The sequence below is a fragment of the Brenneria populi genome (assembly GCF_036016195.1).
Classification (GTDB): Bacteria; Pseudomonadota; Gammaproteobacteria; order Enterobacterales; family Enterobacteriaceae; genus Brenneria; species Brenneria populi.
In genome coordinates this window covers 173,015-230,685 of sequence record NZ_JAYWTM010000006.1, presented here as the reverse complement: position 1 = coordinate 230,685, position 57,671 = coordinate 173,015, and the positions used below count along the sequence as shown (strand labels likewise).

Genomic DNA, 57,671 nt, shown 5'->3' with positions numbered 1-57,671 from the left:
TGCCATCTCAAGCCATTGTCAATCAAGGTATGAGGAACTATTTGCCTGCTCCCATGACCACTCGACAATGAGGTGTACTCAATATTAATCACAGCGCGCTTATGTATGGCTTCACTAATAGCCGCTACAACTTCCAATTTCGGCTTATTGAGATGGAATGGTGCTTCACAAGCCATAGGTGGCCTGACCTTGCCAAGAAAGCCATCACCGAACCCTTGGCTTATCGTCGCAAGAGTTCGAACAACGTCATAATCAAACAACGGCTGGAATGCGCTCGTCTTCAAGTGCACTCTGCGCTTTTCGTCATACATAACGTTGTTAGGAGCCAACTCTTTGTACCGCGCAAAATCTTGTGTTGCCACAGACGGCGCTACGCTAAATCGCTCGGTTAAATAACTACGCCCAGCTTCACCTTTAAATAACAAAGTGAAATCAATATGAGCGAGTCGTTCTCTCTGTGCTTGGCTAAGCTCTTCAAGTCCAGTGTTGTCTTGCACTGTCAGCCTCTCAATCCATCTGGGACAAGCCCTAATCATTTAAAACTAGGAAGCCATCGATTGAATGCCATCAAGCAACCTACCTTTTTTCATTAGGTCTCATAGTATCAACAAGTCGTCTTGTTGGCTATAAAAATTGGCTTGACATTGTTCGAATGTTTCTTTTCTGGCCATGATAGAAGCTCAGGCTGGAATGCCAACTGACGCAATTCATTCTCTCGAACACGCCTAGCAACTTCTGCCTGGGCTGGTAGCAATGGCAACATCCCTTCAGCAATCGCGTCTGGGGCAGACTCTTGGCCACAGGACATCAAATACTTCCATGGATCTTTAAGAAAGCGCTCGAACGTGATGCCAAATTCAATAATGCGGGCAGAGACGAAGATTTCGCCCCAGTATTCAATGTAGGTGTCTTGGTACATGGAAAGATTCCTCTTGTTGGTTAAACCATGAGTTCACTTTCCATTTTCCAGAGGTTTTCAAATATGCAAGGGGCTATGATAAAGCTTTAAATCGATTGCGGGCATCTTTGTAGTCATAGTGGGCATGTTCTGAGCCACGATGATACAAATCATCCAGGTAAGTTTGTTCCTGCGGCAACTCGTCTTCGCTGATTTCGCGCCACCAATGTTTGTTGGCACCTTTAACACCGTCATGCCAGCGGTAACCACGCTCTTTTAAATAGTCCTTTACGTCAAATGGCGCACCAAACGCACGAACTAACACCGTTCGCCTGTCTGCTTCAGACAACAAGTTTGCAACGGACTCGGGCAACAAATGAAACAACCAGGCCATCGCCAAACAATCGGTTGCAGCTCGGTGTCCTTCATAGAACCAACCTAAGCGAAGCAGCAGGTACTCAAGCTTTCGACTTTCAAAACCCAGCGCCTTCCAATCTATTCCACTGGCTGAACAGGCCCAAGATAGATGTCCTAATGCAGCAAACCGCTTTTCAAAGAAAGGACGATCAAACTGTGCATTGTGTGCAACCACCAGCGGATCATCGGATAACCAACTCGCTACCAGTGAATCATCAATGTGCTGGCCTTGCACCATCTCATCGGTGATGCCGGTTAACTCGGTAATCAGCTCGGGGATTGGCTTGCCGGGATCTTCATACAAGCTGATCACATCAACAATCGACACAATCCGCTGAGCAGAGGGGCTGTAAAGTACCTTAACCATACCAAGCTCAATAATGGACTCATCATCGGCAGACAGTCCGGTTGTCTCTGTATCGAGCAGCACCATTGGCTGTTCATCACCGACCACAGGAGAAAGTTCAAGTGGCCAGGACTGCGGCTCACGCGTTAATGGAATACGCTCCAGCAATCTAAAATCTTCTGGTCTTTCTGGGATATCCGTGAGGCGCTCTAGCGGAAATGGCGCAGGGGCTCTTGTCATTGATGGTTCCTCTTCACTTCTATTGTTTGCTTTAGGTGATTTCACTGTGCCACAGTTTTTTCTAAATGCACCTTGGATACCTAAGCGTTTTTTTAATCTTTCTACTGGGTGAACCCATGTATGAAGGCTTTGGCTAAGCCTTTCAGAAAGCCTTAGCTAAACCCTTTAGGTAACCCTTACCGATACCCTTTACGTATGGCTTAGCCAACCCCTTTTCAAACGGTTGCAAAAGGCTTGAACTGAGTTCGACTGAGCATTTTAATGGTGCTCCTAACTTCGCTTTAAGCCAGTAAATTCAATACGAAGCAGAATTTTACTAACTGTTTTTAAACCCTTTGCAAAGGGTTCAACAAGCCTTGTCTGACGGTTACTTGACCCATGCGTTAACCAGTAGCAGTAACAGGATCAGTAACAGAAACAAAAGCAGTAGGCAGAAGCAGTATTGTCCAAGCCTTGCAGGCTTTGACGAGGGCGAGCGATCCCCCACATATAGTTTTTCAACACAAAAAATAAATCACCGACAACACAGCGTCTTACTCGAACAACTACAGTTTTACCTACAATTTTACTTGTAGAAATCAGCATAGCATTAGATACTGTATAAACAAACAGTATCAATTGTGATTTTTCGAGGTTCGTCATGAGTGTCTCGCTGATAGGCCGTAGCGGCGCACTTGCCTTCATCAAAGCCAAGCGCCTTCGTATTCCATTGTTCATGGAACGTGTTTCTGCTGGTTTTCCCTCCCCAGCGCAGGATTATGTTGAGCAAACGCTCGACCTCAACGAGCTGTGCATCAAGCGACCGGCTGCAACGTTCTTTGTGCGTGTTGAAGGTGATTCAATGATTGATGCCGGGATTCACCCAGATGATATTTTGGTGGTTGATCGCTCTGTCCAAGCCGAACACGGTGACATTGTGATCGCGGGTATCCATGGTGAACTCACGGTAAAGGAGCTTCAACTGAGGCCGTGCGTCAAGCTGATCCCAAGAAACCGGGCGTATGAACCCATCCATATTCCCGAAGGGACAGAGTTAGAGATATTTGGTGTGGTCACCAATGTGGTGCGAAACATGCGCCGCAAGTCGTGACTGTCCCATGCCTATATTTGCCTTGGTGGACTGCAACAACTTTTACGCCAGTTGTGAGAAGCTGTTTCGTCCTGATTTAAAAGATACGCCGGTTGTGGTGCTGTCCAATAACGACGGCTGCGTGGTTGCACGCTCGCGTGAAGCTAAGTTACTCGGTATTAAAATGGGTGTACCCGTCTTTCAAATCAAATCTGAAATGCAGCGCCATGGCATTTGGGCATTTTCGTCCAACTATGCGCTTTACGCAGATTTGAGCAGTCGAGTGATGCGCACTTTGGAGGAAATGGCACCACGAGTAGAGGTTTACTCCATTGACGAAGCGTTTTTAGATTTAACCGGTATAGAGTCTGCCATATCTCTTGTCGAGTTCGGACAACAAGTGCGAGAGCGCATAGGCCACTGGATTGGGATCACCGTCTGTGTAGGCATTGCACCGACAAAAACACTCGCCAAACTGGCAAACCATGCCGCCAAAAAGTATCCAGCCACTCAGGGCGTTGTAGACCTGACCAATCCAGATCGGCAACGTCGATTGCTCGCATTAGTCCCAGTTGATGATGTTTGGGGCGTTGGTAAACGGCTTTCTAAGCGTTTAAATGCGTTGGGTATCACCACAGCCTTAGACCTAGCCAACGCCTCTCCTAGAGCCATCAGAGACCAGTTTTCAGTAGTTTTAGAGAGAACTGTCAGAGAGCTAAATGGTGAGTCGTGTATTGAACTTGAAGAGATCTCGCCAACTAAGAAACAAATCGTCTGTAGCCGTTCATTTGGCGTAAAAGTAACGCAATTTGAATTGTTACGTGAAGCCGTATGCGAATACGCAACCCGCGCCACTGAGAAGCTTCGCAAAGAACAGCAGCAAGCCAAAGTGCTGACCGTGTTTATACGTACCAGCCCCTTTAAGGACAACGAGCCTCAGTACAGCAACTCTGCATCGGGTGAGTTACTGATCCCCAGTTGCGATACGCGGGATTTTATCGAGCTGGCCAATCACTTACTCAAGCGAATTTGGAAGGATGGTTTTCGTTATGCCAAAGCGGGCGTCATGCTGTCTGACTTTTACGATCCAGGCATGTTTCAACCAGGACTATTCGATGACGTATCGACCCGCTCTAATAGCCAACAGTTAATGTCTGTATTGGACACCATTAACCAAAGTGGTGCCGGAAAGGTTTTCTTTGCTGGACAAGGAACGAAGAAAGATTGGTCGATGAAGCGAGAGCATTTGTCTCCCGCCTACACAACACGCTGGGACCAGTTGCCGCGAGTGAAGTAGCGCAGTTAACTCAATAGGCATTCACTCTGCGACGCAGCATGTTGAGCTTATCAACTTGGCGTCGAATATCACTGAAGAATTCTTCTTTCTCCATGGCCAGCGCTAACTCCCATTCTTTGGCTAGACCTTGGCAGTCCAAAAATGAGTATCTCAGCTTCGTCTTTGAAATACGCAGTCCCTTGCTAAAGACCACGCGCTTGCCTCGTTGACCGTGAAAACTGTTGATGTACCACTCTATGCCAAAGCCATACTTAAAGTCTCTGATACGGACACCAAGCAGACCCCAGTCTTTAAAGGGCTCATTCTCTCGAACCTTGTAATGGGTAACCCAAAAGTCATCAACTTCAGCTCGTGCCAATGCTTTTAGCCTGTCCGTTTCTTGCTGAAGTAAATCTGATACCTCTGCTTTCCATTGTTCATTGACGATTTCTACCAAACCAACTTCCCCATCCAATTAACCCCAAAAGCCAAAACCACTATCCGTTTGGCTTTTGGATCGAAACGCCAAACGTAAAACTGCCATAACAATCAGTGTTTGGCGTCTCGATATAAATCGACTCGCGCAATCCCATACCTGACAAGGGATACAGCCCGATTTCACTTAAAAACGCCTAAAAAGGCGTATCGCCATGAAGATACAAACCGTTTGGCGAGTTCAGGCCAGAATGCAAACGACGTTTGGCGTCTCGATTTTTTTGGCTCAGTCATCCGCCGCCAAACAGAGCCTATTCTCATACTTTTGCGAAAATGCAATAGGCAGATAGATGAAAGGATTTGTCACCTTTCTGCCCACCGCCAGTGCACCGAATCCTGATAATGATATTTGAGTGAACCGCCAGAGCACTTGGAAATGCCCAAGCGTGACCAGTGCGGTTGATTGAAAACCGTTAGAGCACTTTGAGTGCACAGGAGATAAGTATGTTTGTACTAGGCGTAGATATCGGTTACTCAAACCTGAAGCTGGCAATTGGCCAATCAGGCAGTGAACCGAAAACCATTATTCTGCCTGCGGGTGCCGGTCCTGCGGATCGTATGCCGGAGCGTATCGGTGGAGGCGATGATGAAACCTGTTTGTATGTGTCTGTCGATAATGAGCGTTGGGCCGCTGGTGTGCCTGCTGGACGCCTTCAAGGCTGGGAACGAGAGCTTCACCCGGAATATCCCACCACAAAAACCTATAAGGCGCTTTTTCATGCCGCCTTGTTAATGGCTGAAACTGAATCCATCGATTTGGTTGTCACTGGATTACCGGTTTCCCAGTTTCATGAACCACAACGTAAGTCTGACCTTGTGCAGCGTTTAAAAGGTGTCCATCAAGTGACGCCTAAGCGCAGCATCACAGTTCATGACGTCAAAGTGCTGCCGCAGCCTGCCGGTGCCTATATGGATCTGGTTCAAACAGGTGGAGATTTGGGCTTGATTGAAGAAGGTCGCGTCGTCGTCATAGATCCCGGCTTTTTTTCTGTTGACTGGGTTGCCCTTGAGGCCGGAGAAATTCGCTACAGCTCCTCAGGAACCAGTCTTCAGGCAATGTCCGTGCTACTGGAAACTATTGATAAGCTGATTTCGGAAGATCACGGTGCCAAAGTAGGTATGGATCGACTTGAAAAAGCCATGAGAACCGGCGACTTGCAGGTGCTGCTGTTTGGAGAAAAGGTCGATATTTCACCTTATCTAAATGCTGCCATGAAAAAGGTAGCGCCTGTTGCTCTTACAGCCATGCGCCAATCCATGCGTGACGAAAGCATCAATGCGGACTTGGTTTTGATCGCCGGAGGGGGAGCCTTGGCTTATAAGGAAGCGGCCAAAGAGATTTTTTCACGAAGCAAGATCATCGTGCCGGAACAGTCTGTTTTGGCGAACGTCCGAGGCTTCTGGTTTTATGGGGCCTGATCATGAGAGTTGTCGTCAACATTCCCCCAGGGAGCCACCCTGAACTGCTCAAAGAATTAGAAAAGACGCCGCCACGGGAACGCGCTGAGCGTCTGCGGATGCTGGCCACCTTTGGCTTAATTCACATGAGCCAACCCAATCTATCCACGACATCTGTACCGGTGGATGGCCATGCACCAGAAGTTGAAATGACTTCTGTGAGTACAGCGCCAGAACCCAAAGCAGAATCACGTAAACAATCATTAAAATCAAAACTAGGGCTGGGCTTATAACATGGCGTTATCAGTTAGCTGGCTCGATGCCAGGTTAAATAAAGAAGCAAAAGAAACCGTAGTAAAAGCTGACCGAGACGGGCTAAGTGCTCGGGTATCGCCCAAGGGCAAAATTGTTTTTCAGTTTCGTTATCGTTTCGATGGCAAGCAACAGCGGGTAGACATAGGTACTTACCCACTTATGAAACTTGCTGAAGCCAGGAATGAGCTGGATAGGTTAAGGGCGGTACTCGACCAGGGCAGAAACCCCAAGCTCTACCTACAGCAGGAACGGGCCAAGTATTCTGCCAATCAAAGCTTCGAATCGATTTTTCGAGACTGGATAGACTCTGCCGGTAAGCAAGGGCTAAAGGAGAAAACGTGGCACTACCAAAAACGCAGCAGTGAAATATATTTGCTGCCCCGACTTGGCAAGTATCCATTAACTGACATCACTGAATTGTCCTTAAGAAACTGTCTTCGTGAGGTTTCGGAGTCGTCCCCTTCAAACACAGAACGTCTGGTGTCTGTGCTGCATAAGTTTTATGACTGGCTGATAGATGAACAGATTTTGGAAATTAACGCTGCCGCTGGGATCACAGCAAAAAAGGTTGGCGGTAAGAAAGGCAAACGAACTCGGGTGCTAAATGACAACGAGATCAGGATACTTTGGCGCTATTTGCATGAGTCAAAAATCACTGAGAAGAATCGCATCTACATAAAACTGCTTCTGCTATTGGGCGGTCGCAAGGGCGAACTCATTCAAGCTGAAAAGCATCACTTTGACTTGCAATCTGCAATGTGGACAGTGCCCATAGAGATCCGCAAACAAGGTGAGAAAATTGGAGCGCCGATCATGCGGCCATTGATAAGGCCTGCTATTGAGCTGATTGAACTAGCGATGCAGATGAGCAAATCAACTTACTTGTTTCCCGCGAACGGACAAGAAGAGCTTGCCACAAATGGCTTTGATACCACTATTCCTAACAATGTGAAAATCTGGGCTCGCAGGTCGCTTGGTATTGAGATGGAACACTGGTCTATGCATGATCTTCGCAGAACGATGCGAACGCGAATGTCTGCCATCACGACGCAAGAAGTTGCCGAGTTGATGATTGGCCACAGCAAAAAAGGGTTGGATGCTATCTACAACCAATATCAGTACCTGGATGAAATGCGTCATGCTTACGACGTTTGGTATCAACAGCTAGAAACCATCATCGAGCCGACAGGCTTTCCATTCAACTGGCGTTTCGGACAGTAAGAATTTGTCGCTACCGATACCCAGGAGATTGGGATTCCTTATTGTGACCACGTCAAAAACCTTCTCAATGTTGTTTTTTGACTGGTCGCTTTAAAACTAGGCTTAAGCCGCATAGCTATCATCAGGGTTTAATCTGGTCATTTTTCAGCCTGAACGCTTGAGTTTTTCAGTTTGAAACCACATTTAATTTGTAGTGCTTTAGGAAGTGAAACCTTGGGTTCCATTGCTGTTCTTGAATGCACCTCCAGTTAGATTCAATTTATTGAGGATTCCAAATGGCGAAAGGTTCAAGTATCAACGGCAATGGCGGTAAAAATGGTGGAAATGATAGCTACACAATTACAGGGCGCGGCGAAGTAAGTCGAAAAACACTGGTTCGTGAAGTTAAGGAAGGTAAACATCCAGACACGCACATTTACCAGCGTAATGGTGTGGAGTACGCCCGAAACAATCCAAATCACGACAAGCCTGACAACATCAACGAATAATATTGTTAAGAGGTTAAGGGCGGTGCTTTGCCCTTAACGCTTTAAACCCTGCTCAAACTTCACTATTCTCATACTCCTCCAAGTCTTCAATGTGCCACAGCTTGTTTCGTGTATTTCGGTTGATACGAGGTTGCGGCAAGCTGCCATCTTTTATTCTTCGCCAGAGCGTCGTATAGCTAATGTGGTAACGAGCCATAACTTCGTAAGACGTTAGAAAAGGGGTTACTTGGTGAGCTACTGCTGTCATCTGCATTCTCCTGAAAATCAATGTAAAGCTATCATCACCTGATTCATCATTTGTTGATGGTCAGAAAGATGCATGATTTGTTCAGAAGATCAGGTCCATACAAATGAACTTTTAGGACAGCAGGAAAAAACCGGTAACCAACTCAACCGGCAAACAATTAGAGATAATCGCGAACGTCTTACCATCATTTCTCGATTTTTCGCATAAAAAATATAGGTAAGTTTTGGCCAGAACCCAGTAACCACAAGGCCTACAGCTAGGTTTGTGTCATGGAATTTGGCTAAAAACGGTAAATATGGTGATTTGTACTCAAGTTTGTACACACTTTCCGAGGTTACGTTTGAACATCATTGAAAAGCAAAGAAACGAGAAATAGACAAAAAGCCTTTAAATTCAGTACGTAGAGATGTGATTGTGGTGTGCAATGAAAGGTGGTTTTAAGCGTTGAAAGGCTGGGCGGCATCAGGGTGGGAAATAATGGCGAAAGTTCTTCTTTTCGAGACTTCGCGGGCGTATTCACTTGGAGACATGATGTTCAGTTTTCTTCTGTTAGTCCGCCCGGCGTCGGCATCAAATCACGGCGATGTCGGCGTCAGGCAAAACGCAAATAGTAGCAAGTAAACCGTAATGCCGGGGCGGCCAAACCTAGGCTTAGCGCACGATATTACGAATAATGGCGGGTATTTTCCCTGATTTGGCGACCAGACACAATCAGTGACTGAAAGCGGCGCGGCGCCGGACCGGTCGAAGAGGGTGCCGGCGAAAGCTGGGCGCCCGAGGAGACTCAGGCGCCCAGCGTGGCGCCCCCGTCGATAACGATATCCTGTAGCGTAATATGACCGGCGAGATCGGACGCCATAAACAAAATGGCGTCGGCGATATCCTGCGGACGGGCGATTTTTCCCAACGGAATGCCCAGCTTAAAGCGTTCGGGAAAGCCGTCGATAGTGGACCGTTCGCCCGCCGGCGACGACCACATGCCGCGCAGCATCGGGGTATCGGTCGAACCTGGCGAGATCAGATTGCAGCGCACGCCATACGGCGCCAGCTCAAGCCCGGCGCTCAGACACAGGCTGCGCGCCGCCGCTTTGGAGGCGCAGTAGGCGGCCATGCCCACGCGCGGAACGTGCGCGGCGTTGGACGCCACCGTGACTATCGCCCCGCCGCGCTGGCGCTGAAACTGCGGGATCGTCGCCTGCAGCAGGTTGAATACGCCGCCAGCGTTGACCGTCAGACAATCCTGCCAATCCTGGCGATCGAGTTTTTCCGTCGCGCCCATGCGCAGAACGCCAGCGCCGTTGACCAGCACATCCAGCCGCGGCGTGCGCGCCAGCAGCGCGCCGCAACGCTCGGCCACGGCGGTGGCGTCGCGGATATCCAGCAGGCAGGGCGTAAAGGGCAGCGCCGTATCCGGGAACGCCAGATCGAACCCCGTCACCTCGGCGCCCGCCTGAGCGAAGCGACAGGCCGTTTCATAGCCGATGCCGCGCCCGGCGCCGCTAATCCACACCTGCCTACCGGTAAAATCCAGACCGATGCTCATAGCGCCTCCCGCTGCGGCCGCGTCAGCAGGCCGAGCCAGTGGTTGACGGTCGGGGTTTTTACCAGCGCCACGAAATCCACATCGTGGCCCTGCTTACGCCAGCGAGCCGCCAGCGACATGATGCGCACCGAGTCCAGCCCGTAATCCAGCAGATTTTCGTCATCCCCCACCTCGCCGCAGTCATCGTCAAGCAGCGGCAGCAGCTCCGCGCGCAGACGGGAGATATCATACCCTGGCGCCGCGCTCCCGGTCGCGATCAACTGGTCGGTGGCGACGACCCGGGCGCAGTTGCCGGCGCTATAGCGCAGCGCCATCATATGGTCTTCCAGCGAAAAATCGGCCAGCGCGTCCGCCGCCATAAAGGGCTTGATATCGCGCATAAACGCATCGTTCGCCGTGGTAAGGCAGCCGATATGGGCATAAACGCCGCATATAATCAGCTGATCGCGACCGGCGGCGCGCAGCCGTTGTTCCAGGTCGGTGCGCAGAAAAGCGCTGTAGCGCCATTTCACCAGCACGCAGTCCGCGCTCTCCGGCGTCAGAGCGCCGATGATCTGCTGCTGCTCGGGGTGGTGATTCAGCCCCGGCCCCCACATATCGTTCAGCAACGCCCGGTCGGCGGCGCTCTGATTATTCGGCTGCGCGGTGTAAAACACCGGAATATCGTGCCGACGGCAAAATGCCTTCAGGCGCGTAATATTGCCGACGAGCTGGGCAAGCAGCGGGCTGCCCTCATCCCAGAAATTAACAAAATAGTCTTGCATATCATGGATCAGCAACGCGGCGCGCGCCGTATCCAGCGGCCAGCTCACCTTGTTGTCGGGCAGCATGTCCGCCGACGGCAGCGGGTAGCTATGCAGTTTGGGAATACTCATGGGTGACTCTCCTGCGAGATAAGCTGCTGCGCCATCTGACGCAACCGCTGTTTATCAACTTTACCCACCGGGGTTTCCGGCAGCGCGGGCAGGCGGGCGAAACGATCCGGCAGTTTATAATCGGCAATGCCCTGCGCGCGCAGATGACGGCGCAGCGCCACGGATTTGATCGCCTCGCGGCAAACGACGAAAGCGCAGCTTTTTTCCCCCATCAGCGCATCGGGGATCGCCACCAGCGCGGCGTTGATCACTTGAGGATGACGCAACAGCAGGTTTTCAATCTCCTCGGCGGCAATCTTTTCGCCGCCGCGGTTAATCTGATCTTTCTCCCGACCCACCACCTGCAGGCAGCCGTCCTGGCGCTGGATCACCAGATCGCCGGAGCAGTAGAAGCCCTGCGCGTCGAACGACTGCCGGTTATGCTGCGGGCTGCGGTAATAACCGCGAAAGGTATAGGGGCCTCGGGTCATCAGACGTCCGACCTCCCCGCACGGCAGGGCGTTCCCCTCGGCATCGGCCACCCAGATTTCGTCGTCCGCGCTGATGGGGCGCCCCTGGGTGGCGAAAATCGTCTCTTCGTCGTCGTCCAGCCGGGTGTAGTTCACCAGCCCTTCCGCCATGCCGAACACCTGCTGGAGCCGGCATCCGAGTTCGGCGGGAATGCGCCGCGCCAGCGCCTCGCTCAGCCGCGCGCCGCCGACCTGTAACAACGTCAGGCTTTGCAACTCCCCGCGCCGCCCGGCCAGAGCGACCGCTTCCAGCCATAGCGTCACCGCCGGCGGCACCAGCGCGGCAACGTTAATCCGATGGCGTTCAATCAGCGGGAAACAGCAGGTCGCGCTGGGGTCGTCGGCCATCACCACCGTGCCCCCGGCATAGAACGCGCCCAGCGCGCCCGGCGAACTCAGCGGATAGTTGTGGGCGGCCGGTAGGGCGCACAGATAGCGGGTTTGCGCGTCGAAACGACAAATCTCCACGCTGGCGCGGATACTGTAGTAGTAATCGTTGTGGGTGCGGGGAATCAGTTTCGGCGTGCCGGTGCTGCCGCCGGAGAGTTGGAAGAACGCCACCTCATCCGGCGGCGTCGGCGAAGGGGCGCTCTCCTCCCCGCTTTCCTGCAGCAGATGGAGCAAATCATGCTCGGGATTATCGTCGCCGCGCAGTATTACCAGGCGTAAAGCCGGGTGCTCCTGGCGCAACGCCGCGATAAACGCATCGTCGCCAAACAGCGCATGCCGCCGGTCGGCGATCAGCAGCGCCGGCGCGATTTGCCGCGCATAGGCGCTCAGCTCGCTGCGCTGATGATTGAACAGCGCATTCACCGGCACCGCGCCAATGCGCAGCAGCGCGAAATAGGTGAGATAAAATTCGGCGCAATTGCCCAGCTGCACCAGCGCCGTTTGCCCGCGCCGCACGCCGCGACGCGCCAGCGCGCCCGCCAGCCGGTTCACGCCCTGGTTAAGCTGGCGATAGCTAAACCGGCGCTCGCCGTCGATCAGCGCCAGCGCGTCGCTGTCCCGGTGGCGGCTGAGGATTTCGCCCAGCGGCCGATCGATCCAATAGCCGCGTTGGCGATAGCGCTGCTCCAGCGCGGCGGGCCAGCGGTTGAATTCAACGATCATACGCCGCTCTCCCCATCGGGGTTTATCCCAAAAGCGTTGAGCATCGTGCTCAGCTTCACGCCGGTTTCATTCCATTCGCCAACCGGCTGAGAATCCGGCACGATGCCGGCGCCGGCGAACAGCGTCACCCGCTCGCCGCGCACTTCGCCGCAGCGGATGGTGACCACCCACTCGCCGTCGCCGCGCGCATCGCACCAGCCGACGATGCCGCCGAACAGCCCGCGTTCGAAGGGTTCGAGAGAGGCGATTAAGGAACGCGCCGCCTGAAACGGCGAACCGCACAGCGCCGGGGTCGGATGCAGAAGACAGGCCATAGAGAGCGCATTTTCCCGCGCATCGCCGACCTCGCCGGTAATTTCGCTCGCCAGATGCCACAGCACGGGCGTCGCGAGCAGCGAGGGCGTTTCCGGTATCTGCAGAGCGCGGCAGCGGGAAGCCAACGTCTGCCGCATCGCATCGATGACCAACCGGTGTTCATGGCGATCTTTATCCGAATGCATCAACGACTGCTGCAGGCGGCGGTTTTCCGCCGGATCGTCGCTGCGGCGGGCCGAGCCGGCCAGCGGCTGCGAGACGATCGCCCCGCCCCGCTTGCGCAGCAGCAGCTCCGGGCTGGCCCCCAGCAGCGCGCCCTGCGCCAGCGGCACGTGGAAATTGTAACTGCCGGGGTTTTGCCGATTGAGCAGCAGCAGCAGACGCATGGAATTCAGCGGACGATCGATCTCAATCTCCAGCAGACGCGCAAGCACCACTTTATTCAGCGCGCCGTCGCGGGTGGCGCGGACCGCGGCGGACACCATCCGGCAGAAAACGTCGCGGTCGGGAACCTGATGCCGCTGGCGGATCCGCAGCGGCGCCTCTTGCGGCGTCATATCCGCCAGGGCGTCACGCGAAAACCAGCGGCTCACAGCGGGGATAAACAGGCTGGCGGGCTCTCTTTTATCAAACGGGATAGCCCCGACGATCAGCGGATTCTCTATCCCATCGCGCCGCGCGCGGGCGAAAAGCTGACGCAGCCGCTGCTGAAAATCGCCGTCAAGCGCCGCGCCGCTCTCCGCCGGGCCGTTCAGCGCCGCGTAACGCCCGCGCGCATGCAGACTTTTGCCCGGCGACAGAAAAAGAAAATCGTCGTTACGCAGTTCGCTGATATCCGGATGTGGAGAGGGGACAGATAGCGTGGACAAGAGATATTCCTTATGTTCATTGAATAATAACCTGATGATTGGATTATCATTTCTGTTAATAAGGGGGCGCTGACGCAAACGTCTTTGGGCCGCGGTTGCCGAATAGCGGGCGATGCCGCCCGCTCTGTACGCCAGATATCACCAGCTATAGCTGACGCTGGCGATAATGCTGCGGCCTACGCCGTAGAAGCAGGCCGTTGTGCCACTACAGGAAGAGACATAGTGCTTATCGGTAAGATTGCTGACGTTAAGCTGCACCTCCGCGCCCTTCAGCCGCGACGAGGCTTCGCCCAGATCGTAGCGCGCCATCGCGTCGTACAGGGTATAAGCCGGAACCGTAAAACTTTCCTTATTATCGCCGTAGCTGGTGCCGATATAGCGCACGCCGGCGCCGACGGTAAAGCCCTTCAGCGCGCCGCTCAGGAAACTGTAACTGCCCCAGGCGGATGCGCTATGCTGCGGAATAGCCGCCGGCGTCTTGCCCGCGGGGCTGGAGGTGCTGGCGCTTTCCGTCGTCTCGGCGTCGATGTAGGTATAGGCGGCCATCAGGCTGATTTCCGGTATCGGCTGGGAGTGGATTTCCGTTTCCAGCCCTTTGGAGCGCACTTCGCCGATCTGTTCGTTGTAGCCGAGCGCATTGTTGTAAGTGGTAATATTTTCCTGAGTGATATCGAACAGCGACAGCGTCAACAGCGTATTGCTGCCCTTTGGCTGGAATTTCACGCCCACCTCTTTCTGAGCGCCGGTGGTCGGATTAAAGGGCGCGGAACCAGGCGCGCCGCTATCCAGATTCGGCTCGAACGAGGTGCTGTAGCTGATATAGGGGGAAATGCCGTTATCAAACGCGTATAACAGGGCGGCGCGGCCGGTGGACTTGTCGTCGTTCTGCTGTTCGATGGTGTTTTGAGTGCGATCCTGGGTGCGGACCTCACTCCAGTCATGGCGGCCGGATAACAGCAGATTCCAGTTGTTCCACTCCATCTGGTCTTGCAGATAAACGCCCACCTGATCGAGCTTTTTCACCGTACTGGTGGTCAGGCTCAGCGCGCTGTCGTCCACCAGATAAGAACCGCCATAGGATGGATTGGTCCAGTCGAAGTCGTATTGGCTGCCGCCGTTGCGCCAATAGTTGTAATCATTTTTCTGCCACTTGTAGTCGAGTCCGCCGATGGCGGTATGAGAGACGTCGCCGGTGGCGAACTTGGCCTGCAGTTGGTTATCCACGCCCAATTCGTCGAGTTTGGTCTCTTCCCGCTGCTGGCGGCGGGAGATCGTGGTGTCGGTGGCGCTGCCGCCGGTGGTGTACACCAGATACTTATACTTCTGATCCGACTGGGAGTAGCGGAAATTCTGCTGGAAGGAAAATATGTCGTTGAACGAGTGATCGAAGATATAGCCGATGGAGGCCTGCTCGCGCTTCGACTGATGGTAGTTGGGATCGCTGACGTTCAGATCATAAGGAAGGTAGCCGGCGCTGGTGCCCAGCGCCGTACCGTAAGCGGGCAGAAAGTTGCGGAATCCCGCCTCGGGATCATTCTGGTAACTGGTCAGCAGGGTAAAACTGGTGTCGGGGTTAGGCAGCCAGGTCAGCGCCGGGGCGATGGCGATGCGCTCTTGTTTGTAATCCTTGACGAACTCGTGTTTGGTGCTGGCAATGCCGTTGAGGCGATAAAGCAGGCTCTGGTCTTCATTCAGCGCGCCGCCGAAGTCGAACGCCGCTTCGCCCAGATGCTGATTGCCGGCGCTCAGTTTCACCTTGCGGATATTCTGCGCCGTCGGGCGTTTGCTGGTCATACTGACCAAGCCGCCGGGGTTGACCTGACCGTACAGCACCGATGCCGGCCCGTGCACCAGCTCCACCCGCTCAAGCAGCCAGGGATCGATTTTCCCGATGGTGCTTCCCTGACTGCCCAAACCATAGCTCAGGCCGTCCAGAAATTTAGGCGCAAAGCGAAAACCGCGCGCCACCACTTCGTCATTGCGGTTGGAAGATCCGCGATAGTTGGTAAAGGCGCCGCTGGAATAGCTCAATGCGTCCGAGACCGAGGAAACCGCCTGAGCATCCATTTGATCGCGCGTAACGACGCTAATGGTTTGCGGGGTTTTGATTAACGGCGTGCTGCTCTTAGTGCCGGCGGCGCTTGCTTTAGCGACGATGCCTTGCAGCGGCGCGGTAACGCTTTCCGCATCGGAGGCCGTCACGACGATGGTGTCGCCGTCGTCGGCCGTCGCCGCATTGGCAACGGCGGCGCAGGCCAGCGACGATATCAGCAAAGTCGAGCTCATGACCAGCGGGCAACGGTGATTATCAACAGAGAAATTAATGAGATAAGCTAACGATTTTTTTGTCGTTTTAAACATGGAATCATCCCCCAGAAAACAGCCTTGTCGTAAATTAGCCCAAGATGATTGGCGTTTGTTTAGCCACCGCAAAGGCCGAAACACACCTTCTCGCTCCTGGTCAGCAACCGGTTTTTTCGCAAAATATCATGATTAAAAACAATAAATTAACTAAATATTAACGTCCTCTCGACGGGCTGGGAGATCGACATATTATTGCAAATGTAAATAAATCTCAATATTATTCGCGTTAACTTAAATAAACGTAAAGCAATCGTATTACATCATCGTCTATGCAATGAAAGGTAAGAAATACAAATGTAATGGGGCACACTGAGAGGTTTTAATGATTAAAAAACAACCACCTGGTACCGCCTCCGCGCTGCTTTCGTCGGCGTCGGCGGGGAGCGATTCCTGGTGGCGGCAGATAGCCCTCGCCGGCACGCCGCTCGTGGAAACCGTGGATGACGATCAGGTCGGCGTGACCTTTTTCTGGCGCGATCCCGCCGGGGATGAACGCCGTTCCGCCATTCAGCGCGTCTATATCGATATCAATGGCATTACCGATCACCACAGCCCTACGCCGCAAAGCCTGCGGCGGCTGCCCGGCACCGATGTCTGGTTCTGGTCGCTGAATATCGCGGCGCAATGGCGCGGCAGCTACAACCTCATTCCCATCACCCGCGAGCGGCTGCCGCCGGAATTCCACGGCGACGAGGAGCAGCGCGGCCGTCAACAGCGGGAGTGGTGGTGTTCACTGTTTGCCTACGCCATCGCCGATCCGCTCAATCCGTTGAAGCCCTATAGCACCCACTGGGGAGACTTTCTGTCCGCCGCGCATATGCCCGCCGCGCCCGCTCAGCAGGCATGGCGACAGTGGGACAGCGGCACAGCGGCGCAACCGGATCCGCGACGGCTGCGGCTTTTCCCGTGGCAAAGCGACCGTCTGGGAAACCGGCGACGCATCTGGCTGTATACCTCCGGCGTCAGCGAGACGAAGACGCCGCGTCCGCTGGCAATCGTGCTGGACGGCCAAAAATGGGCGCGGCAGCTCCCGCTGTTTTCCGCGCTGGACGCGGCAACGGCCGACGGCACCCTGCCGCCGGCGGTATGGCTGTTTATCGACGTTATCGACATGGCGCACCGCGAACGGGAGCTGACCTGCGATGAAGAGTTCTGGGTGGCGCTACAGGCGGAGCTATTGCCTCTGGCGGCGCAATACGCCGTTTTCAGCGACGATCCCGAGAGCACCGTGGTGGCGGGACAGAGCTACGGCGGATTGTCCGCGCTTTACGCCGGCCTGTTTTGGCCGCAGCGCTTTGGCCGGGTGCTTACCCAGTCGGGTTCATTCTGGTGGCCGCATCTGCATCTGCTTACCCATGGCTCCGGGGATCGGGACCATAACAGCGGCTGGCTGACGCAGCAGGTTCGTCAGCGCGCGGGCCAAAGACCGCTGACTATCTTTCAGGAAGCCGGCAGCCGGGAAAGCGATATCGTCGCGGTGAATCAACAAATGCATCAGGCGCTGCTTGCCGCCGGCCACCGGGTGAACTACCGGGTATATGACGGCGGGCACGACGCCCTGTGCTGGCGCGGCGGATTAATTGACGGATGCCGCTGGCTATGGTCCGGCGGGCATGACACCAACAAACCATAAACTGGCAGGTGAACGTGATGAGTCAGGAGCAGTTGAACCCTTTTGATGATGACAGCCTTACCTTTTTTGTGCTGATCAACCCACAGCGGCAGTACAGCCTATGGCCCGCGTTCGCCGCGCCGCCGGCAGGCTGGGAAAGCGAATACGGACCGGACTCGCGCGCGGCATGCATTGAATATATTGAAAAACACTGGCTCGATATGCGCCCCGCCGGCCTGCGCGCCGCCTCTCAACCCCAATGACCCATGGTCGTCTTTCCCGTTCGTACAGCAAGGAGGAGAGCGTGTCAGAAACAGAATTAGCGTCTGAAATACAGGCGGATTTTCAGGAGCTGCCGCTGGTGGCGGCCCAGCCCGGCATCTGGTTCGCCGAACAGATCGCCAACCGGCGCAATGCGTTTACCGTCGCCCACGTTATCGAACTGCGCGGCCCGGTGGATCGCGATTGCCTGGATGCGGCGATACGCCAGGGGCTGTCCGAAGCCGATACGGTACATGCCCGTTTCTGCCTGAACGAATCGGAAACGCCGGTGCAACGCCTTCCCCGCCGCGCCTCGGCGCGGCAGGTCAACGCGCCGGAATGGCTGGATGTCAGCGCGGCGGGCGAAGATACCGCCCATGCCCTGATGCAGGACGATCTGGCAAGCGATCTGCCCGCCGACGGCGCCCGCCCGCTGTATCGCCAGGTGATCATGCGGGTATCCGCGCGGCCGGAGCGCTGGTTTTGGTATCAGCGATTCCATCATCTGATGCTGGACGGCTTCAGTTTTGACGCGCTGACCCGGCGCATCGTGGCGATCTACAACGCCCTGCGTAACGGGCGCTCCCCCGGCGACACGCCCTTTACGCCATTCAGCCAGGTGGTCGACGAATATCAGACCTGGCGCGCTTCCGCCGCCTGCCGGCGGGCGGCGGCATTCTGGCAAGAGCACGCCCGCGACTTACCGGCCCCGGTCTCGCTGGCCGGCGACGTCTGCGGCCCGGCGCCGCAGGGCGCGCGAACGCTGCGCCACAGGCTAAGCCTGGCCCTGTCGCCGTTTGATGCGCTCGCCGCGGATGAGGATATGGCGCGGGCGCAGCCGGCGGAAATCGTGACGGCGGCGCTCTATATCTATCTGTACCGCATGAGCGGCGAGCCGCGCCTGTCCGTGGGCTTCCCCTTTATGCGCCGTATGGGATCGGCGGCGCTGTGCGCCATCGGCCCGGTGGTGAACGTACTGCCGCTCCAACTGACCCTGCGCACGGACATCACGCTGGCCGAAACCACTCTAGCGTTGCTTGAAGAAATCAAGACTGTACGCCGCCACCAGCGTTACGACGCGGAACAGCTACGCCGCGATCTCGGCCGGGTGGGCGGCGGCGAAGAGCTGTACGGACCGGTCATCAACGTTAAAGTATATAACGCGGCGCTGGAGCCGGACGGCGCCGCGGCCATTACCCATACGCTGGCGATGGGGCCGGTGGACGATCTGGAGTTTGAACTCGGCGTCGGCGACGGCGAGCTGCATCTGACGTTGACCGCCAACCCCGAGCGCTATGACGCGCAAACTCTGCAATGGCACGCGGAACGCATTGATTATCTGCTGAAACAGCTGCTGCGACAGCCCCGACGGCCTATCGATGAATTCTCTCTGGTGAGCGACGACGAGCGGCGGCGGATGGCGCGCTGGGCCAGCGGACCGCGCCTGGCGATGCCGGACGGCGCGGTATCCGTGGTGGACAGCCTGCTGCGCCAGGTGGAAACGCAGCCGGACGCCGTGGCGGTGCGCTGCGGCGAGGAGAGCCTGAGCTATCGAGCGCTGGCCGAGCGCGTTATGCGGCTGGCGCGGGTGCTGATGGCGCGCGGGCTGGGCGCCGAAGAGGTGGTGGCCGTCGGCATTCCCCGTTCAACGGATTCGCTGGTGGCGATCTTCGGCGTACTGGCCAGCGGCGCGGCCTATATGCCGCTGGATCTGGATTATCCGCGCGAACGCCTGGCGCTGATGTGCGCGGATGCCCGCCCGGCGCTTCTGCTGACCCACCGGACTGTTGTCGAGCGGATGCCGGAACTGCCGCAGACGCTCTGTCTGGATGACGCCGAGACGCAGGCCGCCTGCCGCGGGATGTCGGCGGCGCCCGTACGCGACGCGGAACGTCGGGAAGCGCTGCGCGGCGAACATCTGGCCTATATGATTTACACCTCCGGATCGACCGGACGGCCCAAAGGGGTGATGAGCACCCACGGCGGATTGCTGAATCTGCTGGCGTCACACGCCGCCTTCCTGTTCGGTCCGGCGATAGACGCCTTTTCCCGCCGCTGCGGCCGCCGCCTGCGCGCGGGCCATACCGCCTCGTTCTCCTTCGACTCCTCCTGGGAGCCGCTGTTCTGCCTGATCCTGGGCTGTGAGCTGTACATATTCAACGAGGAGCTGCGGCGCGACGCCTGGGCGCTGGTGCAACATCTGCGGCAAACGCCCGTCGATCTGATGGACGTTACCCCCTCTTTCTTTTCTCAGATGATCGACAGCGGGCTGCTGGAGCCGGACGCGCCTCGGCCCGCTTTCATCATGATCGGCGGCGAAGCCGCCACCCCGCGGCTATGGCGGTTAATGCGGCAACAGTCGGATATGGCGATCCATAACTATTACGGCCCGTCGGAATACACCATTGATACGCTGGGCGCCGATATCCAAAGCGCCGCCCAGCCGGTTATCGGCCGCCCGGTGGCCAATACCGATGTCTGGCTGCTGGATCGGCGTTTACAGCCGGTGCCGCCGGGCGTGGCGGGTGAACTCTATATTTCCGGACCGGGCATCGCGCGCGGCTATCTGCGCCGCCCGGACCTGACCGCCGCCCGCTTTGTGGCCAATCCGTTTCGCTCCGGCGAGGTGATGTACCGCACCGGGGATTTGATGCGCTGGCGCAGCGACGGTCAACTGGCCTTTATCGGCCGGGCAGATCACCAGATTAAGATCCGCGGTTTCCGCGTTGAATTGGGCGAAGTGGAAAATGCGCTGGCCGCCTTGCCGGACGTTAGCGCCGCCGTGGCGATCGCCGAATCCGTCGGGGCGACCCACCGTTTAATCGGCTATTGCTGCGTGCCCGACGCCGCGCGGCGCGAACAGCCGGATCTCTCATCGCGCCTGTTGGAACAGCTCGCCGCGCAACTGCCGGATTATATGGTGCCGTCGGTGTTGGTGACGCTGGAGGAATTCCCCCTGACGGTGAACGGCAAGATCGATCGTCAGGCGCTGCCCGCGCCTCAGCCGGTGCAGCAGCGCCTGAGCCGGGAGCCGCAAGGCGCGCGGGAAACATTGCTCTGCCGCTCCATCGCCGCGCTGCTGGGGCTGGCGCGCATCGGCGCCGACGATGACTTTTTCGCCAGCGGCGGCGACAGCATCTCCGCCATGGGACTGGGCACGCTGCTGCGGCGAGAGGGCTGGCAGCTACGCCCGAAGGATATTTTCGCCCGGCGCACCCCGGCGCGCATGGCGGCGGCCATGGCGCCGCTATCGGCGCCGGCGCGCGCGCCCGGCTCCCCGCAGCGCGGCCCGATTGACGGTTTGCCCATACTACGCTGGTTCGCCGAACAGGGGATCAACCGGCGTTTCGCCCACGGCGTCTTCCTGCCCGTTCCGGCGGCCTTGCGGTCAACCCATCTAGAACAGGCGCTGGCGGCGCTGAGCGCCACGTATCCGGCGCTGGCGGCCTTTACCCGGGACAATCGCCTGATCGTCGGCGAACGGCCGCCGGCCGCCCGGCCGCCACGTTGCGAAGTCTGGCGCATCACGGGCGATCTCGCCGACGGCGCCGAACGCGCCTTTGAAGCGGCGCTGGAACAACTGCAGCCGGCGGCGGGCGTGATGATGCAAGCCGTGCTGCTGCAGCGGGAAAACCAGTCGTGCGCGCTGGTGATGGTCATTCACCATCTGGCGGTGGACGGCGTCTCATGGCGCATACTGCTGCCCGCGTTACGCCAGGCGGCGGAAGCGGCCCTAGCCGGACAGGCCATCGCCCCGGCGCCGGAAACCGCGTCGCTGCATGACTGGTCCTCCTGGCTGCTGGCGGACGTTCCGCGACGCCGGGCCGAACTGCCGCTGTGGCGGTCAATGTTGCAGGCGCCGCTGCCTTTATTGGGGCGCAGGCCGCTGGACGCCGCCCGGGATCGCCAACGGACTCAGCGGGAAAAACGGCTATTGCTCGATGCCGCCCCCAGCGCGGCGCTGCTGACATCGCTGCCGCAACGCTACCGGGCCGGAACGGAGGAGATGCTGCTCGCCGCGCTGGGGCTAGCCTGTCAGCGCCATTACGGCGTCTCTCGGCTGCGCGTGATGCTTGAATCGCACGGGCGGGCGGACGTGGCGAATAGCCTGGATCTCTCCCGTACCCTTGGCTGGCTGACGGCGGAGTATCCCGTGCTGATGACCTGGCCGGCAAGCGCGGACGACACCCCGCCGCAGATAGTGCGGGCGGTCAAACGCGTGCTGCGCGCCATCCCGGATCGCGGCATTGGCTACGGCGTACTGCATTATCTGGATAACGCCGACGCCAACCCGCTGCCGGCGCTGGCGCGTCAGCATGCGCCTGAAATTCTGTTCAACTACCTGGGGCGCTTCGGCGGCGGAAACGGACTGTGGACCCCACAGCGCACGAAGCGCCATTTCCGTGACGCATTCGCCGTGGCGCAGGAGGAGCAAACGCCGCTTGGCTACGCGCTGGAAATCAATATTTTTGTCGATGAACAGTCGTCCGCGCCGCGTCTGGCGGTCCGCTGGGGATGGGCCGACGGCATCTTCGCCGAACAGGAGATCGATGCGCTGCACCGGCATCTGGCGCAAGCCGTGGAAACGCTGGCGGACTTTGCCCGCAATTATCCCGCGCAGGCGGCGGATACGCTGGTGGCGGCGGAATCGATAGAAGGAATAACGGATGAGCATCTGCTGCGGCTGCGGCAGGCACACGGCCCGCTGGCGGCGGTACTGCCGGCGTTGCCGCTGCAGCAGGGGCTGTTGTTCCATGCCCAGCTCGCCGCCGGCACCGGCAGCTATAACTCGGTAACGCGTTTGTCGCTGGAGGGGCCGCTCGACGCCGCGCGGACCAGACAGGCGCTGGAGAGCCTGGTCCGCCGTCATCCGCAGTTGACGGCGCGTTTCGATAGCGAACTGACGCAGACGCCGCTGCAGTTGCTGCCTCTGCTGCGCGATGACCAAAACTACTGGCCGTTGGATGCGCAGACGCTGCCCGCGCTGTCGCCGCAGGCTGAAGCCGACGCGCTGCTGGCGCTGGAAAAAAACGAACTGGCGCGCGACCTGTTCCATCAGCCGCAGGCGATGCTGCACGCGTTGCTGATAACGCACGGCGCATCGTCGCGCCATACGCTGTTTCTCAATATTCACCATCTGGTGGCGGACGGCTGGTCGACGCCGATATTGCTGCGCGACCTGTTTACCCTGCTGCATCAGGGGAAAGACGCGCTGGAAACGCGCCGGGTCAGCTATGCGCAGGTCGTGCGTCAATTGGCGGAGCGGGACGCCGAGAGCGCCCGCCGGCGCTGGCGGGAGGCGCTGCGCGGCGTCAGGCCGACGCTGCTGTTCGGCGAACGGACGCGCGACGGCGCGGTTCATGAGCTGGAGCTGCTGCCGGAGCCCCGGCTGGAGCAGGCGTTGACGCAGCTCTGCCGGCGGCGCGGCCTGACGCTCAATACCCTGATGCAGGGGATCTGGGGCCTACTGCTCGCCAGCTACAGCGGATCCAACGATGTGATTTTCGGCGCGCCGGTATCGGGCCGCCTGGGCCAGATCGAAGGACTGGAGCAGCACGTCGGGCTATTCAGCAATACGCTGCCGGTACGCGTAACCTTCGTCCCCGACCGACCGCTTCTCGACCAGCTCGCCGAACTGCAGTCCCGACAAATTCAGCTGATTGAATATGACAATCTGGGCTTGGGTGAAATCCAGCGGCTGGCCGGCGCCGGCACGCTGTTTGATACGCTGCTGGTGGTGGAGAATTACCCCGATCGCGGCATCGCCGACGGCGAAAAGACCGCGCTGCGCTGCGCCCGCGTCAACAACCGCGGCTATACCCACTATCCGCTGACCCTGCTGGTGTTGCCGGGCGAACGTCTGCGCCTGCTGATGGAGTATCGCGACGGCGTGGCGCATCCGCAGCGGCTGGCGCAGCGACTGATGATGTTGCTGGAACAGCTGGCGCGTCAGGCGGATCTGCCGCTCGCCGCCTGGCGGCTGCAGACGCCGGAAGAACAGGCGCTGATCGCGGCGGTCAACCGGACCGAACGTCCGCTACCGCCGGGCACCCTGCACCAGGCGGTAGCCGAACAGGCCCGCCTCACGCCCGAGCGCGTAGCGCTGCAGGATCGCCGGCACCGGCTCACCTATCGCCAGATGCGCGCGCAGGTACGACTGCTGGCGGATCGCCTGATCGCCGCCGGGGTGAAGACGGGCGATATTGTGGCGGTCGCCCTGCCGCGTTCGGTGCGGCTCAGTCTGTCGCTACAGGCTATCCTGGAAGCCGGCGCGGCATGGCTGCCGCTGGATACCGGCTACCCCGACGAACGGCTGGCGCTGATGGTGAACGACGCCGAACCGCGTCTGATCGTTACGGAAAGCGGGCTGCAAGCTCGTTTTGCGCCGCTGGCGCCGCTGCTGTTGCTGGACCATCTGGCCGATGAACGCCAACCGCCGAGCGCGCCCGATGTCAGGGTCGATCCCCGGCAGGCCGCCTATGTTATCTACACATCCGGCTCGACCGGGCGCCCCAAAGGGGTGGTGGTCAGCCATCAGGCCATCGTCAACCGCCTGCGATGGATGCAGGAGAGCTACCGCCTTGGCGACGACGACGTGGTGCTGCAAAAAACCCCCTGTAGCTTTGACGTATCGGTATGGGAGTTTTTCTGGCCGCTGATGACCGGCGCAAGCCTGGTGATGGCGCCGCCGGACGCGCACCGCGACCCCGATGCGCTGCGGCGGTTGATCGACGACTATGCGGTCACCACGCTGCATTTCGTGCCCTCGATGCTGGCGGCCTGGGTGAGCGCGCTGGCGGCGCGCCGTCAGATCGGCTGCGGCAGCCTGCGGCGGGTATTCTGCAGCGGCGAAGCGCTGTCGCGGGAGCTGGCGCTCGACTACCAGGCTCTGATCGCCGCGCCGCTGCACAATTTGTACGGCCCGACGGAAGCCGCGGTCGACGTCACCTATCAGCCGGCCTCAGGCGACGCGCTGGCGCGCATTCAAGCGCCCGGCGTGCCTATCGGCCTGCCGGTGTGGAATACCCAACTGCGCATTCTGGACGCCTACCTGCGCCCGGCGCCGGTGGGCGTGGCCGGCGACTTATACCTCTGCGGCGTTCAGTTGGCGCAGGGCTATCTGCGCCGCCCCGACCTGACCGCCGCCCGGTTTGTCGCCGATCCCTTCGCCGTAGGGGAGCGGATGTACCGTACCGGGGATATCGCCCGCTGGCTTGACGACGGCGCGGTGGAATACCTCGGGCGCAGCGACGACCAGTTGAAAATCCGCGGCCAGCGCATCGAACTCGGGGAGATAGAACAGGCCTTGCTGGCGCTGCCGGGCGTTATGCGGGCGGCGGTCTGCGCCCGCAGCCTGGGCCGCGCCTCGCTGGCCGGGGCCGACGCGCGCCAACTGGTCGCCTGGGTTATCCCGCAGGCGGGCGTCGAGCTGGATACCGATAATCTGCACCAGGCGCTGGCGCAGCGGCTGCCCGCCCACATGCTGCCGGTCCGCTATGTGCCGATACGCGAATTCCCCCTCAGCGCCAACGGCAAACTGGACCGTAAGGCGCTGCCGGAGCCGCAAATTCAGCGGGAGAGCGGACGCCTGCCGGCGTCGGCCACCGAGCGCCTGCTGGCTTCACTGTTTGCCGAGATTCTCGAACGGGAAACGGTGTTCGCCGATGAGGATTTCTTTGCGCTGGGGGGCCACTCGCTGCTGGCGATGCGCCTGGCGGCGGAAATTCGCCGTCATCGGCATCGGCCGCTGAGCATCGGCCAGATCATGGCGGCGCGCAGCGTTGAAAACATCGCGGCGCTGCTCGACGGTCAGCAGAGCGCCGACTCGGCGGAAAGCCGGGGGATGGGCGAAATCATGCCGTTGCGCGCGGGCGCGGGTCCGACGCTGTTCTGCCTGCATCCGGCCTCCGGCTTCGCCTGGCAGTATGCCGGCCTGCTGCGTTACCTTGACGGCGACTATCCGATAGTCGGGCTGCAATCGCCGCGCCCGCAGGGGGCGATTGCCCGCTGTCATGATGTGGCGGCGATGTGCGAGCATCATCTGGCGGCGATCCGGCGTATTCAGCCGCAGGGGCCGTATTTGCTGCTGGGCTATTCGCTGGGCGGCACGCTGGCGCAGGGGATCGCCGCGCGGCTGCAGCAGGCGGGACAAAGGGTGGCGTTCCTCGGTCTGCTGGATACCTATCCGCCGGAAGGGCAGGACTGGACCGGCCCCAGCGACCAGGAGGCACGCCGGGAGGTGGCGCATGAACAGGCCGCCTTTATGGCGGCGACGGAAGAGGAGTCCGACCCGCAGCTACGGGTTGAAAAAGCGGCGATGTTCGACAGCATCGTCGCCAACTATAAGGATGCGGTGCGTTTGCTATCGGGCGCCGCCACCCCGCGTTACGCGGGCGCGGCCGCGCTGTTTGTCGCCACGCGCACGCTGCCGGCCGGGATGGACGTATCCGCCGCCTGGGCGCCCTATGTCGACGCGCTGACGGCCTATCCGCAGCCTTGCGAACATGCCGATATTCTGTCGCCGGCGTCATTGACGCGCCTGGGGCCGCAGTTGAACCGGCTGTTGTCAGCATGTCCGCAGCCGGCCGCGATAAAAGAGGGCGGTAAGGAAAACCATGGCTAAATCATCCATTCTGCTTGATTTCAGCTTGCTGAAAGACAATAAGCCTTTCCGGGCGATCTTCGTCGCCCGTATGCTATCGGTCTTTGCGCTCGGCATGCTGAACGTCGGGGTGCCGGTGCAGATCCAAACCATGACCGGCTCCACGCTGCAGGTGGGACTCGCCGTCGCCCTGGACGGCGTCGGCATGTTCGTGGGGCTGATACTGGGCGGCGTGCTAGCGGATCGCTTCGATCGCCGCAGGCTGATCCTGTTCGCCCGCGCCACCTGCGGGCTGGGTTTCGTCGCGCTGAGCCTCAACGCCTTTGCCGACGCGCCGTCGCTGATAGCGCTCTATGCGCTGGCGGCCTGGGACGGTTTTTTCGGCGCGTTGGGCATGACGGCGCTGATGGCGGCGATCCCGCTGCTGGTGGGACGCGAAAACCTTCCCGCCGCGGGCGCGCTAAGCATACTGACCGTCAGGCTTGGCGCCATTTTGTCGCCGGCGCTGGGCGGGGTCATTATCGTGGCCGGCGGCGTGGGCTGGAATTTCGCCGTGGCCGCCGTGGGAACCTTGGCCACCCTGCTCCCGCTGGCGCGTTTGCCGGCCATGAGGCCGGAACAGCGGCAGGGGGAGCATCCGCTGCGCGCGCTGGCCGGCGGGATCGCATTTGTCTGCGCGCATAAAATCGTCGGCAGCGTGGTGCTGATCGGCATGCTGGTAAGCATCGTCGGCGCCATGCGCGTGCTCTTCCCCGCGCTGGCCAATGATGTTTACCACGCCGGGCCGTCCGCCGTCGGGCTGATGTATTCCGCGGTTCCTCTCGGCGCCATGCTGGGGGCCTTCACCAGCGGCTGGGTCGCGCGGGTTCGGCGCCCGGGGCGGATCCTATCGGGATGCGCCATCGGCGCGTTTCTCTCCGTGGCCGCGCTCGGGCTGGCGGGACATATCATTCCCGCCCTGTGCGCGCTGATATGCTACGGTTACCTAAACGCGATCGCCTCGCTGCTGCAGTTTACCCTTATCCAAAGCCATACGCCGGATCGTCTGCTGGGGCGGGTAAACAGCCTGGGAACCGCGCAGGACGTAACCGGCGATTCAATCGGCGCGTTGGGGCTGGGCGCGATAGGAAAAATATTGGCGCCGGCGGCGGGCATTTTGTCATTCGGCGCCGCCGCCGCGCTATTATGCCTGCTGCTGGCCTCCTGCATACGTCCGCTGCGTCATTGTACGCTGGGCGATCCGGCCTTGTTGCACACGGGCGCGGGGCCTTCCGAGGGCCAAGACGCGGAAACGGCGCGTCAGCCCTGACGCCTTAGCGCCCGCCGCCGTCCGCGCCGGGGCTATTTTCCGCGTCATCGCCATCTTCTTCCTTTAACGGCGTGCTGGCGGTCAGCAGATAAGGGGACTGCTGCCAGCGGGTGCGTCGGTTCTGCAGCAGCGTACGGGTGAGAATAATGCCGATGGCCAGCGACAGCAGGATCATTAAGCGCAGAATATTAGTGGTGTTATCCACCTGTTTGGCTTCAGTCGCCAGCACATGGGTGTCGAGCGTGACGCGCAGAAAGCCTATCGGGCCGTCCTTTCCCTCAATCGGCTGCACCAGTTGATGGTTAAAATAACTGCCGACCCGATTGCCGTCCAAAGCCAGCCGATCGCGCATCTGCACCTGCTCGCCGGCGCGCGCCACCAGCGAACCGTCCTGCTGATAAATGCCGGCGTCCAAAATACGGCTGCGGTCGGTAAGCTGCTTAAGGATCTCGTTGATTTTCTGACTGTTGTCATCCGCGCTCTCCATCAGGGGGGAGAGGCTGAACGCCACCTGTCTGGTCAGGGTGCGCGCCAGCTCTTCGACCTGCTCGGAACGCGCCATCTGATGGCTGAGGCTGAAATAGGACGCTCCCTGCATCAAAATCACCAGCAGAGTTAGGCAAATCAACACAATGGCTGTGCGATGCAGACGGAATTTTACCCGGGCCCGAACCATGAGAATCCTTACGCGAATTGGATACTTTATGTTGCCAGAAGCGCCGACGATAGGATAGCTTGTTGCCCTGTTTTCCGGCCGATATATTTGCGGCGACGCATGCACAGTCGAATTTTCGGCGCCCGGCCGCGCACTATTACCGTCAGTAGAGGAACTGCCCCATGTCGAATAGTCTGACCTATCGCGACCTCCCGGATGAGATTAACCGCTGGCCCGGACTGCCGCTATCGCTAAGCGGCAACGAAGTCATGCCGCTCGATTACCGCGCCGGCGATACCGGCTGGCTGTTGTACGGCGACGCGCTTGATAAAAATTTGCTTTCCCGTTACCAGCGCCGCCTGGGCGCGGCGATGGTGATTGTCAGCGCCTGGAATGTGGGCGATTATCAGGTTGTTCGACTGGCGGGCACGCTGACGCCGCGGGCGGCGAAGATCGCGCACGAGCTGGGGGTGGATGCCGCCGCGATGCGTAATGCTCCCACCCTGCGCGCCCCCGGTTTGCTGGTGATGGATATGGATTCCACGGCGATCCAAATCGAGTGTATCGATGAAATCGCCAGGCTGGCCGGCACCGGCGAGTTGGTCGCCGAAGTCACCGAACGGGCGATGCGCGGCGAGCTGGATTTTGCCGCCAGCCTGCGCCAGCGCGTGGGCACATTAAAAGGCGCCGATGCCGATATCCTGCTGAAAGTGCGCCAAAAAATGCCGCTGATGCCGGGACTGGTCGACATGGTCGGACAGCTGCAGGAAGCGGGCTGGCATGTGGCCATCGCCTCAGGCGGGTTCACCTATTTCGCCGATCATCTGAAGAAAAAGCTGGGCCTGGTCGCCGCCGTCGCCAACGAAATGGGCATGCAGGAGGGTAAACTGACCGGTGAAGTCATCGGCCCGATCGTTGATGCGAAATACAAAGCGGCCACGCTGCGTCAGCTGGCGGAAAAGCTGGATATTCCCATGGAGCAGACCGTCGCCATCGGCGACGGCGCCAACGATCTGTTGATGATCAAGAGTGCGGGCCTGGGCATCGCCTATCACGCCAAGCCCAAAGTCAATGAGCAATCGGCGGTGACGATTCGTCATGCCGATCTAACCGGCGTGCTGTGTATCCTCAGCGGCAGCATGCGGCACGAAAAACGTTAATTCAACCGAGGTCACCCGTGGCAAAAGCAGTCAAACGCGCCTTTGTATGTAATGAATGCGGAGCGGACTACCCGCGCTGGCAGGGGCAGTGCAGCGCGTGCCATGCCTGGAACACCATTACCGAAGTTCGTCTGGCCGCGGCCCCCTCGTCCGCGCGCGTCGATCGCCTGACCGGCTACGCCGGCGAGAGCGCCGGCGTCAGCCGGGTGCAAAAGCTGTCGGAAATCAGCCTGGAGGCGTTGCCGCGCTTCTCCACCGGCTTTCAGGAGTTCGACCGGGTGCTGGGCGGCGGCGTGGTGCCGGGCAGCGCGATTCTGATCGGCGGCAACCCCGGCGCGGGTAAAAGCACCCTGCTGCTGCAAACGCTGTGCAAACTGTCCGAACAGATGAAAACTCTGTACGTCACCGGCGAGGAGTCGCTGCAACAGGTGGCGATGCGCGCGCATCGCCTCGGCTTGCCCGCCCACAACCTGAACATGCTCTCGGAAACCAGCATCGAGCAGATCTGCCTGATAGCCGAGCAGGAACAGCCGAAACTGATGGTGATCGACTCGATTCAGGTGATGCATCTTGCCGATATTCAGTCGTCCCCCGGCAGCGTGGCGCAGGTGCGGGAAACCGCCGCCTACCTCACCCGCTTCGCCAAAACGCGCGGCGTGGCCATCATTATGGTCGGCCACGTCACCAAAGACGGCTCGCTGGCCGGCCCCAAAGTGCTGGAGCACTGCATCGACTGTTCCGTGCTGCTGGACGGCGACGCCGACTCCCGTTTTCGCACCCTGCGCAGCCATAAAAACCGCTTTGGCGCGGTTAACGAGCTGGGCGTATTCGCCATGACCGAACAGGGGCTGCGCGAAATCAGCAACCCGTCCGCCATTTTCCTCAGCCGCGGCGACGAAGTCACCTCCGGCAGTTCGGTGATGGTGGTGTGGGAAGGATCGCGCCCGCTGCTGGTGGAGATCCAGGCGCTGGTGGATCAATCCATGATGTCCAACCCGCGCCGGGTGGCGGTCGGGCTGGAGCAAAACCGCCTGGCCATTCTGTTGGCCGTGCTGCATCGTCACGGCGGTTTGCAGATGTCGGATCAGGATGTGTTCGTCAACGTAGTCGGCGGCGTCAAGGTGACGGAGACCAGCGCCGATCTGGCGTTATTGCTGTCGCTGGTCTCCAGCCTGCGCGATCGCCCGCTGCCGCAGGATCTGGTGGTGTTCGGCGAAGTGGGGCTGGCGGGCGAAATCCGCCCGGTGCCCAGCGGGCAAGAGCGTATCGCCGAGGCGGCCAAACATGGTTTTAAACGCGCCATCGTGCCCCATGCCAATATGCCGAAGAAACCGCCGGCCAATATGCAGGTTTTCGGCGTCAAAAAGCTGGCCGACGCGCTGGATATTCTTAACGATTTATAAAAGTTTCCCCCACCAGATGATGGCAAACTTTTATCAGCAGGCGGCGGCGCTCTGTGGTATGTTGTTTAGTATGCTAAACAGGAGCGTCGGCAAATGTCATCATTCGATTATCTGAAATCCGCTATCCGCAAAAAAGGATGTACCCTGCAACAGGTCGCCGATGCGACGGATATGACCAAGGGGTATCTCAGCCAGTTACTTAACGCCAAAATAAAAAGCCCCAGCGCGCAGAAACTTGAGGCTCTGCACCGTTTCCTCGGTCTTGAATTTCCCCGCTACGAAAAAAAGATTGGCGTGGTATTCGGCAAGTTTTATCCGCTGCATACCGGACATATTTATCTTATCCAGCGCGCCTGCAGCCAGGTTGACGAGCTGCACGTCATTCTCGGCTATGACGAATCCCGCGACCGTCTGCTGTTCGACAACAGTTCGATGTCGCAGCAGCCCACCGTCAGCGACCGCCTGCGCTGGCTATTGCAAACCTTTAAATATCAGAAAAATATCCGCATTCATGCGTTTAATGAGGAAGGCATGGAGCCTTATCCGCACGGCTGGGACGTATGGAGCAAGGGAATACAGGCGTTTATGCAGGAAAAAGGCATCCAGCCCAATTTCGTCTATACCAGCGAAGAGCAGGATGCGCCGCAGTACCGCGAACATTTGGCGATCGAAACGGTATTGGTCGATCCCAAACGCTCATTTATGAACATCAGCGGGTCGCAGATCCGTCACGATCCTTTCCGCTACTGGGACTACATCCCGACCGAAGTTAAACCCTTCTTTGTGCGTACCGTCGCTATTTTAGGCGGCGAATCCAGCGGCAAATCCACCCTGGTCAACAAGCTGGCGAACATCTTCAACACCACCAGCGCCTGGGAATATGGCCGGGACTACGTGTTTTCCCACCTGGGGGGCGACGAAATGGCCCTGCAATATTCCGATTATGACAAAATCGCGCTGGGCCAGGCTCAATATATTGATTTCGCAGTAAAATACGCCAATAAAGTGGCTTTTATCGATACCGATTTCGTTACCACGCAGGCGTTCTGCAAAAAGTACGAAGGCCGCGAACACCCGTTCGTCCAGGCGCTTATCGATGAATACCGCTTCGATCTGGTTATTCTGCTGGAAAACAACACGCCGTGGGTCGCGGACGGACTGCGCAGCCTGGGCAGCGCCGCCGCGCGCAAGGAGTTTCAGAACCTGCTGAAAAGCATGCTGACGGAAAACGATATCCGTTACGTTCACGTCGAAGAGTCGGATTACGACGCGCGTTTTCTACGCTGCGTTGAACTGGTGCAGCGCATGCTGGGGCACGATATCACCAGCGCCAACAGCGCGAAGGGGTAATGATTTCCGGCAGCGGGATATCCCAGCTCTCCACGGGCAGGGCGTCGACCCGCTGGCAGTCATGCGCCAGGCCGATGGGATAAGGGCCGCGCGGCGTCCGGTGCCGTAAGGTTCGGTCATAGAAGCCGCCGCCCATCCCCAGGCGCTGCCCCCGATCGTCGAACGCCACCAGCGGCGTCAGCAGCACATCCAGCCGTTGCAGGGGTAGAACCTGCCGGACGTCAATACGCGGCTCTAAAATCTTCAGCCGGTTCAACACCAGCTCGCTATCCGGCGCATAGCGCAGGAACAGCAGATTCCCCGCGCTGAAAGGGTGCAAAACCGGCAGATAAACCCGTTTTCCCTGCCGCCAGAACTGCTGAATCAACGGCCCGGTATCCAGCTCGCCGTCGAAAGATAAAAACACCGCGATGGTTTCCGCATCGCGTATTTTCTGATGCGCGGACGCCCGCTCCAGCGCTTGTTGCGCGAACAGCGCCTGTTGCTCGGCGCCGATTTGGCGACGACGCCGGCGCACATCCTGACGTATCTGCTGACGAAGCCGGACGGAGGAAAGCGCTGGGGAGGATGATGACATCGGCTGCATAAGTAATGGAGGCGATCGCCGCGATTGATGGCAAAGAAAAAGAAAGGGAATCTCCGAGATGCCGCCGCAGGCTGTAACCCTTGAACCCTTGGTTCAAGGTGAACATAACGTCGCGGTCTTAAGGCTTCTCGGGCTAACCGAGCATGCTCACCAACTGCGGAGCGTTACATTCTATTGGTTTGAAATATCGGCTCAGGGGACTGGCCCGCTGACAAACATCTCAGAGAAATTTTATTCGTTACTCGCGATAAACCTTATCACGTCTTATCGCTTAAGAACACTGTACTTTCATCAAAACCAGACGTTACTCAAACGGAGCGCCCTGACGATCGGTGATGCGGCCCTGCTCCAACAATGCCTGTTCGATAGTCTGCTGCAGCATACGGATACGCTGCTCCATGTTGGCCGCATAGTCACGGGTTTTAGTCCGTTCCTGCGCCAGTTCATGGCACACATTCAGCGCGGCGATGAACACCAGTTGCTCTGTGTTGGTGACTCTAGTGCGAACTTTAAGATCTTGCAACCGCTGGTTAAGATCTTCCGCGGCCTGGTTCAACGCGTCCTGCTGCTCTGGCGGACAGTTGACTCTTAACGAACGGCCAAAAATCTGAATATCTACTGGTTGTGCAGACATACCACCTTCCTGCCTTATCTCATTTTCGCGCCCGCATAGGATAAATCCCGCGCTGCCTGGCAGCGGTCGGTTAAAGCGGGCGTCACTATATATATCCCCAATATAAGATACAAGCCCTTTCTGGTATACCCATGGAGCTTGGTGGTAGCATAACATGAACTAACCCTGCCAACGATGACGAATGCGCATGTCTATAGAGAATACGTTTCCAGGCTATGAAGCCATTGACCAGCTGCTGCGCCAGCAGCAGGTGGCATTAACCGCCGCAGAGATGCATGGCCTGATCAGCGGCATGCTGTGCGGCGGCAACCATGACGAAAGCTGGAAGACCCTGATTTTCGAGCTGACCAACGAAGGATTGGCCTTTCCGCAGACGCTTTCCCAGCCCCTCCAGCACCTGTATCAAACCACGCGGGAAACGCTCGAAGATGAGGGCTTTATGTTTCAACTCTTTCTACCGGACGATAGCGACGAGTCGGTAACGGTGTTCGACCGGGCGGATGCGTTGTCGGGCTGGGTAAACCACTTTCTGCTGGGATTAGGCGTGGTTCAGCCCCGGCTGAGTAAAGCGCAGGGCGAATTGAAGGAAGCGATCGACGATTTACGCAATATCGCCCAGTTGGGCTATGACGAAGATGAGGATCAGGAAGAGCTGGAGCAGTCTCTTGAAGAAGTCATCGAATATGTCCGCATTTCAGCCATTCTGTGCCATAACGAATTTATGAGCCCGCAGATTATCGCCCCGGAACAGAAGAAACCGACGCTGCATTAATTCCGTTGATGCCGGGCGTAAGCGAGTAAACGAGACGGAATATTTTCAGGAGCGGGAAATGAACCAACAAGAATTCCTTCGCCGTCGTCAGACACTGCTGGAGAAAATGGCTCCCGCCAGTGCCGCGATAATATTTGCGGCGCCCGTCGCCGCGCGCAACGCCGACAGCGAGTACCCTTACCGCCAAAACAGCGATTTCTGGTATTTCACCGGTTTTAACGAACCGGAAGCCGTGCTGCTGCTGGTCAAAAGCGATGAAAAACACCACCACAGCGTGATCTTCAACCGGGTTCGCGACCTGACGGCGGAAATCTGGTTCGGCCGCCGTCTTGGGCAAGAGGCCGCGCCCGCCGCCCTGGGCGTTGACCGCGCGCTGCCTTTCGACGATATCGGCGCTCAGCTGCATGTCCTGCTGAACGGCCTGGACGTCGTCTATCACGCGCAGGGGCAATACGATTATGCCGATAAACTGGTGTTCTCCGCGCTGGAGACGCTGCGTAACGGGACGCGCCTGGGCCTCGTCGCTCCGCCGACGCTGACGGACTGGCGCCCGTGGGTGCATGAGATGCGCCTGTTCAAATCGCCGGCGGAAATTGACGTTATGCGGCGCGCGGGCGAGATCACCGCGCTGGCCCATACGCGCGCCATGCAAACCTGCCGTCCCGGCATGTTTGAATATCAGTTGGAAGGGGAAATTCACCATGAGTTTACCCGCCACGGCGCGCGCTATCCCTCTTACAATACCATCGTCGGCAGCGGCGATAACGCCTGCATTCTGCACTACACGGAAAATGAATCCCGGATGCGCGACGGCGATCTGGTGCTGATTGACGCCGGCTGCGAATATCAGGGATACGCCGGGGATATCACCCGAACCTTCCCGGTCAACGGCAAATTCACCGCGCCGCAGCGGGCGATCTACGACATCGTGCTGGCTTCTCAGTACAGGGCGCTGGCGCTCTACGCTCCCGGCCGCAGCATCCGCGAAATCAATCAGGAAGTGGTGCGGGTGATGGTTGCCGGGCTGGTTGAGCTGGGGATCATGAAAGGCGAGATGGAGCAGTTGATCGCCGAACAGGCGCATCGCCAGTTCTTTATGCACGGATTGGGACACTGGCTTGGGCTGGATGTGCACGATGTCGGCGATTATGGCTCGACCGACCGCGGCCGCCCACTCGAACCGGGCATGGTGGTTACGCTGGAGCCCGGCCTCTATATCGCGCCCGACGCCAACGTGCCGCACCAATACCGGGGCATCGGCATCCGTATTGAAGATGATATTTTAATCACCGAAAACGGTAATGAAAATCTGACGGCGGGCGTAGTCAAAGACGCCGACGCCATTGAAGCCTTGATGGCGCAAGCGGCCGGATAACGCCGGGCGGCCGACGCGCCGGCGGTTTGCAAGGTAACGGACGGACAACGAAATATGACGGTAATGATTGTCGGAGGCGGCATGGCCGGCGCGACGCTGGCTCTGGCGATAGCGAGGCTTTCACAAGGGAAAGTGCCGGTTGAGCTGATTGAAGCCCGATCGCCGCGCGATCGCCGGCATCCGGGGTTCGACGCGCGCGCGATCGCCCTGGCGGCGGGCACCTGCCGACAGTTGGCAAACATCGGCGTCTGGCAGGCGCTAGCGGACTGCGCCGAACCGATAACCCGGATACACGTCAGCGACCGCGGCCATGCCGGCGTCGTTAATCTGAAAGCGTCGGACTATCGCGTGCCGGCGCTGGGCCATGTGGTTGAACTGCACGAGGCCGGACAGCGGCTATTTTCATTATTGCAACAGGCGCCGGGCGTTCGTCTGCACTGCCCGGCGCAGGTGGTCGACGTCGCGCGCACGCGCAGCGACGCCACGCTGACGCTGGACAACGGCGCAACGCTGACGGGCCAGCTGCTGGTCGCCGCCGACGGTTCGCTTTCCGGTCTGGCGCGCGCCTGCGGCATCGAATGGCGGCGTCAGGATTACCAGCAGATCGCCGTCATCGCCAACGTCGCCACCGCCGAAGCGCATCAGGGGCGGGCGTTCGAACGCTTCACCCCCCACGGGCCGCTGGCGCTGTTGCCGATGAACCACGGGCGCAGCGCGCTGGTCTGGTGTCATGAAGAAAACGAGCAGGCTCACGTCGATAGCTGGAGCGAGGCCGAATTTCGCCGTCGGCTGCAACTGGCGTTCGGCTGGCGTCTGGGCGCCTTTACCCACATCGGCGAACGCCGCAGCTATCCCCTGCGCCTGCTGACGGCCAATCAGCACGTCCATCACCGGCTGGCGCTGGTGGGCAACGCGGCGCAAACGCTGCACCCGATCGCCGGACAAGGGTTCAATCTGGGACTGCGCGATGTGATGTCGCTGGCGGAAACTCTGGTCGACGCGGCGAACAGGCGGCAGGATCTGGGCGACTATGCGGTGCTCAGCCGTTACCAGCAGCGCCGCCAGCCCGATCGGCAGGCCACGGTGGCGATCACCGACGGTCTGGTCAGGCTGTTCGCCAACCGCTACGGCGCATTAGAGATTGGGCGCAATCTGGGCCTGATGACCATGAATAATCTGCCGCTGCTGCGCGATGCGTTCGCCCGCCGTACGCTGGGCTGGGTGGAGCGTTGACGGCACGCGCCGGCGGAACATAACAGGAAAAAAGGTATATGCAATCATTCGACGTGGTTATCGCCGGCGGCGGCATGGTCGGCCTGGCGCTGGCCTGCGGCCTGCAGGGCAACGGTCTGCGCATCGCCGTACTGGAGCAGCGGCCGACGGCCCCCCAGACGCCGGAAAAAGAGTATGCGCTGCGGGTCTCCGCCATCAACGCCGCCAGCGAACGTCTGCTCCGCCATGTGGGCGTTTGGGAAAGTCTGGCGGCGCGGCGGATCAGCCCCTATAACGCGATGCAGGTCTGGGATAAAGACAGCTTCGGCAGAATCAGCTTTAGCGGCGAGGAGTTCGGCTTTTCCCATCTGGGCCATATCATTGAAAATCCGGTTATTCAGCAGGCGCTATGGCAACGCGCGTCCCAGCTGAGCGATATCACCCTGCTGGCGCCCGCCGCGCTGCAACAGGTCGCCTGGGGAGAAAATGAAGCCTTTATCACCCTTCAGGACGGCAATATGTTGACCGCGCGGCTGGTGGTCGGCGCGGACGGCGCGCACTCCTGGCTGCGCCGGCACGCCGATATTCCCCTCACCTTCTGGGATTACGGCCATCATGCGCTGGTCGCCACCGTTCGTACGGCGTCGCCCCATCTTTCGGTCGCGCGGCAGGTGTTTCACGGCGACGGCATCCTCGCGTTTCTGCCGCTTGGCGATCCGCACCTCAGCTCAATCGTCTGGTCGCTGCCGCCGGAGCGGGCGCAGGAGATGCAGGCGCTGCCGGACGACGAATTCAACCAGCGGCTGGCTATCGCCTTCGATACCCGGCTGGGGCTATGCGCGCTGGAGAGCGAGCGCCAGGTCTTTCCGTTGACGGGCCGCTATGCCCGCAGTTTCGCCGCCCACCGTCTGGTGCTGATTGGCGATGCCGCGCACACCATCCATCCGCTGGCGGGCCAGGGGGTCAATCTGGGTTTTATGGATGCGGCGGAATTGATTGCCGAACTGAAGCGCCTGCAGGCGCAGGGGAAGGATATCGGTCAGCACCTTTATCTGCGGCGTTATGAGCGTAAACGCAAACACAGCGCCGCCGTTATGCTCGCCGGTATGCAGGGGTTCCGCGCGCTATTCGCCGGAGATAATCCGGCCAAAAAGCTGTTGCGCGATATCGGCCTGCGGCTGGCGGACAACCTCCCCGGCGTCAAGCCGACGCTGGTGCGCCAGGCCATGGGGTTAAACGATTTGCCCGCATGGCTGGACGCAGACAAAACTCGCTTATGACGTGATTGCCGTCGCTTGCTCCCATGCCGCTCCGATGCCCGCGCAGACGGGCATCGCGCCCGCCGGGCGAAACGGCCGCCCTTCGCCCCGTCCAGTTCGAGCTGAATTATGCGCGCGACAGCACAGTTATTTCACCGTTCAATAAATAGTATATAGCCTCAATAGGTCGAGCTGCGGGATAAAACGTCGACAGCGTTTTGCTGACAAACCCGTCTGTCGGATCGAGATACACGCGGCGAGTAATATCTGACTTTGTCAGCCGTCTGGATTTTGGACGGCGCCTGCGTCGGTCCCGCAAGAGCGAATAACGGAGCCAACGCACCGGCAGCTTGAAGTATGAAGGGTATAGAAATATTTGATTTACATGGCGCAGTTATTATTTTCAATCGTTATAACATTAATTAAATGGCCTGATTTCCTTCGACAAAGAGAAGCTTATTTACATAAATATACACTCTGAAATATTAATTTTCCATAATTACGACAAAGCGCGTAATTATTACCCACCCTTCCTCCATAGCGCCGTTAATATAAAATCGATAATAGTTGCCGATAGGTGTAATATCCGGGCTGAATAACATGTTATCCCGCCAGGCCCATCGCTATATTTTGGATAATTCGAGCTGCGGAAAGGTGAATTGCCGCATCTGGAGAGGAGCGGCGGATAGGGATCAACGCTTATTCACTTCGAGTATCGCGCTATATACACAAAATAATTCGAGTCGCAGGACAGAACGTCATCGTTTTGAACAACGTGAAGCGGCGGCAACGGATGGGGCAAGCAACAAAGCCAACGCACAGGCAACTTGCAGTATGACGGTATATGAGTTATTTCATCAGCGCGATATTTGGACCAGACGCAATGACGAATGGGATTCATACGGAATTAAACCTGTTACCGGGTTATTTAGGAGAGAATTAAAATGCAGTTACGTACCACTAAAGAAAAAATCATGCTGGCGATACTTATCGGGATAATCGCCGGTCTTGTTTGCGCCCTGGCTAAATTCGGCTGGGAAATACCGTTTCCCCCAAGAACGCCTGCTCGCGATCTGACCAACCCGCCGCAGGAGTTATTACAGCAGCTCGGCATGTCTTTTGAGATGTCCCACATTACCTATTTATTCAACGGTAACGCGCGGCCAATCATGAGCTTTATCATGCACTTTGGTTTCTCGATTAGTTTCTCCGTGCTTTATTGCATCATCGCCGAATTTAATCCCAAAATTAAACTCTGGCAGGGCGCTTTTTACGGTCTGGTTCTTCACATCGTATTTCACGTTTTCCTGCTGCCGCTGTTTGGCACCGTTCCCGCGCCGTGGGATCAACCGTTTGCCGAACACTTCTCTGAACTGTTCGGCCATATGTTCTGCTTCTGGCTGGTTGAAATTGTCCGCCGCGATCTGCGTAACCGCATTACCCATGCGCCGGATCCTGAAGTCCCGGCATCTGAAGCCACGCGCTAATCGCGCTAGCGCCTAAGATAACGGCCGCCTTGCTCTCAGGGCGGCCGCTTTTTCGAACCGTCCGCCCGACCCCCGCCGTCTCCTCCCGCTTTCCACCGCACGCGCATCGCCGTTATATACCTTTTTGGCATTAAAAAGTATTTTTTGTGCTTTTACACCTTTACGCAACCTTCCTACATTTACAGCAACATAAGATGAGCCAACGTAAAATCTCAAGGACTCTGAGAATGAATAAAAATCAGTCAGCAGCGCGATCCCCATCGGCTAAACTTCTCATCGCAGGCGCTTTATCCCTGCTTTTCGCCCTCCCACTAAGCGCCTGGAGCGCCGACAATAGCGAGAAACCGGTTCAGGGGGGCATACTCAATGTCGGGCTGGGCAGCGATACCCCGATCATCGATCCGCACATCACCGCCTACGGCGTGACGGCGCTGATCGCCCGCAACGTGGTGGATTCGCTGGTGGGCCAGGCCGAAGACAACAGCTTTACCCCCTGGCTGGCGGAGCGCTGGGAAATCAACGGCGACAATACCGAATACGTTTTCCATCTGCGCAAAGACGTCACCTTCAGCGACGGCAGCAAACTGGATGCCGAAGCGGTGAAATATAATCTCGAACGCATTCTCGATCCGAAAACCACCTCCAGCTACGCCAAATCGCTGCTGGGGCCGATCGACAAAATCACCACTCCCGACGACTACACGGTGGTGATCCATTACTCTTCTTCCTTCGCGCCGCTGCTGCAGGGGCTGAGCCTGCCGTATCTGGGCATCCAGTCGCCGACCTATCTGAAGAAAACCCCGAACACCAGCAACACGGTGGTGGGGTCCGGGCCCTTTATTCTCGACTCCTTTGTCAAAGGCAGCGGCAGCAAACTGAGCAAACGCGCGGATTACAACTGGGGCCCCGGTTACGCTAAACATAGCGGCCCGGCGTATCTGGACGGCATTACCTTTAAATACCTGCCGGAAGCGTCCGTCAGGCTGGGCGCGCTGACCAGCGGCCAGCTCCAGGCCATTGACGCGGTGCCGCCGGCGAATTACCCCGCGGTGAAAAAGAACCCGCGCCTGGACGTAATCACCTATGAAAATCCGGGCGTCAACCGCGTTCTGTATTTTAATACCAGCAAGGGCCCGTTCCAGGACGTCAAGATCCGTCAGGCGTTCCAAAGCGCGGCGGATACCGCGACGGCGGTGAAGGTCTCCTATTTCGGCACGCTGAAAGCGGCGGATAACGTCATGGGTCCGGCGACGCTGTATTACGATCCGACGGTGAAATCGCGCTGGGGATTCGATCTGCAAAAGGCCAACCGGCTGCTGGACGACGCGGGTTGGAACATCAGGGACAGCGAAGGCTACCGCACCAAAGACGGCAAACGCCTGACGGTCACTTTCGTCTATGCCAGCACCAACGTTGAGGCCGCCGACGTCACCCTGTTCCAGGCGATTCAGTATCAGGTCAAGCAGGCCGGGTTTGAGCTGAAGCTCGATCCGAGCGACGCCGGCTCGTTTACCAGCCGCACCAACGCCAATGACTACGACGTCGCCTCCAACTATTTCGTCCGCGCCGAGCCGGATATTCTGCGCACGGTGTTTGATTCCGCCTACGCGCCGCCCAACGGCAACAATTTTACCCGCATCAGCGCGCTGGATGAGAAGCTGAGAAAAGCGGTCGGCGCCGGCGACGCCGAGCGTAAACAGCTCTACACCGACGTTCAGCATGAAGCGATCGATAAAGCCTACGTTCTTCCCGTCTATATTCCGGCCTACCAGCTTGGCCTGTCGAAACAGGTGCAGGGCGTAAGCTGGGCGACCAATGCCAAACCGAACTTCTATGATGTCTGGATCAAACGCTAATCTGGCGGGGCTCGGCAAACGTCTGTTGACCATTCTGGCCGTGCTCTGGGGCGCGGCCACCCTGACGTTTATCGCCGTCAAACTGATTCCCGGCGACCCCATCGCCATTCTCAGCGGCGGCGACAACGTAGTGGACGATGCCTACCGCGAAGAGCTGTCCCGCCAGTTCGGCCTCGACCGGCCGCTGTGGATACAGTACCTGCGCTATTGCGCCCAGGCGCTGCAGGGCGATTTCGGCGTCAGCTACCAGTACCGGCAGCCGGTGCTGTCGGTGATTGCCGACGCCATGCGCGAAACGCTGCCGCTGGCGCTCGGCGGGATCGCACTGGCGCTGGCGCTGGCCGTTTCCAGCGCGCTGCTCACCGCAGGGCGCTATCAACCGCTGCGGCGGGCGCTCTCCTGGCTGGAGCTGACGCTGCTCAGCACGCCGGTGTACTGGATCGGGATTGTGCTGCTGAGTATTTTCAGCTTTCATCTGCAGTGGTTTCCGGTAACCGGCAATGACGGCGCGATCTCGCTGGTGCTGCCCGTCATCACCCTCAGCCTGCCGATCGCGGCGCTGCTCAGCCAGGTGCTGCGCGACGGGCTGGAGGACGCCCTGTCCCAGCCTTTCGCCCTGACGGTACGCACCCGCGGCGTCAGCGAAACCCGGCTGAGGATCCGCCACGCGCTGCGCCATGCGACGCTGGCGGCGTCGACGCTGACCGGTACGCTGCTGGCCAGCGTGCTCGGCGGCTCAGTGCTAACCGAAACGGTTTTCGGACGCGCCGGCATCGGACAGATTACGCTACAGGCGATCGAAACCCGCGACATGCCATTGGTGCTCGGCGTGGTGATGCTGTCCGCGCTGCTGTTTGTGACGATCAACCTGCTGGTGGATGCCCTGTATCTGATTGTCGATCCCCGTTTGCGCAAAAAGGCGAACGCCCATGAGCAGTGAATCTATGATACTTCCACATCCGCGACGCCGCGCCCGCTATCGTCATAATCCCTGGCTTGCCCCAGCGACCTTACTGCCGGCGGCCGTCGTACTCCTGCTGCTGCTGGCGCTCTTTTTCCCGACGCTGTTTACCAGCCGCACCGCCGATGAAATGGATCTCGGCGCGGTACTACAGCCGCCGAGCGGCGAGCACTGGTTCGGCACCGATACGCTGGGCCGGGATATCCTGGCCCGGGTGATCCACGGCACCTCGCTGTCGCTGAGCATCGGCATCGGCGCCATGCTGATCGCCTGCCTGGGCGGCGTATTGTTCGGCACCCTGTCGGTGCTGGCTCCCGCGCCGCTGCGCGCGGCGCTGGTGCGCCTGCTGGATATTATGCTGGCTTTTCCCGATCTGCTGCTGGCGCTGCTGGTGATCGCCGTGCTGGGAAGGGGGCCGGAAAACACGCTGCTGGCGGTCGGGCTGGCCGGTATCGCCGGCTACGCGCGGCTGGTGAGATCGCAGGTGCTCCAGGTGCGGCTTTCCGGTTATGTGGAGCACGCCGTGGCGCTGGGCGAGCGCCCGCTGTATATCGTCGGGCGGCATATCATTCCCAACACCCTGCGCCCGCTGCTGATCGTCGCCACCATCGGCGTCGGACACGCCATTCTGTCCGCCTCCGCCCTGAGCTTCCTCGGCCTGGGCGTGGTGCCCCCCACCGCCGAATGGGGCGCGCTGCTGGCCGACGGCCGCAACTTCCTGGATATCGCCCCCTGGGTCAGCCTGTTTCCGGCTACGGTGGTGGCGCTTTCCGTCATCGCCATCACGCTGTTGGGGCGGCGTTTACAAACCATTCTGGCAAAAGGCGGTTCATGATGAGTCATCCCCCTGCCGCGTCCGCCGCGCAACCGCTGCTGCGCGTCGCCGGCTTAAGCGTCACCTTCCCCGGCGGCGAAGGCGACCCGGTGGAGTCGGTGAAAAACCTCGGCTTTCAGGTCAACGCCGGCGAAATTCTGGCGCTGGTCGGCGAATCGGGATCGGGCAAGTCGGTTACCGCGCGCGCGCTGGTCGGGCTGGCGGGCGAACAGGCCGAGGTCCGCGCCGACGCCATCGATCTGCTGCGCCATGACGGCGGCCGCTGCGATCTGCGCGGCCTGGGCGAGGGTGACTGGCGGCGCATCCGCGGGCGCGAGATAGGTTTTATTTTGCAGGATGCGCTGGTCTCCCTCGATCCGTTGCGCAAAATCGGCCAGGAGGTGGCGGAACCGATCCTCACCCATCGGCTTCTTCCTCGCGCCGAGGTCGCCGAACGCGTGGCGGCGCTGCTGGAACAGGCGGGCATTCCCGACCCGGCCAACCGCGCGGCGCAGTATCCGCACGAACTCTCCGGCGGTTTACGCCAGCGGGCGCTTATCGCCTCCGCGCTGGCCGGCGGCCCGCGGCTATTGATCGCCGACGAGCCCACCACGGCGCTGGACGCCACCGTACAACAGCAGGTGCTGAAAGTGTTTACCGCTCTGGCGCGGGCCGGTCACGGCGTGCTGCTGATCACCCACGATCTGGCGGTGGTCTCGCAGGTGGCGGACCGGGTTATCGTCATGCAGAAAGGCGAACTGGTGGAAATCGGCGACGTCGACCAGGTGCTTTCGGCGCCCAAGCACCCCTATACCCGCCGGCTGCTGGCGGCGATCCCCACCGCCGCGACGCGCGGCGACTGGCTGGCGGGCGAAAATCCGCTGCGCGACCTGCCCGCCGGGGTAGTGTCGTCACTCAACGCGCACGGCGAAACGGTTTCGGAGGTGGCGCTGAAGGCGGATCGGATATCGGTTTCCTTTACCCGCCCTGACGGCAGCCGTATGCATGCCGTCAATCAAGTATCGCTGGAGGTGCAACGAGGTGAAACCCTGGGCGTCGTCGGCGAATCGGGGTCCGGAAAAACCACGTTGGGAAAAGTGATCCTGGCCCTACGAAAACCGGACAGCGGCGAGGTATTGCTGTCCGAGCGCCCCTGGAGCGCGCTGTCGGAGCGCGAGCGCCGGCCGCTGCGCGCGCGAATTCAGACCATCACGCAAGATCCGCTCGGCTCGTTCGATCCGCAGTTCACCGTGGAGAAGATCCTCCAGCAGCCGCTGCGGCTGCGCCGCGATATCAGCCAGGCGGATCGGCAACGGCGCATTCTGACTCTGCTGACGCTGGTCGGCCTGACGCCGGATCTGCTGGCGCGCCGTCCGAACGCGCTTTCCGGCGGACAGCGGCAACGGGTGTCGATCGCCCAGGCGCTGGCCTCCGAGCCGGATATTCTTATCTGCGACGAACCGGTTTCCGCGCTCGACGTGACCACCCAGGCGCAGGTGCTGGATCTGCTGGTGGCGCTGCAGCGTCAGCTACGGCTCTCCATGCTATTTATTTCGCACGATCTCGGCGTGGTGCAGCACATGAGCCACCGCATCGCGGTGATGAAAGACGGTGAAATCGTTGAAACCGGCGATGTCGGGCAAATATTCAGCCGGCCGCGGCACCCCTATACCCGGCTGCTGCTGTCGACGGTGAACGAACCGCCCCCGTCAACCGCCGCCGGCCCGACGCATTAAAACGCCATAACCGCCTGTAAAAGATTGCGGGCGTAAGGATGCCGCACCTGCCCGAGCGCCGTCATATCATCGACCCGCTCAATGATATGGCCCTGCTGCAGGAAGAGGACGCGCTGGCATAAATAGGCGATGGCCGTCAGATCGTGACTGATAAACAGATAGGTTAGGCCCAGCCGCCGGCGCAGTTCGGCCAGCAGATCCAGAATCTGGACCTGTACGGTGACATCCAGCGCGCTGACCGCCTCGTCCAGCACCATAAAGTCCGGCTCGCCGGCAATGGCTCTGGCGATGCACACCCGCTGCATCTGCCCGCCGCTGAGCTGATGGGGAAAACGTTCGCACACTTCCTCCTCCAGCCCGACCTGTTCCAACAGCTCCGTCACCCGCCGCCGCACCTTATCGCGCGGTATTTTCCCCGACACCAGCAGCGGTTCGGAGACAATGCTCGAGACTTTCATCAGGGGGTTGGCCGACGAGGCGTAATCCTGAAAAACGGCGCTGACGCGGGTTCGCCCGGCGCGGCGCGCGCGCCAGAAGCGCGGCGGCGCATACAGCGGCCGGCCGGCCAGCTGAACCTCTCCGCTCCGCGGCGCCTCCAGCCCCAGCAAAATACGCCCCAGGGTGCTTTTGCCGCTGCCGCTCTCGCCGACCACGCCCAGACACTCGCCAGCCTGCACGCTGAACGATACGCCGTTAAGCACCGGCAGCCAGGGGCCGCCATCCTGCGCGCGGTAGCCGTGGCGGACATCGTTTACCGCAACCAGGACGCTCACTGTCCGCCTCCCGGCGCGCCATCGACCAGCTCTTGATAGCGCCGCTGCAACGCCTGACGCGACGCCACCAGATAGCGGGTATGCCGGTGCCGCGGCTGATGCAGCACCTGCCGCGCCTCGCCCTGCTCCACCGCCTCACCCTGATGCATCACCAATACCCGATCGGCAATACGGTTTACCACGCCGAAATCATGCGAGATAAAAATCATGGTGGTGCCCAGGCGTTCGCGGATCGCGCGAAACTCCCGCATGATGTCGTACTGCGTCACCGAATCGAGCGCCGTGGTCGGCTCATCGGCGATCAACAGCTGCGGCTCCAGCGCCAGCGCGATGGCGATCATCACCCGTTGCAGCATGCCGCCGCTCACCTGGCAGGGATATTTATCAAATAAGCTTACGGCGTCGCGCAGCCGCGCCATCCGCATCATCTCCAGCGCCAGCGCCCTGGCGTCGCGCCGGCTCAGCGCCAGATGGGCGCGAAAGGTCTCCGCCATCTGGCTGCCAAGCGTTTGCAGGGGATCGAAGGCGCTCATCGGATGCTGCAGGATCATGCCGATGGTTTTACCCCGCAGGCGGCGCATCGCCTCCGGCGGCTGCGCCAGTAGGTCCGTGTCGTGCAGCCAGGCGCGCCCGGATTGGGTAAACTCGCCGCCCAGCAGCCCCATCAGCGCGCGGCAGGTAAGGCTTTTACCGCTGCCGCTCTCGCCGACGATGCCAAGGCAGGCGTGATGCGGCAGCGTAAAGGAAATATCATGCAGCAGGCGGCGCTTCCCGGACGCCAGCCCGACCTGTAAATGTTCTACCCGTAATAGATCGCTCATCAGCGAGACTCCCGTGGGTCGAGCGCATCGCGCAAACAGTCGCCCAACAGATTAAATGCCGCCACCACAATCAGAATCGCCAGCCCCGGCGCCAGCATCTGCGTCGGATGGATCATCATCACTTTCTGCGCTTCGCTCAGCATCGCCCCCCACTCCGCCGTCGGCGCCTGCACGCCCAGCCCGAGGAACGACAGCGCGGAGATGCTCAGGATCACCCAGCCGGTATCCAGCGTCGCCAGCACCACGATCTCCGCCAGCGCATTCGGCAAGAGATGACGCCGCAGGATAAACCACAGCGGCGTTCCGCCGGCGCGTGAGAACAGGATATAGTTTTTCTGGCTGTGCTTGATAATAATCCCGCGGATCATGCGGGTATACCATGCCCATTTCACCAGGATATTGGCCAGGATCACGTTAAACATGCCGACGCCCAAAACCCCGACGATCGCCAGAATCATCACCTGACTGGGGAACGACAGCATGATATCGCAGCAGCGCATCATCGCCTCGTCCAGCCGCCCGCGCAAATAGCCGGATAAAAAGCCGAACACGCAGCCGATCGCAATGGTGACGGCCATCGTCAGCAGCGCCAGAAATAGCGTGGTTTGCACGCCGAACATCAGCCGGGACAGCACGCAGCGCCCTAGATGATCGGATCCCAGCGGAAAGCGCGCGCTGAAGTCGGCGTATTTGCGCGCAATATTGATTTTATTCGGATCGTTGGGCGCCAGCCACGGCGCGAACATGCCGATCAACGCCACCGCAACGATCGTCAGCAAACAGAGTAGCGCGACCTTATCGCGCAGCAGTCGGTGCGAAAAAAGCATATTATCCCTCTTGCCGCAGCGCGGGATCCATCCAGCGCTGAATGATGTCGACCAGCAGATTACAGAGCACGAACAGTACGCCCATCATCAGGATATAAGCCTGAATCACCGGATAATCACGGCTGAAAATCGCCGAGACGCATAGGCGCCCGACGCCCGGCCAGGCGAAGATATTTTCGATGATCACCGTGCCGGCCAGCAGCTGCGGGATACTCATTCCCAGCGCGGTAATGCTGCTGTGCAGCGAGTTTTTCAGCACATGGCGCAGGATAATGCGTTTTTCTTCCAGCCCGCGTACGCGCGCATAGTAGACATAATAGTGCCGCATATTCTCCAGCATATTGTTGCGGATCAGACGGATATAGACGGCGACGTAAACCATCGACAGCGTCACCGCGGGCAGAACGAGATGTGAAAAGGTACCGCCGCCGCTGGTCGGCAGCCAGTCCCACTCTAGGGCCAACCACCAGATAAGCAGCAGCCCGAGCCAGTAGCTGGGCATCGCCGTGCCGAGAAACACCAGCGCGCGGATCAGGCGGTCGAAGAGGCTGTCTTTATAAACCGCGCTCGCGACCCCCAGGGGGACGCTGACGCACAGGATAATAACCAGCGACAGCGCGGCAAGCTGCAGCGTCGCCGGCAGGCAGCGGGCGATCTCATCAAGCACCAGGCGGTTGTTGACATAGGAATAGCCAAAATCCAGCCGCGCCGCGTCAAACAGCCAATAGAGATAACGGATAAGGAAGGGGCGATCCAATCCCAGCTGCTGACGCATCTCGGCGATCGCCTCCGGCGTCGGGATAATTTCATTCACCCGCAGGGCGACTTCCGCCGGATCGGCCGGCACCAGATTCAACAGTAAAAAAGAGATGAGCGAAATCCCCAGCAAAACCGGTAGCGTCAGTAACAGACGACGACAGAGATATTTCTTCACGCGGCAACCTATATAACTTTACGGGCGGAGCGATAAAGCGGCCCGATACCGTAATACCGATCGTTTAAGCATCGAGATACACGGGGCGACCACCGGGACGGGCGTCCCTACGGGAACCTCCCCCGGCGTTTCCCCTAAATTTTCCCCTCGCCGGGGTCGGCGTCGACGGAGGTATCAGGCTCGCCACCTCGCCTGGCGTCGCTTAATCGCGATACATGCGATCAAACGGGATCTCAAACTGCGACGGATTGAAATCCACGCCCTTCAGGCTATTCACATAGACCGCCCGGTTACGCTCATAGGTCAGCGGAATGTAGACGGCTTCATCATGCAGCGTGCTCAGCACATAGCGATATAACGCCTGCCGCTCCTTTTCGTCGGTGGTGATAAGGGCATGGCCGATGCTGTCGTCGATCTGCTTTTTCTGCGCCAGCCCCTGCTGAGCCGCATAGTCGCCGTAGACCGGCAGTTTCATGCCGGCGAGGAATGACTGCGGATCGTAGGGCGTCCCCCAGGAGATATTAAACACGATATCGAATTGCCCGGCTTTCTGGCGATCGCGATAGGCCTGCTCCTCCTCGCCGTGCAGCTTGAGCTCAATGCCCAATTCGGCGAACGCGTTTTGCAGGTATTCGGCGATCACCTTCTGCGAGGCGGTATTGCTGTCATAGTAGATGCCGATAGACAGCGGCTCGCCCTCTTTCTGGCGCCAGGTTTGGCCGATCTTCTGTTGCCAACCCGCCGCATCCAGCAGTTTTTTCGCCTGCTCAAGGTCATAGGCATAGGGTTTCAGATCGATATTGCTGTACGGCACATTTTTCGCCAGCAGCGTATCGGCGGGAATTTCGCTGCCGTTAAAAATCCCTTCCGCGATATCGACTTTATTCACCGCATGCTGCAACGCCCGACGCACGCGCACATCCTTCAGATTTTCCGAGGTCGTGTTGATCAACAGCATGCGGGTCGACACCGGCTCGGATAGCCTGGCGGTAAATTTTTTATCCTTGCTCAGTTGGGCGAACGCATCGGCGTCAATCATGTTTTTACCGTAAATCAGCTCGATCTCCCCTTTTTGCAAAGCGAGCAAGCGCGTTTGCGTATCGGGAATGACTTTCATCACCACTTTTTCCAACTGCGGTTTTTCTCCCCAATAGTGAGGGTTGAGCGTAAACACCGCATATTCATCGGTTTTATGTTCGCTCATAACATAAGGGCCAGTGCCGATATAAGCGTTAACGCCGTGCTTCGTTCCCCCCTCCTTCATCGCCGCGGGCGAAATAAAGCGCATCGGACGGGTCACCGCCAGTTCGGTCAGGAAAGGATAATAGGGCTCTTTCAGCGTAAAACGCAGCCGGCGCTCATCCAGGGCTTCAACCTTATCGATGATGCGCACCATTTCCAGCCAGCCGTGGCGCTGCCGGTTAGCCAGCACCGCGTCAATATTCTGTTTCGCGCTTTGCGCATTGAATGCCGCGCCGTCGCTGAACTTCACATCGGAACGCAGCGTGAAGGTGTACGTCTTGCCGTCCGCCGAGGTCTCCCACTTTTCGGCCAGCCAGGGCTCGATGCCCCTTGGGGTGACTTTAACCAGTGACTCATACAGCATATTCTGCGCCCAGATCTCGCCGGAGTAGATATGCGGGTTGAGATCGCGGGTATCGCGGAAATTAGCGAAAGTCAGGGACTGAGGCGCTTCGGCGGCGACCGGAGCGGCGAACAGCGGAGAGAAGCAGAACAACAGGGAAGCAATGAGTCGAGAGGATTTACTTTTACCAACATGCAGAGCTGATTTTAATTCAGACATAGTAATAATCCATTTACCAAATAAGCGCGAAACGCGGAAATAATAATGTATGGTGAATTCGTCCCTACCCGGACTACGAAATGATACTTATTATCACTTAAAAAACCATGATTTAGCGCAGAGAAATTGAAGAGCAAACTGGCACATTGCCGGTTTAACGCCGCCCAGAGCGCGACGATAAATATCCTAATCCTTTGTCTTCCGTTGAAGATTGGTTTAGAAAGCCGGGTTTACAAAATAATTTCGCATGGATACAATTCGACCAAATTTTAGCGGAGAACTCTCTTGGACAATCCTGGTTTTCGAACCCAACACCGTTTGCAAAGTCGCTCAGATTTTCAAACCAAATAACGGGCAAGCGCTAATTCATCTCTTCTGATTGCCGCTTGCCGCAAACCGGCGGGCAGCGACACTCCCTTTTTCGAACTGTTGCATCCCCTGAATAACATGACGCTCGCGCAGCGTGATAACGGTCGCTGGCATTGCGTCCGATGTTTTACGCCCAAAAATACCGGCGCAACCAGCCAACCATAAAACACATGATCGCCCAGGCGGTGATAAGGAGACAATATGGACGAGCACCCCAGATTATCCGGTAAATCGCGTCGGTCGGAATAAAAGGAGCAGTCTTTTCTAAACGCCCTTTCTGTTCTCTTCTCTTCCGCCCGCTACGCCTCACTATTCTCAGCCCGCCATACGTCCCTTTTCGCAGGGATGCGCGCCCGTGCGCGGCGGACAAGTCAACAAAAATAATTAGCATGATAGAGATGATCAAATGACAGAAATGATCAATCAGACGGCAAATCGTCGCCATCACCCCAAAGGCGCGGCCACATTTGCCATCGCCCGCGAGGCGAAAAACAGCCTGACCCAAACGCTGACCAATATGAACACCAATCTTCATGGTCTGACTAACGACGACGTCGCCGATCGCCAACAGACGTATGGTGAAAATCGGGTGGCGCATGAAAAATCGCCCCATGCGCTGATACAGCTATTATCCGCTTTCAATAACCCCTTTATTTATGTGTTGATCGCGCTGGCCGCCATCAGCTTTGTTACCGATTACTGGCTGCCAAAACAGCAGGGGGAAGAAACGGACCTGACGGGCATCATCATCATCCTGGTAATGGTCAGCCTGAGTGGGCTGCTGCGTTTCTGGCAGGAGTTTCGCACCAACAAGGCGGCGGAAGCCCTGCAATCAATGGTTCGCACCACGGCGACCGTATTGCGGCGAAGCGTTGAAAACGCGTCGCCGGCACGCCAGGAAATTCCGCTCCAGCGCCTCGTGCCGGGCGACATTCTGTTTCTTTCCGCCGGCGACATGATCCCGGCGGACGTTCGCCTGATCGAATCACGCGATCTGTTCGTCAGTCAGGCGGTATTGACAGGAGAGTCGTTACCAATTGAAAAATATGATATTTTAAGTAATATCCACGCCAAATCCAGTCAGCCTGAAAGCGGTGGCGAGCATGACTTGCTATCGCTATCCAGCGTTTGCCTGATGGGCACCAGCGTGTCCAGCGGCACCGCAAGCGCCGTAGTGGTGGCGACCGGCGATCAAACCTATTTTGGTTCGCTGGCTAAATCCATTGTCGGCACCCGTTCCCAGACCGCATTCGACCGCGGGGTCAACAGCGTGAGCTGGTTGCTGATCCGCTTTATGTTGGTCATGGTGCCGGTGGTGCTGTTGATTAACGGCTTTAGCAAAGGCGACTGGATGGAGGCCAGCCTGTTCGCATTAGCCGTTGCCGTGGGATTAACGCCGGAAATGCTGCCGATGATTGTTTCATCCAATCTGGCAAAAGGCGCCATCGCCATGGCGCGGCATAAAGTGGTGGTCAAGCGCCTGAACGCCATCCAGAATTTCGGCGCGATGGATGTGCTCTGTACCGATAAAACCGGCACGTTGACGCAGGATCGCATCATTCTTGAGCATCACCTCAACATTCACGGTCACAGCGATGAGGAAGTGCTGCAACTTGCCTGGTTAAATAGTTCGCACCAGAGCGGCATGAAAAACCTGATGGATAAAGCAATTATCCATTTCGGGCGCGACAAACCGGAGATCGCCGCACTTGCTCGCTATCGTAAAATCGATGAATTGCCGTTTGATTTTATCCGCCGCCGCCTGTCTATCGTCGTGGCGGACGAAAACAACCATCAGCGCCTAATCTGTAAAGGCGCGGTGGAAGAGATGCTGGCTATCGCGACCCATGTGTCTGAAAACGGACGGAGCGTTGAGCTGGATGAGCCCCGTCGCGCGGCATTACTGGCGCTGGCGGAGAGCTACAACCAGCAGGGATTCCGCGTCCTGATGATCGGCTTACGCGAGTTCGGCGCCGCCGACGACATGCTGCCGCTGGGCGCCGACGACGAGCGCGACCTGGTGATCCACGGTCTGTTGACCTTCCTCGATCCGCCGAAGGAAAGCGCCGCTTCCGCAATCCGCGCGCTGCGTGAAAATGGCGTAACCGTTAAGGTGCTGACCGGGGATAACCCGATTATCACCAGCAAAATCTGCCGTGATGTCGGTCTGGAGCCCGGCGAACCGCTGACGGGGGGAGAGATCGAAACGCTGAGCGACCGGCGGTTATCCGTGCTGGTAGAGCAACGTACGGTCTTTTGCCGCCTGACGCCGCTGCAAAAATCGCGCGTGCTGAAAGCCTTGCAGGGAAACGATCACACCGTTGGTTTTCTCGGCGACGGCATCAACGATGCGCCGGCGCTGCGTGACGCCGATATCGGTATTTCCGTGGATACCGGCACCGATATCGCCAAAGAATCGGCAGACATCATCCTGTTGGAAAAGAACCTGATGGTATTGGAAGAAGGCGTGATTAAAGGACGGGAAACCTTCGGCAATATCATCAAATACCTGAACATGACCGCCAGCTCCAATTTCGGCAACGTGTTTTCGGTATTGGTCGCCAGCGCGTTTATCCCGTTTCTGCCGATGCTGGCGATTCATCTGTTGATGCAAAATCTGATGTACGACATCTCACAGCTGTCGCTGCCGTGGGACAAAATGGACAAAGAGTTTTTACGTAAACCGCGCAGGTGGGACGCCAAAAACATCGGGCGCTTTATGCTATGGATCGGGCCGACCTCATCTATTTTCGATATCACCACCTATGCGTTGATGTGGTTCGTGTTCGCGGCCAATAGCGTCGAACATCAGGCGCTGTTCCAGTCCGGCTGGTTTATCGAAGGATTGCTGTCGCAAACGCTGGTGGTGCACATGCTGCGCACCCGGAAAATTCCATTTATCCAGAGTACCGCCGCCCTGCCGGTAATGCTGATGACCGGCCTAGTGATGGCGTTAGGTATATATATCCCCTTTTCGCCGCTGGGTACGCTGGTCGGGCTACAGCCATTGCCGTGGGAATACTTTCCGTGGCTGGCGGCGACGCTGATTGGCTACTGCACCGTGGCGCAATTGATGAAACATATTTATATCCGCCGCTTCGGCCAATGGTTCTAACCACACAACGGCGGGCATCGCGCTGCCCGCCGGCTAAAGGCATAATATGAGAAACAACAAAAATTCATGGTCCGTCATACTCTTTTTGCTGGCGCTTATCTTAATAATCAATACGACCTATTTTCTTTAGTTCGCTGAACGCACCGCCGGTCCGAATTTGATAGCCTGACGCTATATAACGTAAAAATCCCGGCGGCCTGGCCGGGATTTTGTTAAAGGCCGGCCCTCAGGTTAACTGGAAAGCGCCATCCTCAACACCGCCGCCCGGCGCCATATTCTTTGAATTTTTCTATCTGTTTTAGCATGTTACTCATCCGAGTAACGACTTTGCCGTTATTGCGAAGATACGTTTAACCCGCCCCAACAACAGCAATCGACCATTGCATCAAATCAGGATTCAATGGTATTACAATCGCCAGCGTCTATTTGACCCCGATATCGTAACGACAAGAGCAAATACCATGACAACCGCCATCCCCGCCAACTATCGAATTCGTCCGATTACGGCGCAAGATAACGCGGCTATCGCCGGCGTTATCCGCCGTGTTTCCGCCGAGTTCAATTTGACGGCCGATAAGGGCTATACCGTATCCGATCCGAATCTGGACAGTTTGTTTGAACTCTACAGCCTGCCGGATAGCGCCTATTGGGTACTGGAATATGAGGGCGAGGTAGTGGGCGGCGGCGGCATCGCGCCGCTGGTGGGCGGCGATGAAGATGTGTGCGAACTGCAAAAAATGTATTTTTTACCGGTTCTGCGCGGTAAGGGATTGGCCAGACGGCTGGCTTTACAGGCGCTGGATTTCGCCCGCCGGCACGGTTTCCGTCGTTGCTATCTGGAAACGACGGCGCATTTAACCAGCGCCATTCGTTTGTACCAGTCGCTGGGATTCGAACATATTCCCCACGCCATGGGCAATACCCGCCATACCGATTGTGAAGTCACCATGCTGAAAGCGCTGTAGGGGAAATAGGATAATCAAGTTTCCGCGGCAATACGGGCACCCGCCGGTCGGTTCGACCGTGGGGTTTTCCCCCACGGCGCTAACGGAGGAGATTACTGATTAATGGCGTTTCCCGTCGTCGTCTTCGTCATAGAAGTCTTCGTCGTCCCCGTCTTCCCCCTCTTCGCCATCGGGATCTTCAAAGTAGGTGCCCCAGCCGTCGTAGTTCACGCCATACTGTTCAGCCAGCGTCACAAGCTGCTCCACCTGGGCGTCGATGATTTCCGCGTTCAATGACACTTCGCTGATGGCGTCGCAGCACATCAGTAAAATGCCGTCTTCCACCTCAAGCTCTTCCGCGTCCGTCACTTCATAACCCAGTTTGAACGCTTCCACGGCGACTTTTTCCAGCACCTCGAACTTCTCGGCCGAGAAATGGTGCTCAATGGTATAAAGCGCATCCGGATCGCTGCCGTCATCCAGCAGTTCTTCGATGATCAGCCGTGTCTCTTCACGTTGTTCTTCCAGCAATTCGCGGTTTGCCATTCCTCAGTCCTCATTAACCGACGTAATATCGCGCCATTCTCCCACAGCCCCGCGGCCGTCTCCACCACAAAGTTTGTCCTCGGCACTTGAATTTGAATAATTACACATATAAAGTGAATTTTAATTCAATCAATAGCATCGGGCAGTATGGAGATACGCGTCATGAAGTCATTTTATAAGCGTCATTTTTTAAGATTAATGGATTTTACGCCGGTAGAAATCGCCGATCTTTTGGCCCTGGCGGCAAAACTGAAAGCCGATAAAAAAAACGGTAAGGAAATCCGCCACCTGCACGGCAAAAATATCGCACTCATCTTCGAAAAAGATTCAACCCGCACCCGTTGCTCTTTCGAAGTTGCTGCATACGATCAGGGGGCTCAGGCGACCTACCTGGCGCCCAGCGGCAGTCAAATCGGCCATAAGGAATCCATCAAGGATACGGCGCGCGTGCTGGGCAGAATGTATGACGGTATCCAGTATCGCGGCTACGGCCAGCAGATCGTCGAGACGCTGGCGCAATATGCCGGCGTCCCGGTGTGGAACGGACTGACGGACGAATTCCATCCGACGCAGCTGCTGGCGGATCTGCTGACGATGCAGGAACATTTACCGGCCAAGGCGCTGTCGGATATGAAGATGGCCTACGTGGGCGACGCCCGTAACAATATGGGCAATACCATGCTGGAAGCCGCCGCCTTGACCGGGCTCGATTTACGCCTGGTCGCGCCCAAAGCCTGCTGGCCGGAAGCGGGACTGGTTGCCGAGTGCCGGGCCGCGGCCGAACAGACCGGCGGCCGCATCACCCTGACCGAGGATATCGCCGAGGGCGTGGCCGACGTCGACTACATTTATACCGACGTTTGGGTATCCATGGGCGAACCCAAAGAGACCTGGCGGGAGCGTATCACCCTGCTGAAACCGTATCAGGTCAATATGGCGATGATTGCCGCCACCGCCAATCCGCAGGTGAAATTCCTCCACTGCCTGCCGGCGTTTCATGACGACCAGACCACGCTCGGCAAACAGATGGCCGAACAGTACGGCCTGCGCGGCGGAATGGAGGTCACGGATGAAGTGTTTGAATCCGCGCACAGTATCGTCTTCGATCAGGCGGAAAACCGCATGCACACCATTAAAGCCGTGATGGTGGCGACGCTCGGTCAGGATTAATCAGCCTACCGCCATCGCAGGGGATGATGCGACGTTATCCCCTTCCCTAACCGCTGACTTCGGCATCAATCGCCGCAGCCGCCCGCCGTCGGCGATATGCGCGACGCAATCGATTGCCGCGGGTAAAAAATCAGGTTTTCCGCTTGAATTAGCGTCATCGGCGCGTATAATTCCCGACAATTTGCCGGGAGGAGTCATGCGCCGCCGCATCGAAAAAACCGCCGTTCATGTTGGTTACCAACCACAGCTGCCGTCCGGCGGCCAGCAGGCGTTTTCCTTTCCGTTGTTTGATCTATCGTTGATAAAAAAGCCCCTCGATGAGGGGCTTTTTTTTTGTGGCCGGCCACCCCTGGCGGTCACCCTGCGGGCCGCCTGTCGTTTGCGGCGGCTATCTGTTTACCGGGCGTCTAACCGTTGGGAGAAAATATAAAAATGATCAATCCGCTTTATCAAAAACATGTCATCTCAATTAGCGATCTCAGCCGAGAGGATCTCGAACTGGCGTTGCAGGTCGCCGCCAGCCTGAAAGCGAATCCCCAGCCCGAGCTGTTGAAGCATAAGGTCATCGCGAGCTGCTTTTTTGAAGCCTCGACGCGCACCCGGTTATCTTTTGAAACGGCGATGCATCGTCTGGGGGCCTCCGTCGTCGGTTTTGCCGACAGCAGTAACACCTCTTTGGGCAAAAAAGGCGAAACGCTGGCCGACACCATCTCGGTCATCAGCCAGTATGTGGATGCGATCGTCATGCGTCATCCCCAGGAAGGCGCGTCCCGCCTCGCCACCGAATTCTCCGGCGGTGTTCCGGTGCTCAACGCCGGCGATGGCGCCAACCAGCACCCGACGCAGACGCTGCTCGATCTGTTCACCATAAAAGAGACCCAGGGCCGCCTGAACAATATCAATATCGCCATGGTCGGCGACCTGAAATATGGGCGCACCGTTCACTCCCTTACCCAGGCGCTGGCGAAATTCGAGGGCAACCGTTTTTACTTCATCGCGCCGAACGCGCTGGCGATGCCGGATTACATTCTGAAAATGCTGGCGGAAAAAAATATTCCCTACAGCCTGCACAGCAGCATCGAGGACGTGGTCGCCGACCTGGATATTCTGTATATGACGCGGGTACAGAAGGAGCGCCTGGATCCGTCCGAATACATCAACATCAAAGCTCAGTTTATTCTGCGCGCCGCCGATCTGGGCGGCGCGCGCGCCAACCTGAAAGTTCTGCACCCGCTGCCGCGCATCGACGAAATCACCACCGATGTGGATAAAACGCCGTACGCTTACTACTTCCAGCAGGCGGGAAACGGTATTTACGCCCGCCAG

47 protein-coding genes, 1 other RNA gene and 1 pseudogene (2 of these 49 running past the window's edge) are annotated in these 57,671 nt (G+C 58.5%); 28 read left to right on the top strand and 21 right to left on the bottom strand.

The window, feature by feature from the left end:
* From VSX58_RS08530 to VSX58_RS08515, 4 genes are all read right to left on the bottom strand, one after another.
* Positions 1 to 536, bottom strand: the 5' portion of a protein-coding gene (locus tag VSX58_RS08530; protein WP_281052179.1) for a WYL domain-containing protein. Its footprint begins 391 nt before the window's first position; the window shows 536 of its 927 coding nt (coding positions 1–536); it begins with the start codon at positions 534 to 536; its stop codon lies beyond the left edge, outside the window.
* A gap of 68 nt (positions 537 to 604) precedes the next feature.
* A complete protein-coding gene (locus tag VSX58_RS08525; RefSeq protein WP_327617707.1) occupies positions 605 to 919 on the bottom strand; it encodes a hypothetical protein in 315 nt (104 codons plus the stop codon).
* A 73-nt stretch (positions 920 to 992) separates the two neighbouring features.
* Complete coding sequence (locus VSX58_RS08520) at positions 993 to 1,901, bottom strand: 3'-5' exonuclease (RefSeq protein WP_327617706.1); 909 nt, start codon at positions 1,899 to 1,901, stop codon at positions 993 to 995.
* Between the two features lie 405 nt (positions 1,902 to 2,306).
* The gene (locus tag VSX58_RS08515) at positions 2,307 to 2,543 is read right to left on the bottom strand and encodes a hypothetical protein (RefSeq protein WP_146779168.1); all 237 of its coding nucleotides are present in this window, start codon (positions 2,541 to 2,543) and stop codon (positions 2,307 to 2,309) included.
* On the opposite strand from VSX58_RS08515, the gene umuD reads away from it, so the two are divergent.
* Both umuD and umuC read left to right on the top strand, forming a co-directional pair.
* Complete coding sequence (gene umuD / locus VSX58_RS08510) at positions 2,542 to 2,991, top strand: translesion error-prone DNA polymerase V autoproteolytic subunit (protein ID WP_032479288.1); 450 nt, start codon at positions 2,542 to 2,544, stop codon at positions 2,989 to 2,991. The genes VSX58_RS08515 and umuD overlap by 2 nt on opposite strands.
* Positions 2,992 to 2,998: 7 nt before the next feature.
* A complete protein-coding gene (umuC, locus tag VSX58_RS08505; protein WP_327617705.1) occupies positions 2,999 to 4,267 on the top strand; it encodes a translesion error-prone DNA polymerase V subunit UmuC in 1,269 nt (422 codons plus the stop codon).
* A 10-nt stretch (positions 4,268 to 4,277) separates the two neighbouring features.
* On the opposite strand, the gene mobI is transcribed toward umuC, so the two are convergent.
* Positions 4,278 to 4,703, bottom strand: coding sequence for a conjugative transfer protein MobI(A/C) (mobI, locus tag VSX58_RS08500; RefSeq protein ID WP_001963826.1), 426 nt, complete (start codon positions 4,701 to 4,703; stop codon positions 4,278 to 4,280).
* Positions 4,704 to 5,185: 482 nt separating this feature from the next.
* Here mobI and VSX58_RS08495 point away from each other — a divergent pair, with 482 nt between their 5' ends.
* The 4 genes from VSX58_RS08495 (at position 5,186) to VSX58_RS08480 (ending at position 8,163) form a co-directional block, all read left to right on the top strand.
* On the top strand, positions 5,186 to 6,160 hold the full coding sequence (locus VSX58_RS08495; RefSeq protein ID WP_000497807.1) for a ParM/StbA family protein: 975 nt from the start codon (positions 5,186 to 5,188) through the stop codon (positions 6,158 to 6,160).
* 2 nt (positions 6,161 to 6,162) lie between these two features.
* On the top strand, positions 6,163 to 6,432 hold the full coding sequence (locus tag VSX58_RS08490) for a hypothetical protein (RefSeq protein WP_327617704.1): 270 nt from the start codon (positions 6,163 to 6,165) through the stop codon (positions 6,430 to 6,432).
* A 1-nt stretch (position 6,433) separates the two neighbouring features.
* Positions 6,434 to 7,675, top strand: coding sequence for a tyrosine-type recombinase/integrase (locus VSX58_RS08485; protein WP_327617703.1), 1,242 nt, complete (start codon positions 6,434 to 6,436; stop codon positions 7,673 to 7,675).
* 275 nt (positions 7,676 to 7,950) lie between these two features.
* The gene (locus VSX58_RS08480) at positions 7,951 to 8,163 is read left to right on the top strand and encodes a hypothetical protein (RefSeq protein ID WP_023584020.1); all 213 of its coding nucleotides are present in this window, start codon (positions 7,951 to 7,953) and stop codon (positions 8,161 to 8,163) included.
* 699 nt (positions 8,164 to 8,862) lie between these two features.
* Here the strand turns inward: VSX58_RS08480 and VSX58_RS22505 are convergent.
* The 6 genes and pseudogenes from VSX58_RS22505 to VSX58_RS08450 form a co-directional block, all read right to left on the bottom strand.
* Positions 8,863 to 8,940, bottom strand: a pseudogene (locus VSX58_RS22505) (GTP-binding protein); the annotation flags it as partial.
* 254 nt (positions 8,941 to 9,194) lie between these two features.
* Positions 9,195 to 9,953, bottom strand: coding sequence for a 2,3-dihydro-2,3-dihydroxybenzoate dehydrogenase (gene dhbA, locus VSX58_RS08470; RefSeq protein ID WP_327617702.1), 759 nt, complete (start codon positions 9,951 to 9,953; stop codon positions 9,195 to 9,197).
* On the bottom strand, positions 9,950 to 10,828 hold the full coding sequence (locus tag VSX58_RS08465; RefSeq protein WP_327617701.1) for an isochorismatase: 879 nt from the start codon (positions 10,826 to 10,828) through the stop codon (positions 9,950 to 9,952). Before VSX58_RS08465 ends, dhbA begins: the two co-directional genes overlap by 4 nt.
* A complete protein-coding gene (locus VSX58_RS08460; protein ID WP_327617700.1) occupies positions 10,825 to 12,450 on the bottom strand; it encodes a (2,3-dihydroxybenzoyl)adenylate synthase in 1,626 nt (541 codons plus the stop codon). Before VSX58_RS08460 ends, VSX58_RS08465 begins: the two co-directional genes overlap by 4 nt.
* Complete coding sequence (locus VSX58_RS08455; RefSeq protein ID WP_327617699.1) at positions 12,447 to 13,634, bottom strand: isochorismate synthase; 1,188 nt, start codon at positions 13,632 to 13,634, stop codon at positions 12,447 to 12,449. The genes VSX58_RS08460 and VSX58_RS08455 overlap by 4 nt, the downstream gene beginning before the upstream one ends.
* Positions 13,635 to 13,772: 138 nt before the next feature.
* Positions 13,773 to 15,995: a TonB-dependent siderophore receptor gene (locus tag VSX58_RS08450; protein ID WP_327617697.1), complete on the bottom strand. Its 2,223-nt coding sequence runs from the start codon at positions 15,993 to 15,995 to the stop codon at positions 13,773 to 13,775.
* A 325-nt stretch (positions 15,996 to 16,320) separates the two neighbouring features.
* On the opposite strand from VSX58_RS08450, the gene fes reads away from it, so the two are divergent.
* Genes fes through entS form a run of 4 tightly spaced genes read left to right on the top strand, consistent with a single transcriptional unit; the run spans position 16,321 to position 27,782 of the window.
* Positions 16,321 to 17,631: an enterochelin esterase gene (gene fes / locus VSX58_RS08445; RefSeq protein ID WP_327617696.1), complete on the top strand. Its 1,311-nt coding sequence runs from the start codon at positions 16,321 to 16,323 to the stop codon at positions 17,629 to 17,631.
* A 17-nt stretch (positions 17,632 to 17,648) separates the two neighbouring features.
* Entirely contained in the window at positions 17,649 to 17,873 is a 225-nt protein-coding gene (locus VSX58_RS08440; RefSeq protein WP_327617695.1) for an MbtH family protein, read from the top strand.
* Between the two features lie 41 nt (positions 17,874 to 17,914).
* Positions 17,915 to 26,494, top strand: a complete 8,580-nt coding sequence (locus tag VSX58_RS08435; protein ID WP_327617694.1) for a non-ribosomal peptide synthetase — start codon at positions 17,915 to 17,917, stop codon at positions 26,492 to 26,494.
* Positions 26,487 to 27,782 (top strand): enterobactin transporter EntS, encoded by a 1,296-nt coding sequence (entS, locus tag VSX58_RS08430; protein WP_327617693.1) that lies wholly within the window; start codon positions 26,487 to 26,489, stop codon positions 27,780 to 27,782. The genes VSX58_RS08435 and entS overlap by 8 nt, the downstream gene beginning before the upstream one ends.
* Before the next feature lie 4 nt (positions 27,783 to 27,786).
* Here entS and VSX58_RS08425 read toward each other — a convergent pair whose 3' ends face one another.
* Positions 27,787 to 28,458 carry a YtjB family periplasmic protein gene (locus tag VSX58_RS08425; RefSeq protein ID WP_327617691.1) on the bottom strand — a complete coding sequence of 224 codons (672 nt, stop codon included), beginning with the start codon at positions 28,456 to 28,458 and terminating at the stop codon, positions 27,787 to 27,789.
* 161 nt (positions 28,459 to 28,619) lie between these two features.
* Here VSX58_RS08425 and serB point away from each other — a divergent pair, with 161 nt between their 5' ends.
* From serB to nadR, 3 genes are all read left to right on the top strand, one after another.
* Positions 28,620 to 29,597, top strand: coding sequence for a phosphoserine phosphatase (gene serB / locus VSX58_RS08420; RefSeq protein WP_327615148.1), 978 nt, complete (start codon positions 28,620 to 28,622; stop codon positions 29,595 to 29,597).
* A gap of 17 nt (positions 29,598 to 29,614) precedes the next feature.
* Entirely contained in the window at positions 29,615 to 31,000 is a 1,386-nt protein-coding gene (gene radA, locus VSX58_RS08415) for a DNA repair protein RadA (RefSeq protein ID WP_327615149.1), read from the top strand.
* Positions 31,001 to 31,093: 93 nt separating this feature from the next.
* Entirely contained in the window at positions 31,094 to 32,350 is a 1,257-nt protein-coding gene (gene nadR, locus VSX58_RS08410) for a multifunctional transcriptional regulator/nicotinamide-nucleotide adenylyltransferase/ribosylnicotinamide kinase NadR (RefSeq protein WP_327617690.1), read from the top strand.
* Here the strand turns inward: nadR and VSX58_RS08405 are convergent.
* The 3 genes from VSX58_RS08405 to zapA form a co-directional block, all read right to left on the bottom strand.
* Positions 32,322 to 32,936 (bottom strand): 5-formyltetrahydrofolate cyclo-ligase, encoded by a 615-nt coding sequence (locus VSX58_RS08405; protein ID WP_327617689.1) that lies wholly within the window; start codon positions 32,934 to 32,936, stop codon positions 32,322 to 32,324. The two genes, nadR and VSX58_RS08405, sit on opposite strands and share 29 nt — an antisense overlap.
* Before the next feature lie 46 nt (positions 32,937 to 32,982).
* Positions 32,983 to 33,166, bottom strand: a non-coding RNA gene (ssrS, locus tag VSX58_RS08400) — 6S RNA.
* A 74-nt stretch (positions 33,167 to 33,240) separates the two neighbouring features.
* Complete coding sequence (gene zapA, locus VSX58_RS08395) at positions 33,241 to 33,570, bottom strand: cell division protein ZapA (RefSeq protein WP_327615152.1); 330 nt, start codon at positions 33,568 to 33,570, stop codon at positions 33,241 to 33,243.
* Positions 33,571 to 33,757: 187 nt separating this feature from the next.
* Between zapA and VSX58_RS08390 the strand changes: the two genes are divergently transcribed.
* The 9 genes from VSX58_RS08390 to VSX58_RS08350 all read left to right on the top strand — a co-directional run bounded on the left by VSX58_RS08390 (position 33,758) and on the right by VSX58_RS08350 (position 45,042).
* On the top strand, positions 33,758 to 34,342 hold the full coding sequence (locus VSX58_RS08390) for a YecA/YgfB family protein (protein ID WP_327615153.1): 585 nt from the start codon (positions 33,758 to 33,760) through the stop codon (positions 34,340 to 34,342).
* Between the two features lie 58 nt (positions 34,343 to 34,400).
* Positions 34,401 to 35,717 (top strand): Xaa-Pro aminopeptidase, encoded by a 1,317-nt coding sequence (gene pepP / locus VSX58_RS08385; RefSeq protein ID WP_327617688.1) that lies wholly within the window; start codon positions 34,401 to 34,403, stop codon positions 35,715 to 35,717.
* Positions 35,718 to 35,771: 54 nt separating this feature from the next.
* Entirely contained in the window at positions 35,772 to 36,950 is a 1,179-nt protein-coding gene (gene ubiH / locus VSX58_RS08380) for a 2-octaprenyl-6-methoxyphenyl hydroxylase (protein ID WP_327617687.1), read from the top strand.
* A gap of 38 nt (positions 36,951 to 36,988) precedes the next feature.
* Positions 36,989 to 38,209: an FAD-dependent 2-octaprenylphenol hydroxylase gene (ubiI, locus tag VSX58_RS08375; protein WP_327617686.1), complete on the top strand. Its 1,221-nt coding sequence runs from the start codon at positions 36,989 to 36,991 to the stop codon at positions 38,207 to 38,209.
* A gap of 923 nt (positions 38,210 to 39,132) precedes the next feature.
* Positions 39,133 to 39,675, top strand: coding sequence for a YagU family protein (locus VSX58_RS08370; protein ID WP_327615165.1), 543 nt, complete (start codon positions 39,133 to 39,135; stop codon positions 39,673 to 39,675).
* A 227-nt stretch (positions 39,676 to 39,902) separates the two neighbouring features.
* Positions 39,903 to 41,531 carry an ABC transporter substrate-binding protein gene (locus VSX58_RS08365; protein ID WP_327617685.1) on the top strand — a complete coding sequence of 543 codons (1,629 nt, stop codon included), beginning with the start codon at positions 39,903 to 39,905 and terminating at the stop codon, positions 41,529 to 41,531.
* Entirely contained in the window at positions 41,509 to 42,471 is a 963-nt protein-coding gene (locus VSX58_RS08360) for an ABC transporter permease (RefSeq protein ID WP_327617684.1), read from the top strand. Before VSX58_RS08365 ends, VSX58_RS08360 begins: the two co-directional genes overlap by 23 nt.
* The gene (locus tag VSX58_RS08355) at positions 42,461 to 43,327 is read left to right on the top strand and encodes an ABC transporter permease (protein WP_327617683.1); all 867 of its coding nucleotides are present in this window, start codon (positions 42,461 to 42,463) and stop codon (positions 43,325 to 43,327) included. Before VSX58_RS08360 ends, VSX58_RS08355 begins: the two co-directional genes overlap by 11 nt.
* Positions 43,324 to 45,042, top strand: a complete 1,719-nt coding sequence (locus VSX58_RS08350; protein WP_327617682.1) for an ABC transporter ATP-binding protein — start codon at positions 43,324 to 43,326, stop codon at positions 45,040 to 45,042. Before VSX58_RS08355 ends, VSX58_RS08350 begins: the two co-directional genes overlap by 4 nt.
* Here VSX58_RS08350 and VSX58_RS08345 read toward each other — a convergent pair.
* From VSX58_RS08345 to nikA, 5 genes are all read right to left on the bottom strand, one after another.
* Positions 45,039 to 45,815, bottom strand: coding sequence for an ABC transporter ATP-binding protein (locus VSX58_RS08345; RefSeq protein WP_327617681.1), 777 nt, complete (start codon positions 45,813 to 45,815; stop codon positions 45,039 to 45,041). The two genes, VSX58_RS08350 and VSX58_RS08345, sit on opposite strands and share 4 nt — an antisense overlap.
* Positions 45,812 to 46,636, bottom strand: a complete 825-nt coding sequence (locus VSX58_RS08340) for an ABC transporter ATP-binding protein (RefSeq protein ID WP_327617680.1) — start codon at positions 46,634 to 46,636, stop codon at positions 45,812 to 45,814. The genes VSX58_RS08345 and VSX58_RS08340 overlap by 4 nt, the downstream gene beginning before the upstream one ends.
* A complete protein-coding gene (gene opp1C, locus VSX58_RS08335) occupies positions 46,636 to 47,463 on the bottom strand; it encodes a nickel/cobalt ABC transporter permease (RefSeq protein WP_327617679.1) in 828 nt (275 codons plus the stop codon). The genes VSX58_RS08340 and opp1C overlap by 1 nt, the downstream gene beginning before the upstream one ends.
* Before the next feature lies 1 nt (position 47,464).
* Positions 47,465 to 48,397: a nickel/cobalt ABC transporter permease gene (opp1B, locus tag VSX58_RS08330; RefSeq protein WP_327617677.1), complete on the bottom strand. Its 933-nt coding sequence runs from the start codon at positions 48,395 to 48,397 to the stop codon at positions 47,465 to 47,467.
* Positions 48,398 to 48,599: 202 nt separating this feature from the next.
* Complete coding sequence (nikA, locus tag VSX58_RS08325) at positions 48,600 to 50,201, bottom strand: nickel ABC transporter substrate-binding protein (protein ID WP_327617676.1); 1,602 nt, start codon at positions 50,199 to 50,201, stop codon at positions 48,600 to 48,602.
* Positions 50,202 to 50,976: 775 nt separating this feature from the next.
* On the opposite strand from nikA, the gene mgtA reads away from it, so the two are divergent.
* Together mgtA and VSX58_RS08315 are read left to right on the top strand one after the other, a co-directional pair.
* The gene (gene mgtA, locus VSX58_RS08320) at positions 50,977 to 53,685 is read left to right on the top strand and encodes a magnesium-translocating P-type ATPase (protein ID WP_327617675.1); all 2,709 of its coding nucleotides are present in this window, start codon (positions 50,977 to 50,979) and stop codon (positions 53,683 to 53,685) included.
* Between the two features lie 461 nt (positions 53,686 to 54,146).
* Positions 54,147 to 54,650 (top strand): GNAT family N-acetyltransferase, encoded by a 504-nt coding sequence (locus tag VSX58_RS08315; RefSeq protein ID WP_327617674.1) that lies wholly within the window; start codon positions 54,147 to 54,149, stop codon positions 54,648 to 54,650.
* A gap of 99 nt (positions 54,651 to 54,749) precedes the next feature.
* On the opposite strand, the gene rraB is transcribed toward VSX58_RS08315, so the two are convergent.
* Positions 54,750 to 55,175, bottom strand: a complete 426-nt coding sequence (gene rraB / locus VSX58_RS08310; RefSeq protein ID WP_327617673.1) for a ribonuclease E inhibitor RraB — start codon at positions 55,173 to 55,175, stop codon at positions 54,750 to 54,752.
* Positions 55,176 to 55,261: 86 nt separating this feature from the next.
* Between rraB and VSX58_RS22500 the strand changes: the two genes are divergently transcribed.
* The 4 genes from VSX58_RS22500 to pyrB all read left to right on the top strand — a co-directional run.
* Entirely contained in the window at positions 55,262 to 55,354 is a 93-nt protein-coding gene (locus VSX58_RS22500; RefSeq protein ID WP_407654858.1) for a hypothetical protein, read from the top strand.
* Positions 55,338 to 56,345 carry an ornithine carbamoyltransferase gene (argF, locus tag VSX58_RS08305; RefSeq protein WP_327617672.1) on the top strand — a complete coding sequence of 336 codons (1,008 nt, stop codon included), beginning with the start codon at positions 55,338 to 55,340 and terminating at the stop codon, positions 56,343 to 56,345. Before VSX58_RS22500 ends, argF begins: the two co-directional genes overlap by 17 nt.
* A gap of 196 nt (positions 56,346 to 56,541) precedes the next feature.
* Positions 56,542 to 56,775 (top strand): hypothetical protein, encoded by a 234-nt coding sequence (locus VSX58_RS08300; RefSeq protein ID WP_327617671.1) that lies wholly within the window; start codon positions 56,542 to 56,544, stop codon positions 56,773 to 56,775.
* Positions 56,776 to 56,777: 2 nt separating this feature from the next.
* Positions 56,778 to 57,671: the 5' portion of an aspartate carbamoyltransferase gene (gene pyrB, locus VSX58_RS08295; RefSeq protein WP_327617670.1), read on the top strand. The gene runs 42 nt beyond the window's last position; the window shows 894 of its 936 coding nt (coding positions 1–894); the start codon lies at positions 56,778 to 56,780; the stop codon falls past the right edge of the window.

What these genes read in the sequence shown, in the direction of transcription:
- VSX58_RS08525 (WP_327617707.1), bottom strand. Translation starts at nt 919, where the DNA reads ATGTACCAAGACACCTACATTGAATACTGGGGCGAAATCTTCGTCTCT.
- VSX58_RS08520 (WP_327617706.1), bottom strand. Translation starts at nt 1,901, where the DNA reads ATGACAAGAGCCCCTGCGCCATTTCCGCTAGAGCGCCTCACGGATATC.
- umuD (WP_032479288.1), top strand. Translation starts at nt 2,542, where the DNA reads ATGAGTGTCTCGCTGATAGGCCGTAGCGGCGCACTTGCCTTCATCAAA.
- VSX58_RS08515 (WP_146779168.1), bottom strand. Translation starts at nt 2,543, where the DNA reads ATGACGAACCTCGAAAAATCACAATTGATACTGTTTGTTTATACAGTA.
- umuC (WP_327617705.1), top strand. Translation starts at nt 2,999, where the DNA reads ATGCCTATATTTGCCTTGGTGGACTGCAACAACTTTTACGCCAGTTGT.
- VSX58_RS08495 (WP_000497807.1), top strand. Translation starts at nt 5,186, where the DNA reads ATGTTTGTACTAGGCGTAGATATCGGTTACTCAAACCTGAAGCTGGCA.
- VSX58_RS08490 (WP_327617704.1), top strand. Translation starts at nt 6,163, where the DNA reads ATGAGAGTTGTCGTCAACATTCCCCCAGGGAGCCACCCTGAACTGCTC.
- VSX58_RS08485 (WP_327617703.1), top strand. Translation starts at nt 6,434, where the DNA reads ATGGCGTTATCAGTTAGCTGGCTCGATGCCAGGTTAAATAAAGAAGCA.
- VSX58_RS08480 (WP_023584020.1), top strand. Translation starts at nt 7,951, where the DNA reads ATGGCGAAAGGTTCAAGTATCAACGGCAATGGCGGTAAAAATGGTGGA.
- dhbA (WP_327617702.1), bottom strand. Translation starts at nt 9,953, where the DNA reads ATGAGCATCGGTCTGGATTTTACCGGTAGGCAGGTGTGGATTAGCGGC.
- VSX58_RS08465 (WP_327617701.1), bottom strand. Translation starts at nt 10,828, where the DNA reads ATGAGTATTCCCAAACTGCATAGCTACCCGCTGCCGTCGGCGGACATG.
- VSX58_RS08460 (WP_327617700.1), bottom strand. Translation starts at nt 12,450, where the DNA reads ATGATCGTTGAATTCAACCGCTGGCCCGCCGCGCTGGAGCAGCGCTAT.
- VSX58_RS08450 (WP_327617697.1), bottom strand. Translation starts at nt 15,995, where the DNA reads ATGTTTAAAACGACAAAAAAATCGTTAGCTTATCTCATTAATTTCTCT.
- fes (WP_327617696.1), top strand. Translation starts at nt 16,321, where the DNA reads ATGATTAAAAAACAACCACCTGGTACCGCCTCCGCGCTGCTTTCGTCG.
- VSX58_RS08440 (WP_327617695.1), top strand. Translation starts at nt 17,649, where the DNA reads ATGAGTCAGGAGCAGTTGAACCCTTTTGATGATGACAGCCTTACCTTT.
- entS (WP_327617693.1), top strand. Translation starts at nt 26,487, where the DNA reads ATGGCTAAATCATCCATTCTGCTTGATTTCAGCTTGCTGAAAGACAAT.
- VSX58_RS08425 (WP_327617691.1), bottom strand. Translation starts at nt 28,458, where the DNA reads ATGGTTCGGGCCCGGGTAAAATTCCGTCTGCATCGCACAGCCATTGTG.
- serB (WP_327615148.1), top strand. Translation starts at nt 28,620, where the DNA reads ATGTCGAATAGTCTGACCTATCGCGACCTCCCGGATGAGATTAACCGC.
- nadR (WP_327617690.1), top strand. Translation starts at nt 31,094, where the DNA reads ATGTCATCATTCGATTATCTGAAATCCGCTATCCGCAAAAAAGGATGT.
- VSX58_RS08405 (WP_327617689.1), bottom strand. Translation starts at nt 32,936, where the DNA reads ATGCAGCCGATGTCATCATCCTCCCCAGCGCTTTCCTCCGTCCGGCTT.
- zapA (WP_327615152.1), bottom strand. Translation starts at nt 33,570, where the DNA reads ATGTCTGCACAACCAGTAGATATTCAGATTTTTGGCCGTTCGTTAAGA.
- VSX58_RS08390 (WP_327615153.1), top strand. Translation starts at nt 33,758, where the DNA reads ATGTCTATAGAGAATACGTTTCCAGGCTATGAAGCCATTGACCAGCTG.
- pepP (WP_327617688.1), top strand. Translation starts at nt 34,401, where the DNA reads ATGAACCAACAAGAATTCCTTCGCCGTCGTCAGACACTGCTGGAGAAA.
- ubiH (WP_327617687.1), top strand. Translation starts at nt 35,772, where the DNA reads ATGACGGTAATGATTGTCGGAGGCGGCATGGCCGGCGCGACGCTGGCT.
- ubiI (WP_327617686.1), top strand. Translation starts at nt 36,989, where the DNA reads ATGCAATCATTCGACGTGGTTATCGCCGGCGGCGGCATGGTCGGCCTG.
- VSX58_RS08370 (WP_327615165.1), top strand. Translation starts at nt 39,133, where the DNA reads ATGCAGTTACGTACCACTAAAGAAAAAATCATGCTGGCGATACTTATC.
- VSX58_RS08365 (WP_327617685.1), top strand. Translation starts at nt 39,903, where the DNA reads ATGAATAAAAATCAGTCAGCAGCGCGATCCCCATCGGCTAAACTTCTC.
- VSX58_RS08360 (WP_327617684.1), top strand. Translation starts at nt 41,509, where the DNA reads ATGATGTCTGGATCAAACGCTAATCTGGCGGGGCTCGGCAAACGTCTG.
- VSX58_RS08355 (WP_327617683.1), top strand. Translation starts at nt 42,461, where the DNA reads ATGAGCAGTGAATCTATGATACTTCCACATCCGCGACGCCGCGCCCGC.
- VSX58_RS08350 (WP_327617682.1), top strand. Translation starts at nt 43,324, where the DNA reads ATGATGAGTCATCCCCCTGCCGCGTCCGCCGCGCAACCGCTGCTGCGC.
- VSX58_RS08340 (WP_327617680.1), bottom strand. Translation starts at nt 46,636, where the DNA reads ATGAGCGATCTATTACGGGTAGAACATTTACAGGTCGGGCTGGCGTCC.
- opp1C (WP_327617679.1), bottom strand. Translation starts at nt 47,463, where the DNA reads ATGCTTTTTTCGCACCGACTGCTGCGCGATAAGGTCGCGCTACTCTGT.
- nikA (WP_327617676.1), bottom strand. Translation starts at nt 50,201, where the DNA reads ATGTCTGAATTAAAATCAGCTCTGCATGTTGGTAAAAGTAAATCCTCT.
- mgtA (WP_327617675.1), top strand. Translation starts at nt 50,977, where the DNA reads ATGACAGAAATGATCAATCAGACGGCAAATCGTCGCCATCACCCCAAA.
- VSX58_RS08315 (WP_327617674.1), top strand. Translation starts at nt 54,147, where the DNA reads ATGACAACCGCCATCCCCGCCAACTATCGAATTCGTCCGATTACGGCG.
- rraB (WP_327617673.1), bottom strand. Translation starts at nt 55,175, where the DNA reads ATGGCAAACCGCGAATTGCTGGAAGAACAACGTGAAGAGACACGGCTG.
- argF (WP_327617672.1), top strand. Translation starts at nt 55,338, where the DNA reads ATGAAGTCATTTTATAAGCGTCATTTTTTAAGATTAATGGATTTTACG.
- VSX58_RS08300 (WP_327617671.1), top strand. Translation starts at nt 56,542, where the DNA reads ATGCGCCGCCGCATCGAAAAAACCGCCGTTCATGTTGGTTACCAACCA.